The organism is Roseofilum reptotaenium CS-1145, assembly GCF_028330985.1.
In the GTDB taxonomy this organism is placed as follows: Bacteria; Cyanobacteriota; Cyanobacteriia; order Cyanobacteriales; family Desertifilaceae; genus Roseofilum; species Roseofilum reptotaenium.
This window is the reverse complement of record NZ_JAQMUE010000077.1, coordinates 1-57,671: the sequence shown is the minus strand read 5'-3', so window position 1 is coordinate 57,671 and position 57,671 is coordinate 1. Positions and strand designations below refer to the sequence as shown.

Sequence of the window (57,671 nt, the reverse complement as noted above, 5' to 3'; positions counted from 1 at the left end):
CCCCAAGAACAGTGGGTGAGAGAACAGTTAATCGATGCGATCGGTGGTTATCCTCGTCGCATCCTAGATCTCGGCTGTGGGACGGGATCGTCTACTCTGCTACTCAAACAAGAATATCCCCAAGCCGAGGTTATTGGGTTAGACCTTTCTCCCTATATGCTAGTCATGGCAGAACACAAAGCCAAGGAAGCCAATCTAGATATTCACTGGCACCATGGACTGGCAGAACAAACTCCCTGGGAAGGTGAACATTTTGACTTGGTAACTGCCACACTCCTCTTCCACGAAACGCCTCCCGCCATTACCAAAGCCATTTTACAAGAAGCCTTTCGCCTGCTCACTCCAGGGGGACAATGTATCATCCTAGATGGCAGTCAAACCAGTCTCAGACAAGCTGAATGGATTACTAATATCTTTGAAGAGCCGTATATGAAAGCCTTTGCTGCTGGCGATCTCGAACAGTGGATACAACAAGCACGCTTTGAAAAGGTAAGTGCAGAGCCGATTTTCTGGGTCAATCAAGTCACTAAGGCGATGAAGCCCTTACCACAGAAACTGGAGAATTCTGTCCAAGTGGAGCATAATTTAAGCAGTGTATTGTCACCGGCATTTTAAGACAAAATGAGTCTTCAGGCTGTCCTCTTTGATTTTAATGGGGTCATCATTAACGATGAACCCATCCACCAGGAACTGATTAATGAGATTCTCCTCTCACAAAATCTGCCTCCGAATCCCAGTGATTACAATGAATGCTGTTTAGGACGAACCGATCTCGCGGGTTTGTTGGAGTTACTCCAACGCAGGGGACGAGCCGTCAATGAGCGATCGCTGGCTCCCCTGATTGCTCAGAAAGCCCAAAGATACCAGCAAAAACTTGAAGCGCTCCACAAACTCCCGATTTATCCGGGAGTTGAAGACCTGATATATAAGGTACGGGTAGCTCGGTTACGCTTAGGATTGGTCACAGGAGCATTACGTTCAGAAGTTGAATGGATTCTCAAACAAGCTAACCTATTCTCCTATTTTGAGGTTATTGTTGCCGGGGATGAAGTGCAACAGAGTAAACCCCATCCCGAAGGCTATTTACGTGCGGTAGAGCGCTTTAATGAACTCGATCCAACCCTGCACCTCTCTCCCCAATGCTGCCTGGTGATTGAAGATACTCCGGCAGGGATTTTAGCTGCTAAAAATGCCGGAATGCAAGTCGTCGGAGTCGCGAATACCTATCCCTTTCACATGATTCAACGGCAAGCTAATTGGACAGTAGACTACCTTCATGAGCTAGAGCTAGACCGTGTACAAGCGTGTTTTGAGCCGTCGGCTCTTCCCTTCCCCAATGCACAATGATAGACTAGAGACTATCTGGGGAATTAGCTCAGTTGGTAGAGCGCTGCGATCGCACCGCAGAGGTCAGGGATTCGAGTTCCCTATTCTCCATTAGGCAATAGGCAATAGGCAAGTTGCTCTCAGCCCCTTGTCCAGCCAATCATCGTAGTGGATTGTTTCATCTAATTTGAGGCATTAGATTTCGTTTGTAGAGAGGGTTAAAACCCTCTCCAGCTAGGCTTTTAAGCACTCTTCGTGCTTACTACAAACAAAGCCCTATTTTAGGTGAAACAGTAGCGCAGAGTGTAGGTTGGGTTGAACGATAGTGAAACCCAACCTACACTCTACTTAACCTCATTACCGCGCGAAGCGCTATCATGCCAAAAAATCGTAGGGAGGAATGGGATCGCTGAGGTTCAAATCCCAGTCTGGGCACAGTTCTTGCCAGGTGGACAGGTGTTGTTCTAAGAGCGATCGCCCATTCTTGTCTCCTAACCAAAACAGTTGCCATTTATCGTCTTGCGGTTCGGGAATAATAGCCTCTGGATACAGTGCCAGCACTTGCTCCGTCAGCGTTTCCCATTGTAAATCTTGCTGCTGTTGATACTCTTGCTGCTGCTGATATCGTTGTTTCTTCGCCAGAAAATAGGCTTTTCCCTTTTGTTCCTTATCTAAAGGGGGAAGCTCTAGAGGTTTGGGAAATGCCTTTAAGATATATTCCCCTTTCCCGTCTAAGGTATTGAGGGTTTTTAGATACTGGTCTTGATGGGTGGTAAGATGCTCTTCTAGGGCGGCGCGATCGCGAAAACAATGGTAAAACTTCAGAGGTAAAATCGTGGTTTTGGCAAATAAATCACAGACCACAACCCCATAATGAAGATAAGCTTGTTCTAGAAGGCGATCGTCTTGCACCAGCGCTTCCATTTTAGTTGGCGATAGTTGTGGCTCAGTAATCGCAGCTAACGTCCCAGTCGCAACCACCTCCAAATCTCCAACCAATCCCGGAGGCAGTTCTAGAGGTGTTTCTGGCGTTTTAATTAAAGCGTAAGTATACATGATTGTCCATAACCCATCCCCGCGATCATACCCTTGCCAGGAACCTCACTAACGATACACCGTCTAATTGCACCAACCTGTAACAGGGTTTAATTTTTAATTCCCTCCACACTTGGCCCGGAAAAAGAGACAGGTTACCGTAGAACAGAGCAAAGTCCTTACCAAGACCTTCGCCAATTGTTAAGCTCAGTGAAACCCAACCTACGGGACAAGGGCGAAGGGATTGCTTAACCCACAACGATATTATTATGTCTAAATTAGTTGAACGGATTAATCTCACTGCCCATGCTCAGTTAGAAAAATCTCTCGGTTATACAGGCGATCGCCGTTGGGTTGCCTGGCACTGGGATAGTGATATTGGACAACTGATGTATACCGATGGAGAGGCTGTGGGAGCGGGTCAGGCGATCGCCTGGCAAGTCTTTCTTCAACATGCCGAAGTCGATCCCATCGTTGAACCCTACCATCTCGAACAAGAAGAAAATTGGCTGCTGCTTGACCGCAGCTCCCGCCAGTTTTATGTCGGTGAAGGTCAAGCGATTCAAAGCTTACTCGATAACCCAGAAAGCTTACGCCTACTCGCCCAGCTTGATGGTAATACTAACTCGATTCAAGATACCGCAGATACGGTCAAACAAACGTTCAATCAGTGGAGTGAATCAGACGCAGGACGTTTACTGAAAACTGTTCTTCCTGTGGGTGTCGGAATCGTACTCATCGCTGGACTTGGATTTGCCGCTTGGACGTGGGTCAAACCCAGACTACAAGAGCAACTGAGTCAAACGGTTACCCGCACCACCTTTGCTCCAGGTTATAGCTGTGGTATTGGAGGAACCGGTGATTTTTCGGGCTATGTAGCTCATGAAGTTGGCGATCGCGAATTACACTTAATTAGTATCTATGAAGCTCATTGGGATCATAGTGGAGCTTATCATCCTACCGGACAAGTGGATATCCAGGTTGAAAGACGCGATCGGCCCATCACCCTAGCCCTCTCTGCTTATGAACCCGTACAATGGCATCTCAGCACTGCTCCTGGGGTGAAAATCGAGAAAATTATCATTAATGGCTATTACGATCAAACCATTGTTGGTGCAGAAGGCATTCCCATCGAAGAATACAGTTATCACCAAACTGGAAATATGTTGGGCATGATTCACTACAATTGGGGTGAAGCTTCCGCCACTGCCAATAGTCAATCCTTAGTCGCTCAATTACAAAACCGGACTCAAATTCCCCTCACTTCTTTCCAAGGCTGTTATCGCGGAACCAGCTTTGAACTGAAATAAATATCCCTCTTTTGTCATCCCCTTCTTCGCTTTGGGAGAAGGGAAATCACCCTACATACTTGGTGGTAGAACATGTACTAAAAGCTAACATAGTATTACTATCAACAACTAAATAGACTTTAAGGGGTGGGATTAGGACAAATAGAATGAACTGCATTAATTTCTGCAATAATTTCTTGAGATATTTGAATTTCGATGGTATTAATATTTTCTTGCAATTGCTCCAGGCTAGAACATCCAATAATGGTACTGGTTACAAACCAACGCGAACGAACAAAGGCTAGAGCCATTTGCAAGGGAGTTAAGGCAAACTTTTGAGCGATCTTAACGTAAGCAGATACAGCTTTTTCAAAATTTGGCTTCTGATATCTTTGATCAAATCCAGGAAATAATTTTAATCTTGATTTTGGGGGAATTGTCTGCATATATTTTCCAGTCAGATGACCAAAAGCCAACGGGCTATACGCGAATAATCCCAGTTTATGAAAGCGACAACTTTCCGATAAATGTATTTCAAAAATACGATTAGTTAAATTATAGGCATTTTGAATAGCAACAACTTTCGGCAACTTCAATTCTTTGGCAACACGACAAAATTCACAAACTCCCCAAGGGGTTTCATTGGATAATCCCACATAACGAATTTTACCAGCTTTTACTAAATCGCTGAATACTTCTAGCTGTTCCGCAATCGGAACCGTTTCTCGTTCATGGGAAGGGTTATAATAGATTTCCCCAAATACTGGGACATAGCGATCGGGCCAATGAATATAGCATAAATCAATATAATCTGTTTGTAAGCGGCGGAGACTTTCATTAATAGCTTGTTCAATATTAGTACGATCGACCCGGCGATTTTTGCCACGAATCCAGGGAAATCGCGGCCCAGCTCCTGCTACTTTAGAAGCAATAATTAATTGATCTCTAGGTTGGTTAACTAACCACTGACCAATCGCACTCTCACTGTTCCCCTGAGTTTCAGCATTACCCGGCAGTGGATAGAGTTCAGCCGTATCAATAAAATTAATTCCTTGAGAAACAGCATAATTTAATTGCTGATGAGCTTCCTGTATGGTGGTTTGACTCGCAAAGGTCATCGTTCCCAAGCACAATTCAGATACAGATAAATTGCTATGACCTAATGGATGATACTTCATTAATTTAATCTCGATTGACTAATAAAGTTTACCACCAGACAAGTACAGGTAATAGGACTCAAGGGGTGATAAGAAGGCTAAAGAGGAAATATGTTAGGCATGATTCTGTAGGAGCGAAAAATTTTTCGTCCTTACAATCATCTCAATCCCCATGTCTCCCCATCCCCATTTCTTTATGCCGATCGCCGCAATTGACTTTCTTGCAGGTGATGCATATGATTAAATAAATCCCAACAATACTGTTCCGGCAATCCACAAGTAACTGCACCACGCATCACTACATTAAAATACCAATCATTTGGCGCTAATTCTTTTGGCAATTTATCTACCACCACATAGGTACGCACATCTTTATAAAGCTTATCTTGACAATAAACTTCTACTGTTTCATGGCGATATCCATTGCGGGGAATTTCTTCGCGAATATCGAGTAACTCACTGAAGCGCAAAGGCAATCGATAAAGTACCCCTTCCACTGATTTGTCCGTATCCGGAACCACATCGAGAGCGCCACAATTACGTTTTAAGGAACGACGATAAAACCCAAGTCGATATCCGCGCAACGTAGCTTGACCAATAACATAGGGATAGGTTGGTTCTCCCAGGGTGCGCTGAAGATCTACAGGACACATGCATGACCCATAGGCAAAGTAGTCAAAATACTCGACTTCTGAGTTCTCGGATGGGATTGAATGGACTAAATGGAGTTTATCACCTGCTGAAAATCTGAAATGTTTGCCTTGAACAGTCATTGTTGTTTACAGTTTATATAACCTAAATGTTGCTAGGGAGTATAGCAAAGGAGATTATATAGAGCAATACCATAAAGTATCTTGAGGTACGCATTCACATTAGGAAATCATTAATTTCTCTAAGGCAACTTGCAGCTCTTGCGTTAAGCCGGAAACGGCTTGGCGACGGCTATTTCTGTACTCTGTCCATCGGTCATCAACCCATAGGGGTTCCCCCACAGTTAAAGTTGTTTCTAACCTCCCTAAATTGGGGTGACCATCAACTTTTCCTATTTTAATCCAGGTAATCACTTTCCACAAAATTAATAACGTTTCGGCAAATCGTTCAGCAGTCGGTTTTTCTCGCACATATTTGCCGGTCACCGCACAAACGCGCTCCACCATTCGCATATGGCCCATGCGTAAACTGGCTTCTTCGGCGACCCAATTACCTAACCCACATTCAACCGCTGACAAACGGTCAATGTCTGAGCGATAAATACGCTCCCAACCCGCTTGTTCTAAGCGCCGACACCGATCGATAAATGATCCTTTGGGTTGGGTTTTGAAGTAACGTTCAGAGACCTGAAGGGCATTTTCGAGGAGTCGGTTTAGGCGTTGTGAAAGGTTTTGATTGGGATCTTCTAAGTCTGGTAATTCTTCAAATTTGACATCATAAAATTGGCGGTAAAAGGATTCCATTAAGGAGAGTAAACTTTGACCAACTCTCAGCAGTCGAGGGTAACGGGATTGGGTTACATCATCTGAGGAATTGCTGGTAAAGGGGGATAAGCCTAAATCTTGTTCGAGTTCATTTAAAAGCCGATCCAATTGTTCCCATGGCGGTTGGGTGAAAGAGTAACGAATGCCAATGGGAAGAATGGCTACTTTTTCGGGGCGATTGGCTTTTTGTAAATCTTCTACACACCAAAATCCGAGTTGGGCAACTCCCGGTTCTAAGGGGCTGATGAGTTCGCTGTGGTCGTTAACGCCTCCTTCTGGAGCTAAGGTGAGGGGAAAACGACCATCGAAGAGTAAGGAGCGGGCACATTTTAAGCCTTCGCGGTCGAGTTTTCCACGCTGGATGGATGTCCCTCCAAGTTGGGAAAAGAGGGTACTGACGAATTTGCCGGCCCAAATGGGAATGCCGCGATCATACATGAAGTGAGTATGAACGGGGTATTTTAGGGGTATTTTATGCTGTTTGGCGGCTTGGGGTACGGCTCTCCAGAGTAAATGGGCCATGGAATAGGGGTCGTAGGTACTGGGATGGCGAAAGGCTAGGATGAGACGGATCTGCTGTTGCTGAAATTGATGATAGAGCTGGGCTAAGGTAACGGTGTTCTGGGTGTTAATTTGACTGATTTTACATTGGGTGCGTAACCACAAGGGCAGAATCAGTTGTATTCCTTTGAGGATGAGAGGGTTGAATTGCGGGGGGATATGTTCTAGAGGAGGTTGGATGCGATCGGTGATGGATTCAGACATGGTGCTGGAATAGGGTAAGCTTAGGGTTTCTGAAGTGCAAAGAGCAGGAGTTGGCAATTGTAGTAGCGATCGCATAATCCTAAATTGGTCATTCCTAACCGTTGGGTAACGGCAACAGAACGATGGTTTTCGGGATGGATCGTGGCATAGAGAGTAGCCAGATTGAGGATATTAAAGCTATAGTTAACGATGATTTTAGCTGCTTCTGTGGCATAGACCTTGCCCCAACAGGTTCGGCGTAATTGCCAAATCATGGCCGGATCACTATAGCTCTCAAAGGCTTCTAGGGCATCCCGATCCGGATTCCAGTTGTCCATAAAGAGGCGATCGGACTCTAAACATTGGTTAATCATATTGTCCTTATGAAACGAAACCTTACTACTGACCCCAATAGGTTATCCAGAAAATCAGGAATAACGCCTAACTCTAATGTAGACTAACCTTGAGTGCCCGTAAATTTGTATCATGCTGCTATTGGTTTGCGAATCACTTGATACCCGGTTGATAGTATCTCTTATGATAAACTAACTTAAACTTAAAACTCACTCCCACTCCAGTTCCTCTAACCTAACTCACCTTATTTTATGTCCTATTCAGAACGCCTTCTAGAAAAAGGAAATACCCTCACTCGTGTTGCTCATAAATCCCGCTTTCAAGCTGTTCTTAATGCGCTGGGAAATCAAAAGTATCCCTGTGCCCTAGATTACGGATGTGGCGATGGATGGTTGCTGCGATCGGCCTATGAGCAAGGATTCATTCAATCAGGTTTTGGCATTGATATTTCTGCCGATATGCTCACCGCTTCTCAAGAAACTTTAAGGGATATTCCTGGATTCAAATTAGGGCTACCCTCAGAAACCAATAGCCTCATTCTTCCTCAAAGTCTAGATCTGGTGTTCTGCACTGAAACCTTAGAGCATGTCCCCGATCCTTCGGCTATTCTCAACACGATTTTACCCCTGTGTAAACCCAACGCCAAAATCGTAATTTCAGTTCCTATTGAAGTTGGACCTTCCCTATTTGTTAAACAAACGGGACGCTATCTGGCGAACCTAAAAGGTGGGTATGGGTATGAGCGATACACGCCCCAGGAACTCTTTTCGGCTGCTATTCTTTGGGATTGCAAAAGCTTCCCCTCATCCCATGCCCAAAAATTCTCCTATCGCGCCCACAAAGGGTTTGATTATCGGGACTTAGAATCCTTGCTTAAAAATAGACTTACCCTTGAAAAGAAAATGTTTTCCCCCTTTCCTATCTTCGGTAACTTATTCAACAGTACTGTGATTTGGATCTGCCAAAAATAAGCTATAAAATCGATTGATGTAGAAGACTGAATCAATCCGATCATAAATTTTGCTTTTTATGAAAATTTTCCACCTCTTAAACTCCAAAAAATCCTATCGAATTCCTCTAGCCATTTTAGCTATTTTCCTCATAACTGAAACGATTCTTCGGCTGGGTTTAGGCTTAGGAAAACCAGCTCTCGTGCAAGCTGATAGTCAAACAGGATACCGTTTTCAACCCAATCAGAACTTATGGCGGTTTGGTAAAACTATTATTTATAATCAATATTCTCAACGATCCGATCCGATCAATCTGGAAACGCCCCCAGAAACCCTAAGAATTTTGATGGTTGGTGATTCTGTTTTAAATGGTGGCAATCCTATCGATCAATCAGAAATAATTTCTGAACAGCTTAAAGAGAAACTAGAGACATCTGGATATTCCCTGGAAGTTCTTAATGCTTCCTCTGGATCTTGGGGATTGGGGAATCAATGGGGATATTTGCAAAAATTTGGTCTTTTTGACAGTGATTTGGTGATTTTACAAATTGGAGTCCATGATTTAGTTCAACCCACGAGTACCAGTGATACGGTCGGTTCAATTTACTTTCCGGATCGCCCTCCTCCGTTGGCGATTTCAGAGGCTTGGAGTCGGTATGCTTGGCCCAGAATCACCGGTTATATCCCCTTAAATACACCCAGTTCAGAAATTCCTAAATTACAACTTCAACCCCAAGAACAGTTTGCTGAAAATATGAAGTTTTTTCAGGAAATGGTTCGGTTTATTCGCGCACAAAATATTCCTGTTATGGTGCTATTTACTCCCAACCGCTTTAATCTACTCCCCACACCTAAAACTCCACCTTACCAGCAAGAATTTTTTTCTCTTTTAAACTCACAAAGTATTCCTGTCATTGATGTCTATGAAGCTTGGTCTACCTTAACGCCATCAGCCATTAATAGCCTGTTTCGGGATAGCGTACATCTCAATGAACAAGGTAACCAAGCTGTTGCAACTCTCATTTGCCAACATCTACAACTTGGCAATCAGTTGCCATCCTGTATTAAATAAATTATCCTAAATCGAGCGCTTTTAACTGGAATTGGGAAAAGACAGTGTGAAGTCTACCATAGCCCACACAAAGCAACCCAAGCAAAGAGATTTAAACCTTATCCTTGTTGAGGAGGATTCTAAATTGTATCGCTCTTTTACTCAGAATCTAAGCGTAATCAATACGAGCCAAAATGGTAAAAAGGCATCCTATTCAACAAGGTTGTCCATATTAACTCAGTATTATCCCCCGGATTATGCAGCTACGGGTCAACTGATTGAAGAACTAGCTCATCAACTGGGTCGCCAGGGAATGAAAGTTCATATTTTTACTGGACAGCCAGGATATGCCTTTGGTCAAGAGGACGCACCGACGTTAGAAGAAGATGAGCATTTATCCGTTCGGCGATCGCGTACTACCCGAATTTTATCACAACGCATCCGAGGAAAAGCGATCAATGGGATTATTTTCTGTCTACGGGCTGGACTCCACTTACTAAAAACAGCCAGTCGCGGAGATATCTTATTAGTAACGACTGCCCCACCCTTCTTACCTCTATTAGGATATTTAGCTAACCTCTGTTTTGGTGTTCCCTATGTTTGCCTCATTTATGATCTCTATCCAGATGTAGCTGTAGAACTCAAAGTAGTTTCCAGAACCCATAAATTAGTCCGTCTTTGGAATCAGGTCAATCGTTTAGTTTGGCGCAGAGCTAAATCAGTGATTGTTCTCAGTCCAAGCATGAAAAACCGAGTGCTTGCCCAATGTCCAGATATTGCCGAGCGTGTAGCTGTGATTCACAGTTGGGCAGACCCCCATCATATTGCCCCTATCCCTAAAGAAGAAAATTGGTTTGCCCATCAACATAACCTAGTCAAAAAGTTCTGTGTTCTCTACTCAGGAAATATGGGACGCTGCCATGATATAGATACCATTATTTCTACAGCGCAACACCTCAAAGATGAACCCATCCAATTTGTATTTATTGGCAATGGTGCTAAATATCAAGCCTGTCAGGAGCAAGCCAGGATTTTGGGCTTAAATCAGATTACTTTCTTACCCTATCAAGATAAAGAATGCTTACCCTACTCTCTGACTGCCTGTGACCTATCTTTAGTTAGCATTAGTCCAGGTATGGAAGGCTTAGTGGCTCCCAGTAAACTCTATGGAATTCTAGCTGCTGGCCGCCCAGTAGCCGCGATTTGTGAACCCCATTCCTATCTGCGTCAAATGTTATCAGAAGTCAATTTTGGACAAGCATTTGACAATGGAGATTCTCAAGGATTGGCCCAGTTCATTCGAGAACTAGCGGCTAATCGAGAAAAAGCTGAGTTTATGGGTTGTCAAGGTCGTCGTTATCTCGAAACTCACTTTACCCCAGAACGCATTGCCCAACAATATGGAGAGGTTTTAACGGTTAATCCAGAATGGCAACTGAAACTCAATAGGGGAAAGCTCGTGAAATTCAAAGAGTTTTAGGTTTCTCTCTAAAGTCCAACCTTCCCAAACATCAACCAACAAGTTTATTGAGGGTTGATGTCTTATCCATCTCAATCAATCTTAAATCACTTGGTCTTCGTTGGGCATATAGTTGCGATAATAGTAATCTACACCCGAACCAAACCCTTTAACACCATTAGCGATAATGCCAAGCACCGATACATAGGACATTTTCAGGTTATCTAAGACTTGGTTGAGTTCAGAACGTCCTGTTTTTCCTAGGGCAACGACTAACAGAATACCATCTGAACGCTTGGCAAGGAGACTACCATCCGCTAATCCAAAGCTGGGAGGAGTATCATAAATAACTAAATCATATTCCGTTTGGAATTGTTCGATCAGATGCTGCATTTTGCGAGAAGACAATAGCTTGATCGGATCGGGAGGGACTTGACCTGATGTAAGGATATAAAAATGATCTTCAACGGCATGAATTACGTCACGGGGGTCAATTTCACTGGTAATAATATTGCTTAAGCCCCGCAAATTAGGTAGCCCTAAGCGGGTATGAAGAATAGGATGGCGTAAGTCCGCATCAACGAGTAGTACCCGTTGACCCATGGCAGCGGCTGACCGAGCTAAATTGACCGATACAGTGGATTTCCCTTCCATGGGTAAACAGGAGCTAATGACTAGGGAACGGATAGGAGTATCCGAACTGAGAAAGCGAATATTGGTGTATAAGGAACGGAAGGACTCTAAGAAGGGAGACGAGTTATAGTAAGTGCCCTTAGAGCCTAAACTGAGATTAAGAGGACGTTTTGGCGCTTGCTCTGGAGTAGGTTCATGGTCGGAACCGGCGGCCACTTTAGCTCTCATGCTTTCTGGGGCACTAATGGGTTTCAAGCCCCGTTTAAAGGGAATAATCCCCAATAGGGGTAAACCAGTCAAATCTTTGAGGTCGTTGGTGGAGTGGAAGGCATTATCGAGTTGTTCAGCCAGTAAGGCCGCACCTAATCCCATTAAGGTTCCAGCGAACAGGCCTAAGACTAAATTGCGGGGAACATTGGGGGAGATAGGCGCTCCCGGTTGGAAGGGTTCAGAAAGAACTTCCCAAGATACAGATTTTTGGGCTGCCTCTAATTGTAGGGTTTGTCGAGTTTCGAGTAGTCGGGCTAGGCTTTGGGTCGCGACTTCTAGTTTCAGTTGAATATCAGTATATTCTCTAGCCAAACCGGGAATAATTGAAAATTCTTCTTTGAGTCGATTTTCAACTTGTGCTAACGCAGACAAGCGAACTTGTAGCACCTGAATTTGATTGGTTGTGTCTACCAATTGTGTACTCAAGCCGACGGAAATAGGAGTCAATTGCCCGCCATTGCTGGGGATCGGTTGATCGCCCACGACCCGTTGAGCTTCTCGATCAATTAGGGGTAACAGATTTTGTCGTTGCTCTAAGAGGGCTTTAATATTGGGACTATCCGGTTGAAAACGAACAGATTCTTCGGCAATTTCGGTTTCTATTTCTAGTAGTTGATTGAGCAGTTGTTGGTATCGAGAGGATTGACTGAGAGCAGCTCCTGCTAAGGCTTGTTCTGGAGAAGCCCCTAATTGTCTTTGTAAGACGACATAGAGAGATTGGAGTTCTGCTAGTTGGGCTTGTGAGTCTTTTTGCTGCTTGTTAATATCGGTGAGTAAGCGAGAGATGTCATTCCCTCTAAATTCTGGGTCAATAACGCTATGTTGTTCTCGGAAGGCTTCTAATTCTGCTTGGTATGAGTTAACTTGCTCTCGGATGACTGGCAGTTGTTCTTCTACAAATTGCACGACTCGTTGGATACTCAATTGGCGCAGTTGGATACCATACAGGGAATATCCTTGGAGTAAAGTATCTAAAACGTTTTTTGTCTTTTGGGGATCAGAGCTTTGGAAGGAAATATTTAAGATCTTGGTGTATCGCTCTTGGTCACCGATCGCCTGTTGAATCGTCAAATTACTGACCAATTCCCCATAGGTCATATCAGGATAGGTTTGTTGCATATCTCGCACCAGGGGTTCGAGAAGAGTTGGAGATCGCAACACTTCAATTTGAGTTGCATAATCAAAGCTCGGCCCCAACCCTAATCGTAACAATTCCTTAGAGTTATCATCTTCTGAAATTGGCTCAACCAACATGCGAAAATTCGATTGATAAACCGGGGTACGGGTGAGCGTCCAGCCCCAAATAGCTCCGGTGACGGCGATCGCCACTCCAGCCAGCGCCAGCCAACGTCTACGAGCAATGACCAACAACTGTTTCGGATCAAATTCCTCCGTCTCCGATGCCTGGGGAAGAGCAGGAATGGCAACTGGATAGGGCTTATATCCGTTGTGACCATTGCCATTATGGCCATTGCCATTGTGGCCATTGCCGTTTTGATTAGATTTAGGGGGAGTACCAGCTTGCATGGATTCAAAACCTCTCAATTGACAGCAGTGTAACAGTAAAACTGATGGCTGAGGAGCATGATTTTATCAATTAAAACAAATCATCAAATAAACGATACACCGTTCTGGGAATCGTAAAGATTCCGCCTACGGTTCCTAAGACATTAAAGACTGGACTTACAGCATTGCCCAATTCAGCTACACGGGATGGGGATACAACGATTGTATCGTTATTACGCAAGGCTGGATTATTCCCTTCGTCTAGCGCTCGGCTAAAGTCAATGGAGACTTCTCGCTTGGTGACCGTCCCATTGGGATTCAGGCGGATCAATTCCACTGAACGTTCTCTGGCATTGTTATTAAATCCTCCTGCCGCTAATAAAGCCTGGGCTAAGGGGGTATTCGGGAGTACTTCTACTCTACCCGGTCTGATAACTTCTCCCACAATATTAACGTTAATCACTGCTGGGGAAAAGCTGGTTGAAGCTAGTTCTGTGGCTTCATCTGGACTCAGTTCAGTGGCCGTGCCAATAACAATGGTATCCCCTTCTTGGAGAGGCATATCCTGGCGTAAATCGCCTTCTTGAAGGAGTTTCCACAAATCAACATCAACAATTTGCTCTTTTCCCGATTTGGTTAACCGCCGCACTTGAATATTGCGAATATCAGCTTGTTCTGTGATGCCCCCGGCTGATTGAATGGCAGCAGTCACGGTAACATCATTTTCTTCTGAGTTATTGTTGATGGTATAGGGGCCCGGTCGATTTACTTCACCGACGACTGCAATTTTTAAAGGGCCTGAGTCTGCACCAGCAAAGCTGGCATTCGCTAAAATACTACTTTCTTGTAAATCTACATCTGTGGCAGTCGGAATAAAGAGACTATCGCCATCTCTTAATAAGAGGTCTTGACTTAGATCGGCAGTTTGTAATAATCTCCATAAATCTACCGTAATGATCTGATCGCTGTCTTGTTGACTGGAACGAGAGCGACGGATTTGAATCCTTCGGATATCCGCTGCTTGGGTAATTCCTCCAGCTAAATCAATTACACGAGTGACGGTTGGTAAAGCAACTTCTTCATTCCCATTTAAGGACATGGAGTATACGCCAGGACTATAGACTTCTCCAGCTATGCCCACTTTCACAGGACGTACACTGATTAAGCTGAGGGTAACAATGGGGTTCCGCAGATAGCGAGACATAACGGTCGCTATTTTATCCGATGCTTGAGGAAAGGTTAGCCCCTGAACTTGCACTGCACCTACAACGGGTAAATTGAGGGAGCCATCGGATAAAATCAAAAATTCGCCGCTATATTCAGGAACGTTAAAGATATCAACTTTTAGCCGATCGCCTGCTCCGAGGGTATAGCCTTCATCTACGGGTAAGGAAGTGGGGACGGGGGCAACTGGACTTTGAGCTAAAACAAGGGTGGGGAAGCTACCCCAGGTCAGACAACCCGCCAAGGCGATCGCCCCAGAAGATCGTATCCATGTTACCCATATGTTTTTTCTCTGCTTTGTTTTTAAGGGACTTAATCGTTTGGGTTCTTGAGCGATCGCCTTTGCCATTATCAATTTAGCCATATATGCTTTTTTTAAAATTCAACTCTATACTATTGGAGATATAGTTTAACACTCAACACCTTCTGGTGGTTGACGATTACTACATCACCTTTAGCAACTGAAATTCCGGAGGTTTCTTACCTCGCCTTGATTATACTAATGATCTGAATCGTTCCTGATTATCGTGATTTCATTCTGGAAGAAATTAACTCAAAAGTCCCCAGGGCAATCTTCAAACCGTAAAGATCGATTTTGTTGCCATTGGGTTTTACCTCGGAAATTGGCGATCGGCCCCCTGCCAATCCATAAAAACCATTATGCCCGTCTACAGGAAGAACAGATTGAAACCATTCTCTCCCTCTGTCCAGAGGCAGAAGGGGCAATCCAACCTGAATTTAAGAGCCAATTTCAGTGTCTGTGCTATCCTCTGCCCGATAGTCACTATCAAGAACCATTGAAACCTGAAGACTTAGCCGAAGCGGTTAAGCTGGTTCACCAAACCCTAGAGGAAGGAAAATCTCTTTATATCCATTGCTTTGCGGGTATAGAGCGATCGCCTACGGTCTGTCTTGCTTATCTGTGTCGCCACCAAGGTCTTGAACTCTGGGAAAGCTTACGATTCCTCAAGGAAGTCCATCGCCGTAGCGCGCCCACCGAGACTGAACTTCAGGCAATCCAAGCTTATCTCAAGTCTCCATTATCGCCTGAATTAAAGTAGGTTAAACCACACAGTCTTCCGGGTTTTCAACGTAATCAAAGAGCACCTTATTCATATAATTATCTGCCCATTCGCGGCCAAATGCCTTTTCTAAGACTCGGCGAGTCTTATCATTTTGTTGTTGTTGGGTACAGTAATAGCGTTGACCGGCCAAAATTGTCTTCTGTTCTCCGGCGGAAACGGGTTGCGCGGCTGCGGCTTGGGCACAATGAATTTTCATAAATGCCTCTACCCGTTCGACAAAATGAACTTCTTCCGCTTCATTTTCTGGGCGAATAAACAAACAAAACTCGGAAAAAATATCCGCCCAAGGGGGGAGTTGGCGATATTGGGCAAATTCTGGTTTAGGTAAAGATTGCAGCGCTCGATAATAGGACTCTGGCAAGGTGCGGTTAGGATTCACTGGAGACAAATCGGCGATCGCTGCACTAATCTGTCCCTTACCCGCCACTAGATCGCAACCAAACATGGGCAAATTATAATTCGGTCGCGGAAACATCACACAATGGAGAATATCCAAACCCTTGCCGAGCTTTGCCAACTCCAGATGAATCTTCCGAAACTGAGGCGTTTGATAACATTTATTTTCAATTGTTAGCTTCTCCCCCTCTAGTCGTCCCTCCACATAACCTAACTCTCCAGGCAAATCATAGGGTTCCAGGTCTAGATAAGTTTTCCAAACCTGCTCTAGAGTATCGGCTAACTGCCGAATTAGGGGATGTTGTTGCTCTCTCAATACCACTCGTGACATAACCAGACCTTCACCCATTCAAGACATCAGCAAGGGACTTCCAAAGGATGCTAACCTTTAAGCATATCAGTATACCAGGTTGCTTGATCTCGCCAAAACCCTCTCCCTAGGGTAGGCAGCAGCAACCCTTCACTCTATAGCTCAGGAAACCCCTATGTTTGGTCTCGGATTACCAGAAATTGGCATTATTGCTGTGGTTGCTCTGCTCATTTTTGGGCCTAAAAAAATCCCCGAAATGGGTAGAGCTATGGGCAAAACCATTCGTGGATTTAAAGCAGAAATGAACAGTGAGTCAGAATCAGAGGTTGACTTCACTTCAGAAGCAAACCCTTCGGACTCACCCAAATCCTAATTTCTAGACGGAAGGCGGCTCTCAATTAAGCGAATTGCCCGTGAAACCGTTTCGGGCAAAATGACAACTAAGCTCTCCTTGGGAGCCGAGTCTAAAGCTGTATTAATGGCATCAGTTTCATTGAGAATCACCTCATACTGACACTGGCGATCGCACTTTTCAATCCCCTTAGTAATTAACTCAGCCGCATCTCCGCGAGGCCGGCCGCGAGTATCATCATCCTCTTTGACAATAATGCGGTCAAAAATATCCACCGACAGCTCCCCAAGGGTAATAAAATCCTCATCCCTGCGGTCTCCAGGGCCGCCAACCACGCCTATGCGCTCTCCCGGCCAGTTTTTCACAAATTGCCCTAACGCTTTATAACTGTGGGGATTATGGGCATAATCGATCAAAGCACTATAATCACCAAGCTCGAATAAATTCATCCGTCCTGGGGTTTGGCTTGATGAAGCCTCAAACGTCTCTAACGCTGCTCGAATATCCTCAAGACTCACTCCGTGGACAAATGCTGCTAAACTTGCTGCTAAAGCATTCGCAATCATGAATGGAGCCATCCCCTTCATCGTCATCGGAATATCTACCGCTTTACTAATCCTCATTTTCCATTCCCCTTTGAGGATCAGTAAGTCACCCTTGTCATAAATTGCCGCCATACCCCCTTGAGCCGTATGCCGTTTAACTACCTGGTTATCCGATTCCATGGAAAAATAGGCAATATTGCATTTTAAGCGTTCTACCATGGCACAAACCCGGGGATCGTCGGCATTGAGAACAGCGTAGCCGTCGGGTTTAACTGTTTCAGCTACCACTGCTTTCACTTGAGCCATTTGTTCAATGGTGTTAATATCTCCCAGTCCTAAATGGTCAGCCGCCACATTTAAGACTACGCCCACATCCGAGCGCTCAAAGGCCAGTCCACTACGCAAAATACCACCACGAGCTGTTTCTAGCACCGCAATTTCTACCGTCGGGTCTTTTAGAATTAGTTCGGCACTTTGCGGCCCCGTATTATCCCCTGGTTCTGCTAAATAATCTCCAATGTACGTGCCATCTGTAGTCGTATATCCGACCACTTTGCCCGTTTGTTTCATGATATGGGCTGTAAGGCGAGTGGTTGTTGTTTTGCCATTAGTCCCCGTTAGCGCAAAAATAGGCACGCGCGATGGCGTGCCCGGAGGAAACAGCATATCCATCACCGGTGCAGCAATATTCCGGGGAAGCCCATAACTTGGAGCTGCGTGCATCCTAAAGCCAGGAGCTGCATTAACTTCTACAATCACACCATCCGTTTCTCGCAAAGGGCGGCTAATATCAGAAGTCACGATATCAATTCCGGCAATATCCAAGCCAATAGTTTTCACCACCCGTTCAGCTAACCAAATATTTTCGGGATGCATTTCATCGGTGCGGTCAATAGCAATCCCCCCCGTACTCAGGTTAGCCGTTGCCCGAAGCATACACCTTTCATCTTTTTTGGGTACACTATCGAGGGTATAGCCTTGCCGATCTAGCAAGTTCATACTATTTCGGTCTATTTCAATTCGAGTCAGAACATTGTCGTGCCCTTGTCCTCGCCTAGGGTCACGGTTCGTTTCTTCAATTAACTCAGCAATGGTAGATTTTCCATCCCCAACCACATGGGCTGGCACTCGTTCAGCAACCGCGATCACTTTACCATTGATCACAAGAACTCGATGATCATTGCCTTCATAATAGCGTTCTACAATGACCCGACGGGTTTTAGATGCAGCACTGGCATCATCGTAGGCTAATTCTGCTTCCTCAAACGATTTGACATTGATGGTAATTCCGCGACCATGATTACCATCGAGGGGTTTAATAACGAGGGGATAGCCACCGACTTCATCAATAGCATCTTCGAGTTCATCAAGGTATTCAATTACAGTCCCTCTAGGAACAGGAATGCCGGAATCCCGGAGAATTTTTTTAGTTCCTTCTTTGTCACAGGCCAGTTCTACACCCAGGATGCCAGTTCTATTACTGAGGGTGGCTTGAATTCGCTTTTGGTATACCCCATAGCCCAATTGGATCATGAATCGGGCACTCAGTTGCATCCAAGGGATATCACGGGCTGTGGCTTCTTTGACTAAAACATCAGTAGAGGGACCCAGAGCTGCATCTGCCCAAAGTTCTCGTAAGTCTTGTAAATCTTGTTCTAATTCCGAGAGGGGATAACTGCCCGTCTCGACAATGCTTTGGCACAGTCGGACAGCCGCTCTTCCTGCATATCGACCCGCTTTTTCATCTAAGTATGCAAAGACGACTTGATACACACCTGAATCAGCAGTTTCACGAGTTCGACCAAAGCCAACGCTCATTCCGGCCAGGGTTTGCAGTTCTAGGGCAACATGCTCAACAATATGGCCCATGTATGTGCCTTCTTGAACTCTTTGTAGGAATCCTCCCCGATATCCTGGGGCACAATAGTGTTCAACTAAACTGGGTAAAGCTTGGGTGAGACCTTCATAGAAACCGGGAATTGTATTCGAGGGTCTTTCGGCTAGATCTTCTAAGTCTAGGCGTAGGATGACCAATTTGGTTCGGCGAATACTCCAGTAATTTGGGCCACGTAAGGTTAGGGTTCTGAGGATTTTCATGGGGCAGATGGATCGCGCAATGCTAGGGATGCTAAGGAAGGCAAGCTGCTATGGCAGATAGGTTGATACAGGTTGTTAGTTAACGATTTTGACATCCTGATTCCACCCTCTGGTAAGCATGAAGGGTAAAGTGGATGAGAAACTGTTCACATTGGACAGTTCTTGGGATTTAACTTGACATTGGTCAGTTTCCGGTTTGGCCGGGATCGATAATGATTTCTCTTGAGTGCATATTGTAGTGTCCTCCATGGCAAAGGATATGAACCTTGAGGTTGCAGATACTTAGGGGATCGGTTGCACCAACGATGTGTTCATTGTTGAAGAGGAGATTTCCAGGATCGACGATGGTGACGGTGCCTTTGCCAATGACAGATAAGAGTCCATCCCCTTCAACGATCGCGCAGGTATCTTCGTCTATACCGATGCCGATACGGTCTGAGTAAGCAGATATGGCACTGATTAGTCGAGCCATACGATTACGGTTATGGAAATGCTGATCGACAAGCAGTTCGGGCACGATCGCCAATCCCGTCGTTACATCAACCAGGGAACGATTGGGGGATTCACCACTGCCGCCACCAGCAATCATATATTCTCCCATAACAGCGGCCCCAGCGCTCGTTCCAGCCAGGGTAATTTGACCGGCTTGGGCCTTTTTACGCACGGTTTCCATCACTGGAGTATCGGCCAGAAGTCCACATAACCGCAGTTGATCCCCTCCAGTCATGAAGACTCCGGTACACTCTTCGAGGAACGTTTGCCATTGGGAGGCGCTGGCACTTTCCCGGTCTCGAATGTCAAAGACCATGATATCTTTAGCACCCATATCTGTAAAAATGGTGCGGTAGCGATCGCCCACCAATAAGGGTTCGCGAGAGGCTGAAGGGATTATCCCGAGTTTAGCCTCTTTCCCCCCAGAGCGTTTAAAAAAGGTTTGCAGAATTTCTCGACCATGAATTTTGTCTTCTGCACCGCCAATGATCATAATTGAGGTTTTGGTCGATCGAGGCGTGTGTGGCGATTGGGGTTGGGATTGAAACTTTAACATGGAACTGACTTTACACATCATGGTGACTTATGGGGGTTAGAAGAGAAGTTTTAAAAAAGGATTCTCTTCTGAAGCGGTCAACAAGGGACTAGTAAGGGGTTGAGCAATTCAACCCTGAAGACCTTCAACCTCTGGGATTTCGGGTATCTTCTATGCTATAGCTTAATGGCCAATACATAATCTAATCACAGGGAAATCCGCTCTCTGTGATGCTAGTTCAGTTGAATAGGAGTCACTCTTGCGATTCGATCTCATTACACTGTTTCCTGATTTTTTCTCGTCCCCCCTGAGTTCAGGATTGTTGGGCAAGGCTCTTGCCAAAAACATTGCTCAGGTTTATTTGACCAACCCCCGCGATTTTACCACTGATAAGCACCATAAGGTAGATGATGAACCTTATGGGGGGGGTGTGGGCATGGTGATTAAGCCGGAACCTATTTTTGCAGCGGTGGAATCTTTACCGCTGGGGAATCATCGTGAGGTGCTGTTGATGACTCCCCAGGGAGAGCCTCTAGAACAGGGATTGTTTAAAACTTGGGCGAGGGAGTATGACCAGTTGGCGATTATTTGCGGCCATTATGAGGGGGTAGATGAGCGGGTGTTAAGTTTGGTGACTCGTGAGGTGTCTTTGGGGGATTTTGTGCTAACGGGGGGTGAGATTCCGGCCTTGGCGATCGTTAATGGGGTAATTCGGCTGTTACCAGGGACGGTGGGAAAGGAGGAGTCTTTGAAGGCGGAGAGTTTTGAGGAGGGTTTGTTGGATTATCCTCACTATACGCGACCGGCTGAGTTTCGGGGCCAGAGGGTTCCGGATGTTTTGCTGTCGGGGGATCATGGCAAAATTGCCCAATGGCGCTACGAGCAGCAGGTGGAGAGGACGAAGCAGCGACGACCAGATTTATATGAAGCTTGGTTGGAGCAAGGAAAAATTGAAAAGTGATAGGTTATCCCAGGTTAAAGACATCTTCGTAGATTTGGGCCATGGCAAAGATATGCCCGCCCAGGTATTCATGACGAACGGGGCGATCGCATCTTCTGCTTATCCTGGGTATGATTCGATGCCTCTACTGTAGCGTTTCCAGAGGGGAGGGAGGAAAAAGTGCGATCGCCCTTCATGACATCACAAAGCGCTACCCTTAAATAATTCTGGCTTAGTTTTAACGTAGTATTCCCAGGCAATATCTATTTCTTCCAGGAAAGGCATACAATGAATTTTCTCTGGGTAGTTAAATCCCTCAAAAGCACAACCACCAGAACAAATAAAGCGAACTTTACAGTTACGACAGTTGTCCAAGTCCATAACACTTCTTTGAGTCCATTTAGTTACTGACGCATCATTTAAACTCAAGGATGGATCGTAGGTTCCAATCCGAAAAGATCGATCTCCAACCGCCTCAAGACAAACATGGATATCTCCTTTAGGATCGAAAATATACATTTCTCGGACAGCTTCACATCGATAAAAAATCGGATAACGTGGTTTTTTATTTAGCATTTGCTCTACATAACTAAAGCCTCGAAAATGCCGAATATCAAAAACTTCCCTTACCTCTGGACTTTCTTGAAGTATATCCAATAGCTTAACGAGCAAATCTGCTTCATTAGGATTCTCATAATCACCGATATTTCCATGATCCGTTACAGGCGATACATAAGCGTAAAAGTGTTGATTGTTGCACCATCCTTGTTTTTGGACGAATTGAGAAAGTTGAGAGATAAACTTAACGCTATCTATATCTAAATTCACCCGTAAGACAATTGGCCAGTTAGCTGATAAAGCTGCATCAATTCCCGAACAAATTTTTTCAAATGAAGGGGCACCATTACGAAAGCAACGCCGTCGATCGTGAATTTCAGCAGATCCATCTAAAGTCACTTGGATATGATTACAGTTTTTTTCTAAGGAACGATTCTTTACAAATTTGGCTAACTCTGTTCCATTTGTAGTAATACTGTATGGCCACTGTAAATCCCCCAACCGTTCAAGCAGGTATTCTAGAACTTCTAAGTTCGCTTTGTTGGGTAGTAAAGGTTCACCTCCAGTAATTGAAATTTTTGGCAAAAAGCCTTTGTCTTCTTTTACAAGACTCTTAATTTTAGTTTCACGACTTTCTATGACATTGAAGGCTAAGTCTACTTGTTGTCGAGTTAAAAATCCGCAAGAGTCTGCCTTACTTCTTTGAAAACAATAGGGACAAGCCAAATTGCAGTTAAGAGAAGTTATGAAACCATAATCACCACCTTTTAAATGAGCAGCAATTGCATCTCCGTTGAATTGTCTCCTAAATAAACTTTTGATTGTCGCATCTTCGGAGGTTGCTTCAGTCCAAACAAAACCTTTGTCAAGGAAATACTGCCAAACGTCTGCACTTAAATATTTACCCTGAATCGATCCATTTATTTCTGCCTCCTTAAAAACCTTATAGACTTTTGCATTGACCTGTATTGATGCACCAAAAAAAAGGTTGCTTAATAACCTAACTGGTTTTCCGTTAGCCGTTGTGGTTTCAAATAAATGATTATATTGGCTTGGGTAGTACATATTCATCTCCTTTCCATTATATGTATTTAATTAATGTTCATACATTGAATACAGCAATGGCTGACACAACAACCTTGGATACAACATATGCAAAAACCTGGAACACTACCATCTTCAGTTTTTTCAGTATGATATAATGACTTAGAAATTTCATTGTATAATCCTTGAGAAATTTCTTGAAAAGGATATTCCGAATAAACGGATTGGGTATCTATGGTTAGATTTGAATTTCCTGACTGAAGAGTTTCTGGACTAACAGAGATAACTTGAGACATGAGCTTTTAAGGTTGATTGACTTTTTAATAGTATTTCATTGATTGAGACTTAGGCAATCGGAAAATGTAATATTTAGTATGAACTTTTCTGAGAAAAAAATGAAGTCCATTTGGGAATTATCACTAAATGTCAGCAATCATCGGAAAATGTAGGATATAATCAGAGCCAGTCTGAGATGGGCGAGAGAGGATGAATCTTAAGGAAATGTTAAAACTCGCAGATGAGTTGGTATTAGCCAAGACAGAGCAGCACCTTGATGACTTGCAAGAAGCGGTACTTCGAGGAACAGTCCAAGGTAAGACATACCAAGAAATAGCTGATGGATTTCGCTGTTCTGAAGGTCATGTTAGGGATGTGGGTTCTAAATTATGGCAAATACTCTCAGAAATGTTGGGGGAAGATGTCCATAAATCTAATTATCGAGCTACAATGGAAAGGTTAAAAGTTGCTATTATATCTTCCAATTGCGCCAAAGACTTTGCACAGATTAGTAATTACAATTTTTGTAGGGATGCATACCACCAGTCGAATATACCCAATACGGGAAATCATTCCACAAAATCTGACAGGATAACAACGGAAATCAGGCATCAAGATTTGAGTGAAATGCCGGATTGTCCAATTTGTTATGATCGTACAGATGAACTCAAAACTCTGAAAAAATGGATTATTCAAGAAAAATGTCGTCTGGTCACCATTGACGGAATAAGTGGCATTGGTACAACCACACTGGCGACAAAACTAATCCAAGAAATCAAAGATGAATTTGACTATGTGGTGTGGCGGAGTCTAGAAAATTGCCCAACGCTTGCCCAACTAGAAACGGATCTAATTGATTTTCTTCGCCAGCAGCAAGAAATCCAGTCAGTACCTCAAAAAAACAGGCGGTTATCCCTGCGTAAATATCTGCAAAAATATCGCTGCTTATTGGTTTTTGATGATGTTCAAAATCTATTTAGTGATGGAAAAATTTCAGGAGAATATAAACCGGAAACGAAAGATTATGGAACCTTCTTTAAGCAAATTGAGGAATTATATCATCACAGTTGTTTGTTGCTTACTGGTTGGGAACAACCGAGAGAAGTTGCCCAGTGCAAAAGCAAATACGATGCCGTTCGCAGCCTTACACTGACTGGGTTAAACTACAAAGAGGCTGTAAAAATATTTGACGATCGCGGGATTGCCAGTTCGGAGATTAGTCAATCGCTGACTTCCCTCTACCAAGGGAACCCTTTATGGTTAAAAACATTGGCAACTTTAATGGAAGATTTAGAACTCAGCCCCAGTGAGTTATTTGTTGAGGACGATATTATACTACCTGAAGATTTAAAAGATAATTTAGACCAACAGTTTAATCGGTTATCGGAAACTGAAAAAGAAGTCATATTTCTGTTGGCGAGAGAGGGCAAACCGGTTAACCTGGCAAGATTACTAGAGCATCAACCCATTTCATCCTCAGACCTACTAAATGCTTTACAATCTTTAACTCGGCGTTATTTAATTGAAAAAGAGGAAAAATTTTATGCCTTACAGCCGGTATTACAGCATTATGTGATGAGTTTGATGCCAAGTGGAAATTGATAGCGATGAATGGGATTGAAACTTGAACACGGTGGGAAAGGAGGAGTCTTTGAAGGCGGAGAGTTTTGAGGAGGGGTTGTTGGATTATCCCCACTATACGTGCCCGGCTGAGTTTCGGGGCCAGATGGTTCCATACTCGGTTAATTCTCAATAAATCATTTTCTCGTTAAAATGAAAGTCTCTGGAATAGATCGGCCACGGGTAAGGTAAAGCCAGGAATCACCTCTTCACCGTCTAAAGCGTCAACAGATTTCAGCAGGCGATCGGGTTCTTGGGCAGAGCGATAAACCAAGACATAATGTTCGCTAGGGTGAATAATCCAGGCTAGGCGAGTACCATTCTCAAAATACTCCACCAGTTTGTCGTGTATTTCTTCAACGGTATTGCCAGGAGATAGGACTTCAACGACTAGATCGGGCGCACCCTCTAAAAATCCAGAGGGGAGTTCGGTCATTCCTTGCAAACGCTCTTTAGCAAAGAAGGAAATATCAGGAGAGCGCCTATTCCCATTTTTCATTTTGAAGGCAGTGCTGGAGTCAAACAAAGCTCCTAGTTTCTGGGTATTGACTACTGCAAAAAGAGCAGAGCTTAGAATAATGGCAATATTGCCATGTAATGCCCCTGAATTTCCCATGTCGATCAATTCTCCATTTACGATTTCATAGCAGTGTCCGTCCTTGGGCAGTGCCATGAATTCCTCATCTGTCCAAACTTTTTTTTCTGTTATTACTTCAGTTGCAGTCAGCACAAGTAAACTCCTTACAATTACTGTCGATCGCGACGACGTTCAAACTCAGCAAAAATAATGACTACCCTCGATTATGCCAGATTGAAGACATCTTCGTAGATCTGGGCCATGGTGAGGGTTAGTCCTACTGATTCTAAGGTTAATTCACTTTCTGCGTCTAAGATTTGGACTGTCCAGTTGCCAGGAGCCTCTTGGCGATAGACTTCAACTTGGATTCTCTCTTGGGAGACAAGAACGTATTCTTTGAGGCTTTCTAGTTTTTGATAGTTCGTGAGTTTTTCTCGTCGGTCAAGGCTTTCTGTACTTTTGGAAAGGACTTCAACGATCAGGTTGGGCTGAGTTTTGAAGTATTGATGATTGTCTTTCCGGCTACAGGTTACGAGCAAGTCTGGATAGTAAAAAATATGGTCTTGAATTTGAATTTTCATGTCGGATATAAATACCCGACAGTCGGTTCCTCGCAGATGGGGACGCAACAGAGCAAGAAGATTTCCGGCAATGAGATTGTGTTCTTCACTTGCACCTGCCATGGCAAAGACTTGCCCGCCTAGGTATTCATGGCGAATGGGGCTATCTGCTTCAGCGTGTAGATATTCTTCAACGGTGAGTAAGGGTAGGGGCGATCGCATCTTCTGGTTATCTGGGTATGATTCGATTCCTCTACTGTAGCGTTTCCAGAGGGGAGGGAGAAAAACCGGCGATCGCTCTCTTTTATGTAATTCTGATAAGTGTTCTAATTGATCCTCTAGAATGGGTTTTAAGTCTCCTAATGTAATTGGCCTCTCCAATAGACAAACTGGGGTAAGCGAGGATTGGCCAATAACAAATCCGATTCTAGACCTACATTAATCATTCACTTCAGCAACTCTGGCCTGGGTTAACAACTTTAGATGTATCGAGCCGCTCAATTGATGAGGTTGAATCAGTGATAGGAAGGTTAAGACCGGATAAATAACAGGTGCAGACCGTTAAGGCAGAGCAGATATATTAAATAGAGCATCAAGATAAACCCGTGCTGCCTTCCGATAGCTAGATTGATGGCTCTCTGGAGTCTGACCATTTCCATTTTGCAGCAAAAATAGGGACAAGGCCGCAGAAAATACCCGCTCTTGATCCCAATCGGGATGATTTTCTAAATAGCATTGGATGGATTCGTGGAGGTCTTCAGGTATTTCTGCCAGAATACTCACAGTTGTAGTATGCATATGCAGCCCTCTAGGGTTGGGTTGAGTGGATGTTGGCATGATGCCTTGCGACTCTATTGTGTGCTACGAATGGGGGGTCTTGTCAATGTTGCGAAATATTAAAAAAGCCAATCATTTTTTGTTACATAAACGATAGAATAAGGGTTTGAAGCTAGTTTTTGTTACATAACTTTATTTTTCTAGAATAGAGAATCGAGACCGTCACCCCTGGAGGAAAATCCCCAAGTCAAGCCTAGTGATACGGTGAGATAGGAGTTCTGTCAGATTAAGGTTGTGTAAAATTCTGGAGAAGTTGTGGAAAAGACCAGGGAAACTTGTGGAAATGTTGTGGAAGTTGTGGGGAAAAGAGGGGGAAATGATAAGAATTACAAATTTTGGGATGGGGGAGAATGGGGAGATGGGGGGGATAGGAGGACACGGATACATGGTGATTGGTGTGTAGCACGAATAAATGAATTTGATATGAGTTTACGTCTAATGGGAATGAAAATATGAATCCATCAGACGTAATGGTTCATTATTAATTGTTAATTATTCATTGTTCTTAGGCGGCTGATACGCTCTCTTTTGGCCAGGTGTGGCCGAGAGCTGTAAAGACTTGGCGCTGTTCAAAGAGGAGAACAAGATCGGGGTTAATTTTGCCGTTGTTGGCTTCTTCATGGAGAATTTTCATGACGATATCAATGGGAAGGCGGCGTTTATAGGGGCGATCTGCGGCAGTGAGCGCGTCATAGATATCGGCAACGCTCATCATTTGGGTTTGCATGGGGATATCTTGTTGATGGAGTCCTTGGGGATATCCGCTGCCATCAAGTTTTTCATGGTGTCCGTAGGCGATCGCCGGAATATCTTGTAAACCTTTTGTCCAGGGAATGCGCTTGAGAAATTCGTAGGAATGGGTGACATGGGCCTCGATCGCCAACCGTTCTTGAGTCGTTAAATTGCCTCGAACCACCAGTAACTGAGCGATTTCGTCGGGTTTGAGTAAGGGTTTTTGTTGACCATCCACATCTCGATAGGTGAATTGGGCAATCTTTTCTAATTGCTGCTTGAACGTCTGATAATGAGTCTTGAGTTCTTTTGTTTCAATGGCTAAGGGACGCTTGAGGTCTTCAATTAGGGCTAAAGATTCTTTTAAGTAGGCGATCGCCTGATTTAATTCCTGGTCTAATTGCCCCAAACGATCGCAATGGGGACAATCCTCTTCCGTATCTTCTGAATGGTGATGACTGGGATGTTCGACTAAATACTTAAACTTGTTTTGATAGCACTCCATTTCTAACGTCCGTTGAGCCAAGGAAAATCGATGGCGAATCACTTCTAACTGTTCGGGATAAAGCTTTTCTCGCTTCCCTAAAATGGTTTCCGGAACCAAGACTTTACCAAAATCATGTAGCAAAGAGGCATAGCGAATTTCTTGAAGTTGCCGGTCATTAAACCAAATTAAATGGAGGGGGCCGGAGTGAATATCATTCACTTCTTGGGCTAGTCTAACGGTTAATTCTGCTACCCGTTCCGAATGTCCAGAAGTGGTCGGATCGCGGGCTTCGATAACTTGTACAGAGGCTTTCACGAAACCCTCAAATAGAGTTTCAATACTTTGTTGTAGGTGATTTCGTTCAATGGAAATAGCCGCTTGGGAAGCGAGCGATCGCACAATTTGCTCTTGAAACTGGCTAAACGGTAAAGTATTCTCTAGAGCATTAGTGGCCGTAATGTGCAGATCCGGTTGGTGTTTGCGATTAATTAACTGTAAGACTCCAATGACTGTCCCTTCATTATTTTGCATCGGCAGCACCAAAACAGAACAAGTCCGATAAGCAAAATCATGGTCAAAGCTGCGATCGAGTTGATAAGGAACGGACGAGGGGAGTTGGTACGCATCGACAATATTTAAGGTATCCCCAGTCAGAGCTACATAACCGGCTAAACTTTTCGGAGTTAAGGGAATAGCAAATTCCTGAAACAGACGGGTCGAGATCGAATCATTTTGGGCGGTCTTAAAAATCAACTCTTGGGCATCTTCTTTGTGGTTGACTAAATAGACACTTCCGGCATCACTAGAAGTGATTTCCCGACTTTTGGACAAAATCAGATCTAATAACTGTTGTAAATCGTGACTCCCTGATAGAGCGGTACCAATAGCGAGGAGTTCTTCCACTAAGTTGGCTCGTTTAGTTGCTTCGTCTGCATCTTTTTGTACAACTAAACAGGCTAATTCGGGATGCTGTTCATCCATGATCTTAAGTCCTCATTGGCTTTTGCTGAACTGATGCACCCGATAGAACTTTGGAGAGTTGATAGGTATACCTGTCTTCTATCCACATCTGTCTTGGTTCAGAGGTAATGCGAAACACCCAAGTAAGAATACTATAGTGGTTTTTCTAGTATATCTTGAAATTAGTTTCAACAAGTATATGTAGGGGTGAAAAAAATTTGCCCCTACAAAAATGTCTCACTGTTATTTAGATTGACTATATTACTTCAACTCTAGCTTGCTATCTATTGAGAAGATTACGTAAGACGATTAACAAGGGGAATTATCCCCCTTGTTAACTAAAGTTTCCCTGATTAAATAATGTCAGTTTTGGTTAAGGGCATTTTGCGGCTAATTTGACCCAAGAACCGAGATTACAGCAAAAGAGAGTCTAAACGTTTCCGGTTATTCAAAACTGACGTGAAGTAAAGTTTTATTAACCCCTGACGATCGCGGCATTAATCGCCTAACTGAGGACAGGTTTTTGCACTCCACTTACACTGATAGACATAGGGTTTTTGCCAATCGAGGGGAAGTTCTAGCAAGTCACGGGAACCGGTGAATCCTTGACCAAAAAACAATAAGACGGCGACACAGTTCAGGATAATGTGGGCCATGCGCCATTTATGGGAGCGATCGCGGTAAATATCTTGTACGATCGCTAAAGAGAAAATCATTAATAGGGCCGCAGTAATACCATAATAATAGTGAGAAATATACCATTCATAGCCCCGTCGAAACACACCATCTTGACAACCTAGAACGACTAGACCCATACCTGCACCGGTTGCAAATACACCTCGCCATAATTTAGAGCCACGTTTACTAACGCGGAAGAGGTAAACTAGGGAAGTAATAGTAGCAGCAAATAACAGGGCGACTAAAATAGCTTCAGCGGTACTAGAGCGGGGTTTATCAATAAACAAGACATAAGCCAGGGCAACTAAGCTGATGCCAACTACAGAACCCGTGAGCCATTGGCCAATTCTGACATGATCTGGGCCAACGATAGTCGGAATTTTACTTTTATCCCCTGCTGCTATTTGTAATCGTCGTTGGCGAGTTTGCCAGGCGAAGTGAACCACAATACCAATGAGGGGATAAACAAGGGCTACAGCTAGGGTAGGATGTATTATAGCGAGTATATCTTTGGTGTCCATAGATTTTCAGTGAGGTTAATGGATACTTTCTAGCCTATTCGAGATGGAGCGATCGCAGATTAATTCTTTCTGAGTGATTCTTGAGATCATCCTTACCTCAGATTCGAGCGAGATCTCGACCCATGGGTTACAACGGTATATAGGAAAACTTTCAGGGAAAAAGGTGACCCATTACCGATTACCAGCGCGTGGTGCTTATGGATATCAACAACCTTTTAAATCAACTGGCAAACCAGGAACAAGAATTACAAGAGCAGGAATTTCTCGCACCTTGTGTAGCGGGAGGAAGGGTGAAAACGGCGATCGCCTCTATCGCGTATTGTTTTCAACCGCAACCGGCGGACTTTGAAGGCTGGGGCATTTTCAAACCTCTCGATACGCGAACAGCTCAATGGGTGGATGAGCCAACTTTGCCGCAAATTAGCGAGTATTTAAATTTGCTCAAACCCCTAAGATTTTGGCTCAGTTATCGCCTGAAAGGACAAACTTGGTTAGCTTATCCGGTAAATGGGGATGAAGCAAGAAAACGCTATGGCATTACTCAACCGACTCCGGTTCATTTGGTTACTGAGGGCGGGGCATTTGAAACGATTATCGCCCGTGGAGATGGGTCTACCTGGTTGTTTGAAAGTGTGGATCGCCGCGCAGACCCGCAAATTACGGACACGCTCAAGCAGCACTTAAAACAGTTAACTGACCCGGAAACGCTCCAGTTTTCGGGCATGACTCCAGAAGCCAAAATTACTTATGAATTGGTAGCTGGACAACAGGAAGAATTTGGTACGGAAAAACGCGATCGCCGTCGCTTAAATCAAGCGCTGAAACAAGGGGGAGGAGCGCTGCAAGAATTTGCCGATCGAGGGGATTATTGGCACGTAGAATGGACAACGGCGGATGGAGAACACCATGTTTCTGCCATTAGTAAAGGGGATTTAACGGTGATGAGTTCGGGGATTTGTCTGAGTGGGCGCGATCGTGACTTTGATTTACAATCCCTGGTAGGCGTGATGGAAAATCGAGATTAATTATGGTGGCAGAACGAGCATAATGAAGGAAGCCGGGAATTGTAGATAATTGATCTGATGGGAGAGGAAATATAGAGCCTCTTGGTTTGATTATGGCAGCGTTAGTAGCGGGTGATGCTGCACCGGATGCGTATCAAGGGCTGAAGGCATTGATTAAGCGCAAGTTTGGTGGAGAACCGAAAGCGGAAATGGTGTTGGAAGAACATGAGAGCGATACGGGAACTTACGAAGCTCCTTTGAAGAAAAAGTTACTCGAAGCAGGAGCAGATAAGGATAAGGAAATTCTAGCGGCTGCTCAGAAACTGCTCGATGAGATGGAGTCGAAAGAGTCAATCCCTGGGAGCTTTCAGACGACATTTGAAGCGGAGGTGAAAGGGGCGCAAGTTGGACATGGTAACCAGCAAACCAATACGTTTAGTTAAATTAATGTTTGATGTGCTGGGGATGGGACGGGTTTACAGGATTGATGGTAGGTTTCCCAGAGCTGGTTAAAACCCGCCCCTTGTATCTTAAGAGAGGAGGCGATCAGGCCAAGGAGGAGATCGCGCTGGGTCAGAGATCGTTAAACAGCAAGCTCCATCGATGTAGATCAGGAAGGAAATAAAGAACAGACAACAGAACAACCCCAAGTAGTCATAGGAGAGGAAAAGTAAAGAAATACTCAAATGATCATGCCCTAATATCATTTCTCTTTAAGTTTGGAACTAAGGATTCATGATTAAGCATCGACTGTGCGCCCCTTTTGCGGGAAAATCCCTGCCGGACGGACTTGCAGGAAAGCAATAATGAACGCAAATACCATCACCTTTGCCATGCTAGTCGTGGCAAAAAAGGTAAAGAAATCCGCAATGGGTTGAATAGGAGTGGCAATTAAGGCGAGGGTGCCGGAACCGATGAGATAGTTTAAGGTACCAATGGATAAGGCTGCCACTAAGCTACCCACCAATTTACCCACACCTCCGACGACAACCACCATAAAAGCATCAACAATATAATTTTGTCCTGTATTGGGGCCGACAGAACCGAGTAAGCTAATGGCACATCCAGCCACCCCTGCTAACCCAGAACCGAGGGCAAATGTGAGCGCATCAACTTGATGGGTGGGAATGCCTAAGCAGGCGCTCATCGTGCGGTTTTGGGTAACGGCTCGAATGCGTAATCCCCAGGGCGATCGCTGTAAAAATACATAAATTCCGACCACACAGATTGCAGTTAAGGCGATGATAAATAAGCGAGCGTAGGGGAGTTGGAAGTTGAGGATAGGAATCCCCCCACGTAACCAAGAGGGAGCAGTGACATCGACGTTTTGCGCTCCAAACCAGGGTTGAGTGACGGCTAATTTAAAGATATTACCTAGGATAATCCCTGTGGTAAGAGCAATTCCGGCAGATAGAGGTAAGAGGATCGAGAGTGCCCATTTACGCATCTGCTCAAAATTCGGGCGACGGGATACCACCCACCAACCACCAAAAAACAGCAGGCAAAATACCCCTAACCCAATCACCATTTGCCAACTCACACTCCGGACAAACTGTTGTAGAATTAGGCTCACCCCCCAAGTGGCTAACAGGGTTTCTAAGGGGCGGCCATACAAAAACCGGATCACCCCTCGCTCTAGAATAATTCCCATGATTGCGGCGACAACAAAGGCGGCCGGTAGAGCAAAAAAGATATAAACTTCAAAGAATTGATCGCCCATGGCCTTAAAACCATTTTGCACCACAAATGTGGTATAAGCGCCTAGCATCATCAACTCGCCGTGAGCCATATTAATGACACCCATTAAGCCGAAAATAATCGCTAGACCTAGGGCAGCCATGAGCAAAACAGAGCCAATGCTAATGCCGTTAAAAATTCCTTCGAGTAACAGTTGCACGATTTTCTCCAAATTAATAATAATATTTATACCATTTCTGTCTGATGTTGTGTTTTAACAAGTGGGAAAGAGCAACTTGCTTCTCAAAAATCGATTAGTAGCACTCTTAAAAAGAAATAGTATTACAAAAATTTGTAGGGGCGAAAAATTTTTCGCCCCTACAGATACCTAACAATTATTCATCATTAATTGTTAATTCTAAATCTTGAACTTGCCTCCTTTGGCTTTATCTGACCAGTCACAGGCAAAGCCTTTGGTTTCGGCTACAAACTGGTTCCAAGGGAGGGGAGAAACCGCAGCATCGGTAGCGTTGACAATTTCAAACAGACCATCGTCACGCACTTCTCCGATCCGTACCCACTTGGACAAATGATGGCTATTATTCATCATCACTGGTCCTTCTGGAGCCTCAAAGGTTTGACCATAAGCGGCTTCACGGACAGCATCTAAATTATCAGCCGTTCCGGCTGCTTCTACAGCCTGTTTCCAGATATGGACACCAATATAAGCGGCTTCCATGGGGTCATTGGTAACGCGCTCTGCTCCATATTTGGCCTTGAAGTCAGCGACAAATTTCTCATTGGCTGGATTTTCGACAGTCATGAAGTAATTCCAAGCGGCGTATTGACCCTTGAGATATTCGACCCCGATCGCCTTCACTTCTTCTTCAGCGATACTCACCGACATTACCGGATACTTATCTGGAGTTAGCCCAGCGCCTTGCATCTGCTTAAAGAAGGCGACATTACTATCCCCGTTCAGAGTATTGTAAATTACTCCACCATCGGGCAAAGCTTGGCGAATTTTCGTAATAATGGGGGTCACTTCCGTATTCCCCAAGGGTAAATAATCCTCTCCTACGGTAGTTCCACCTTTGGCAGCCAGTTGCTCTTTAATAATCGTATTGGCGGTGCGGGGGAATACATAATCAGAGCCGACTAAGAAAAATTCTGTACCTTTCTCTGCTAATAACCAGTCTACTGAAGGCTCAATTTGTTGATTCGGAGCGGCTCCTGTGTAGAAAATATTCTTTGAGCATTCCTGGCCTTCATACTGCACAGGATACCAAAGCATATGGTCTTTTTCTTCAAACACTGGTAAAACAGCCTTGCGACTGGCAGAAGTCCAACAGCCAAAAATCGCTACCACTTGGTCTTGATCGATCAACTTTCTGGCTTTTTCAGCGAAAGTGGGCCAGTCAGAAGCGCCATCTTCGACGATCGCCTCGATCTGTTTTCCGAGGACTCCACCCATTTCATTGATATGGTCGATCGCTAATTGGGTCGATTCCACCACACTTTTTTCACTAATCGCCATGGTTCCACTCAGGGAATGCAAAATACCGACTTTAATCGTATTGCTTGCTGCTGGAGTAGTGCTATTACTTTGCTCTACCGGCTCAGATGTTTCATTCGCTGTATCTGTTGGACCCCCACAAGCTTTGAGTAAAATACTCGTGCCTAGAGCAGCAGAACCATAGACGAGAAACTTACGCCGACCAATACGATGTGCCATACCGTTACACTCCTGTTGCCTGAGTTAAGGAAACGTTAAGTAATTTGCCAGAGAAACTATTTTAATCCAGTTGGATCGTTTTTTTGTGACCTAGACTACAGAACGTTTCCCCAACTTGAGGGGAAGGTTATTCCAGCTCAACCGTTTCCACGGTTGTTCCCTTGTGATCGAGCATGAGCGATAAAGCATCGACATGGATACCGTGAGTTTTCCAGCTTTCTACCATTGCTGTACCCACCTCAGTCCCTCGATCTGCATTGACAAAAGCAATCAACGTCGGCCCTGCACCACTAATGGCAACGCCCAGAGCGCCAGCTTCTATGGCTGCTTGTTTGACCTCATCATAGCCAGGAATTAGGGTTTTACGATAGGGTTGATGAATGCGGTCTTCCATGCCCCTTTTCAACCATTCTGGATTACCGGTTTCCAGCCCTCGCACCAATAGTCCGATATGGCTGATATTAAAGATGGCATCTTGGCGATCGTATCCACTGGGCAAGATCCGGCGTGCGTCTGCGGTGGATAACTCAAAGTTGGGAATGGCAACCACTGGAATAATGGTCTCGTGCCAAGGAATATCGCAGATTAACCAACCGCCTTCGTCTTTTGTGGCTAAATGACAGCCCCCTAAGAGGGCGGGCACCACATTATCTGGAAATCCTTCTATGGCGATCGCCAATTCCATCAGTTCAGTTTGGCTTAAGGGACTCTCTGCCAAATGATTAGCGGCTACTAATCCAGCCACAATTGCCGTTGCTGAACTGCCTAACCCTCGCGTCAGAGGGATTTCCATATCAATCTCAATTTTCACCCCTGGGGTCTTTTTTCCCAGGCGATCGTACAACCGCTTAAAGGATTTATACGCTAAGTTATCAGCATCTGTGGTCAGGTGAACCACATCAATTCCCTTCAGGTCAATGTCTAGGGAACCTTCATCAGGGAGGAGCGAAAAGCAAAATTCATTATACAATGTTAGCGCTGCTCCCATACAATCAAAGCCAGGGCCCAAGTTAGCTGCGCTTGCCGGAGTCCTGACCCTCACTGCCTCCACCATATGTAATTACTCCTGTTGTAACAATCAATCAATCCATCCTCCATTAAAGCAAAGGAATGGAGGGATGGGGAGCATCGACGGATCGGAAGGAGGATAGTTGTTCGTATTTCATGTTCAATGGCGTTATGTTGATGATTAGCCTGAGTGTATCGGGAATAATTTGGGTGATTTTACTCTGTTTTTGGGGTAACTTTTGGTGGGCCAATCAACGGCTAGAGGTATCGGTCAACGCTGGGGATGAGCCGCAGGCGAGTTATCCCAAAGTGGGTGTAATCGTCCCAGCGCGGAATGAAAGTGAGGTGATGAGTCGGAGTGTGCGATCGCTCGTCGATCAAGATTATCCCGGCCCCTACTCTATTCTGGTTATAGATGACCAAAGTACTGATGATACCAGAATCCAAGCTCAATCCTTTGATGGCGTGACGGTCATTTCTTCAGAATCTTTACCCTCTGGATGGACTGGGAAGCTCTGGGCCATGGAACAAGGCGTTAAATACTACCAATGCCAATCTTCTCCTCCGGATTATTATCTGTTCACCGACGCTGATATTGAACATTCTCCGGAACACTTAAGCCAATTGGTATACAAAGCCCAACAGGAGGATCTAGAGCTAGTCTCAGTGATGGTTAAATTACACTGTGAAAGTGTTTGGGAACATCTATTGATTCCGGCTTTTGTCTTCTTTTTCCAAAAACTCTATCCGTTTCCTTGGGTGAATAATCCCCGTAAATCCACGGCAGCAGCAGCAGGGGGTTGTATTTTAATTACGCCAGATGCCCTAACCCGAATTGGCGGATTGGAGCGCCTGCGAGATGCTCTGATTGATGATTGTACTTTGGCTCAAGCGGTGAAGTCTACTGGCTCCGGGCGCATCTGGTTAGGCTTAAGTGAAACAACGTACAGTTTGCGCGCTTACAGCACGTTACAACCCATCTGGGATATGGTTGCTCGAACAGCTTTTACCCAACTCAATTATTCTCCCTGGTTATTGCTGGGAACGCTTTTGGGGATGGTGCTGGTCTATATTTTGCCCGTGGTGGCTTGTGTGTGGGGATGGATTTCTGGTGTGCCCATTCTGACGACGATCGGGGGGCTGACTTGGGCATTAATGGCGATCGCCTATACCCCCACAGCTAAACTCTATCACCAATTTCCCTTAGCCGGTTTTGCCCTACCTCTTATCGCTTCGCTCTATACTCTCATGACTCTAGACTCAGCTCTACGTCACTGGCAAGGTCGCGGTGGCGGCTGGAAAGGACGAGTGTATCAATCATAGCGCTGCGCGCTAGGGAATGGGGAATAGGGAATAGGGAATGGGGAATAGGGAATAGGGAATAGGGATTTAGATGGGTTTCAACTTGCCATAAATTGCGGAAATAGTAAAAATAGGTTTGGTTTCAATCCCTCATAGGGATTTAGATGGGTTTCAACTTGAAAGTATGGAGCGCTTGCAAGTAGAAAATTTGGTTTCAATCCCTCATAGGGATTTAGATGGGTTTCAACTCATACATCCCGTGGTACAGCCTTCAGAGGATGTTGGATGTTTCAATCCCTCATAGGGATTTAGATGGGTTTCAACACTGGCGGGCCACATCTCTCTCAATTTGGCGTTGCAGTTTCAATCCCTCATAGGGATTTAGATGGGTTTCAACGAAATGCTTGAAGAAGGCATCGTGCAGGAAGTCCCTGTTTCAATCCCTCATAGGGATTTAGATGGGTTTCAACAATGAGATATAAATTGCAAATGGCGTAAGCGCCATTAAAGTTTCAATCCCTCATAGGGATTTAGATGGGTTTCAACAATACGAACGAGAAGGGGAGTACTTCAGTGCAAAATAAAAGTTTCAATCCCTCATAGGGATTTAGATGGGTTTCAACATAAGTGAAAACTTTCGCCCCCATAGTCCTGAGAAAACGTTTCAATCCCTCATAGGGATTTAGATGGGTTTCAACCAAGTTTGCTGTCATTGGTTGCTTTGCATTTCTTAAAATCTCTGTTTCAATCCCTCATAGGGATTTAGATGGGTTTCAACATTGCTGCGTTGAGATGCTCCATCTTTTCTTCATAGTTTCAATCCCTCATAGGGATTTAGATGGGTTTCAACATCCACAGTTGCCTCAGTATCGTCCAAGGCTTTCTTGTTTCAATCCCTCATAGGGATTTAGATGGGTTTCAACGGGGGCTAATCGCTGAAAAGCTTCGTTGTTTCACTTTCTCGTTTCAATCCCTCATAGGGATTTAGATGGGTTTCAACCGCTGGCTTCCGAGACCCTTGCTGTATTTAGTTTTCAAGGTTCATTTCCGACACACCCCCCTAATTATAGTTCACTCAAGGCTAAAAAGCCAGTGAAAATCGCTCAAACCCTTGTCCTATCTAGTCCGACGCTACCTCAACCATCGAAAAGGCTGTAGGGAAGACTGGGTAAGGGATACAGTACTTGTGAAATCAGAAGCCATTTCCACACCCCCCTAGTGTCGGATTTTAGGGGAAGCGGAAGGGAATTCCCCTACTCTAGGGCGCAACACTATAGAAATTGGGATTTTTGAGTTACTGTTCACTATTATTATTGATCGTATCAATGACAAATACCATATGCAGGATTCTGTCTTATTATCCTTATTACAATTAGCCAGTCCCACCTTACCCGTAGGAGCTTACAGTTATTCCGAAGGCTTAGAAACCCTCGTTGAACAGGGAAAAATTACCGATGAAACTGCTTTAGAGCAGTGGTTGAGGGATGGGTTACGATTAGGTTCTATTCGCCTGGATGGAGCAGCGTTAATCCGGGGAGGGGAAGCTATGCAAAAGCAAGATTATGCGACGCTGCGCTATTGGAATCATTGGCTTCTGGCCACTAGAGAAACGGAAGAATTACGACAACAAACCGTGCAAATGGGGCGATCGCTGGGTCTACTTCTGCAAACGCTAGTCCCCGATCTTGCACCCATTTTACAGGAGTTGGGGCCAGAATGGAGCTATCCCCTGGTATTTGCGATCGCCGCCCAATCTTGGCAGATTTCCCCTGCAAATGCCCTTTTAGCCTATCTGCAAAGTTGGGTGTCTAACCTAATCACCGCTGGCGTGAAGCTGATTCCCCTCGGTCAAACTACAGGTCAAAAGCTGTTACTTGAGCTTCATCCTCATATTACGGCGATCGTCCCTGAAATTCTGGCTTTAGAAGACGATAACCTTTATAGTTGTAGCTGGGGATTCTCCCTCTACTGCATGGCCCACGAAACCCAATATACTCGACTCTTTAGAAGCTAAACCGGGGTAATGGGTAATGGCTAAACTGTTTTTCCCTTAAACTTACTCTTTCTCAGGGATTTAGTTGAAACAAAAAGTACTTTATTTATGACTCAATTGCGTGTAGGAGTGGCTGGGCCCGTTGGATCGGGAAAAACCGCCTTGGTAAATTTACTGTGTCAAACTTTGCGAGACCAGTATCAAATTGCGGTGGTAACCAATGATATCTATACCCAAGAAGATGCCCAATTTTTAGTCCGATCTGGGGCATTATCTAGCGATCGCATTGTTGGTGTAGAAACCGGAGGCTGTCCCCATACAGCGATTCGAGAAGATGCTTCCATTAATCTAGTGGCGATCGAGCAACTCGAGCAACACTTTACTGATTTAGATCTCCTCTTTGTCGAAAGTGGTGGTGATAATTTAGCGGCTACCTTTAGTCCCGAATTAGTCGATATTACCCTTTATGTCATTGATGTGGCTGCTGGTGATAAAATCCCCCGTAAAGGCGGCCCGGGAATTACAAAATCTGATTTATTAGTGATTAATAAAATCGACCTGGCTCCCTTAGTTGGTGCAGATCTCAACGTCATGGAACGGGATGCGAAAAAAATGCGCAGCGATAAACCCTTTATCTTTACCAACCTCAAAAACAATACCGGACTAGCAGAGGTCATTCAGTTTATTAAGCGCTATTTTTGACACTCCCCAGTCTGAAGACACGGGGATTCTTAAGCCGTCCACAATCGGACTCTCAAAGGCGTTGTCAAAGCGCCTCTACTGACTCCTTCGAGTGCAAAACCCGAAGTTGCCGCTACTTTCCTTAAAATGTTTGCTGCTCCATTAGCGTCAGCGTTAATTAGCTCGTCCAGTTGAGTACGATACAATCCTCGCTTCACTCGCTTCCCTGATGGTTTCCAGCTTTCGGGTTTTTCACCGAAGGTCGGCAAGAAATCATTATCCAAAAACGAAGCTTGGGATGTATAGCTTTCCTCAACTTGCTCAAATTCAATCCCGTACAACTGGCACATTTGCTCGATTCGTTTTTTGAGTTTAGCCGTAGGGATTTGGACAAATTTTTGGTTATTTTTTGCTCCAATATTTATACTATCTTTTTGCCCTTTTTTCCAGCCAAATACAATACGACCAATACCCTTTTCTAAGCAATGGTTAATCACCAATCTTGCTGCTTTGTTTACAGCATCTCGCATCTGACGATTGCGCTTCTCGGCCAGGAGAGCTAATCGTTTTGACCAGAATCCTTGCAGTTTATTTTCTTTAATTGTGGCCATTTGCTTGTTGTACCACTGATTGAGCGACTTGACCTGCTTCCCGTCGATAATAAAGCCAGTCCCGGTATTACTAATACACGTTAACCAATTATCAATTCCGTGGTCAATTCCCAATGCCTTTTTGGAGTTAAGAGGAGTTGAGAGGTTGAGCTTTAATGGGTAGACCCACTGAACGTAGAAGCAACCATTATGTGGGAGAATTCGCATTTCCTTAATCGGGTTAAAGTCAAGATTGCTAGGAAACGGGAGAAAGAAAGCCTCAACCCCAAAAGCCGCTTTAACCTTATTGCCCAAAGGGACTCGAACCTCATTATCTTTAAGTTTTAAGGCTTGCCTAGGATAAGCAATGGTTCCTAGTCCTCCTTTTTTTCGATAGCTAGGTAGGTGAGGACGAGTTGATAACTCTCCGCTGATATACAGCTTAGAGAGTTGCTTGAACGACTTGAACGATTCGGCTACTCCTTGAGGAGTTTGTTGAGCGGCTTGTGAGTGAAGTAATTGATAATTAGTATTGGGTTTGAGCTGTTTTTCCAGGTCATATTTACCGGTGATATAGCGGCACTTAAAATACCATTGTCGAGCCAAATAAATCCCACAGTTGATCAGCTTGTTGGCAGTCGTGCAAAGATACTCAAGGAAGGGCAATTCCTCCCAGTTTTTGATGAGATTTTGCTGGCATCCATAGTGTTTTTTCATGGTTCTATGATAACCTATCTAGCCTTAAAATTACTGGCAGGTTAAAACCGACCGTGTCCGTTTTCATCCCCTGCTCTTCAGAGAGGGGATGAAAACGTCCCGCTAATACTCTTGTAATTCCTACTCCTCACTGCTCACAAAACCCAAATGATTCGCCACCGGACGTTGACGTAGGGGAATACGGGTGTGAATGGGGGCATTCAGAACCCGGAGATCGGGATCGGCAACCACCAACGTTGTCGATCCACCGCCATCAAAATTTAACGCCGTCTCTACTCCCCATTCTGCAAACAAAGCTTGCAATTCGGGTAAAGACATTCCCTCACTATAAAACCGTTGACGACCATCCACGATCGCAATAAAGACCTGAGTACCTGAGGCATCCAATCCGATCGCCGTTCGAGGATAGGCATAATCATAAAACGGCCCGGACATCAGAGGAACCGCTTCCCCATCCCAGATTAAAATAGTGCCCCCAGAAATCCCCTCTTGAGTTTCAGCCGGACAAGTAAAGTCCCCCGGAATAACTGCGCGACGGGAGGAGAGGAAGCAGAGAACCGGCCAACCCGCATTCACCGGAGAATATTCCATACCATTGGCGATCGCCTGGCCAGCAATCCGCACGCGATCGCCCGATTCAGGATAAACTTGCCAAGGGGACTTGACCTCAAAGGGATAGAAAAAGCTACCATTGATCCCCAACTGTACGCCAAATTCCCGTACAAACTCCGAAGTCGTGCGCGCTGCAATATCCATACCATCCGGTTGCGGATCTCCCGGAGTCACGAAAGGTTGCCCCCATGCAACCTTTAAGTCAATTTTGACTTGATGAATGATCAACGGACGGGGCGTTGAGCGAATCAAACGGGTATACGTCACTCCCGGAAACAGTTCCTGTACCTGGGGAGTACGAGCCGGACGCAAGAGTAATAAAATTCCATAAATTCCCCCAGAAATCCCCAGCAGGAACCCAATAGTAATTAACCCAATTTTCCCCAACCGTTTAGAGTGCAAAGCCATACGTCGGATCATAGGCGTGGCAAGTTTTTCCCGATTTTAGCGTAAGACCTACTCTCCGAGGTTGAAATTACCTGATGGCAGTCGATTGATGCTTCTTAATTGAAACACCCTGAGATTTTAGGGGAGTTAAGGCAGTAGGATAGATCTAAGCTAGGTTAACTAAGAATTATGGGTAATACCTTCGGGCATTTATTTCGGATTACGACATTTGGGGAATCCCATGGGGGTGGGGTTGGAGTAATTATTGATGGTTGTCCACCGCGCCTAGAGATTTCAGCTCAGGAGATTCAAGTAGAGTTGGATCGCCGTCGGCCGGGACAAAGTAAAATTACGACACCACGCAAAGAAACGGATACCTGTGAGATTCTCTCTGGAGTCTTTGAAGGGAAAACCTTGGGAACACCCATTATGATTTTGGTTCCCAATAAGGATACCCGGCCCCAGGATTATGATGAAATGGCGCAAAAATACCGGCCATCCCATGCAGATGCGACCTATGACGCTAAATATGGGATTCGGAATTGGCAAGGTGGGGGGCGCTCGTCGGCGCGGGAAACCATTGGCCGAGTGGCAGCCGGGGCGATCGCCAAAAAAATCCTTAAACAGGCTGCTGGGGTAGAAATTATTGGATATGTGAAACGCATTCAAGATCTAGAGGCGATCGTCGATCCACAAACGGTCACTCTTGAACAAGTGGAAAGTAATATCGTCCGTTGTCCCGATCCCGAAGCCTATGAACGGATGATTGAGCGCATTGAAGCCATTAAACGGGAAGGAGACTCCCTAGGTGGGGTGGTCGAATGTGTAGCCCGTCATGTGCCAAAAGGTCTAGGAATGCCCGTATTTGATAAACTAGAGGCAGATTTGGCTAAAGGGGTGATGTCTTTACCTGCAACGAAAGGATTTGAGATTGGTTCTGGGTTTGCGGGAACCCTGCTCACCGGGAGTGAACACAATGACGAATTTACCCTAGATGATCGGGGACAAGTCCGAACCACTACCAATCGTTCCGGAGGCATTCAAGGGGGAATATCCAATGGTGAATCGATTATTCTCCGCGTGGCGTTTAAACCGACCGCCACCATTCGCAAAGAACAGCGTACTGTCACCAGAGAAGGCCAAGAAACCCTTCTCGCGGCGAAAGGCCGTCACGATCCTTGCGTTTTACCTAGAGCCGTGCCTATGGTAGAAGCAATGGTGGCCCTAGTTTTATGCGACCACCTGCTGCGTCACCAAGGTCAATGCAGAACACTCGATTTTGACATCCCCACCGCCCTGGAAGGACGGTGATTCCCATTCATGTCCGCGAAGCGGAAACCTCATGATTGGGGTGCGGAGTTTCTGTCCTTTGCGGGTTGTTCGCAACGGCTTTCGAGAGTGTATGCCTTTCGAGTCTTAGATAAAGCTCCACAGGCTGAAACGGTGTGTCTCACCGCCAAAAGTCCAATTAGATTGGAGCGTTAGCCAAACTTACTACTTGGTTATCGTTAGTCAGTCCAACAACTCCTACCCGTTGTACTGTAAAGCCGTCCTTCTAGAACGGGGTTTCAAACCCAATTTTTTCGATGATTAGTCAGCATTCTTCTTCACGCTTTGAGGTTCAATTTTGGGGTGTGCGGGGCAGTATTCCCGCTCCCGGTCCGGAAACAGTGCGCTATGGTGGCAATACCTCCTGCCTAGAAATGCGTATTGGAGAGAGACACTTTGTTTTTGATGGCGGAACAGGTTTACGCGCTTTAGGCGATCGCCTCTCAACAGAATACCCTCTGGATATTAATCTCTTTTTTACCCATTACCATTGGGATCATATCCAAGGCGTGCCGTTTTTCATGCCCCTGTTTACTCCAGGCAATCAAATCCATGTTTGGGGAGATGTACCGGATTCGAGTGAGTCCTTAGAAGACCATTTCCATCATGCCATTCTCCATGTGAATTCCCCTGTCCCCTCACCTATACCCAAAGCAGATCTGAAGTTTTCTCAGGTCTCTCCAGGAGACCGGGTTACCCTAGATGATATTGAGATTGAAACGGGACATCTCAATCATCCCAATGGAGCGATGGGCTATCGAATTACTTGGCAAGGACATACAGCGGTTTATTGTACGGATACGGAGCATTATAGCGATCGCCTCGATGAAGATGTCCTCAAATTAGCTCGTGATGCTGATATCCTGATCTACGATGCCATGTATACCGACAACGAATACAGCAACCCTAAATCGCCTAAAGTCGGTTGGGGTCATTCTACCTGGCAAGAAGGGGTTAAAGTAGCCCAAGCCGCAGGGGTGAAAAAGCTAATCATTTTTCACCATGAACCCAATCATGATGATGATACCCTCGACCAAATTGAAGAGGAAGTTCAACACAACTATCCCAATACCATTTTGGCCCGGGAAGGCATGATTTTAAGTCTGATTGAGGCTTAGTCTGCTGAAGGGTCTTCAGGCGGTTTTTCTAAACCCAACCGATCCTTACTTTGTTCTAGTTCTAGCCATAACTTGCGAATTTGTTCGTAGGCTTCTACGGGGGGAATTTTACCCCCAGTTTCCAAGGAACAAATATACGTAACTTTTTGAGCAAACTCTTGCAAGTTAGCATCAAAAACTAGATATTCTGGCCGGAATTCACCGTAATATCGACTACGAGGATACAAAAATTCAGATGGGTCAGGCATAAAGTATGTCCTTACAAAGCTAAAATTAGACTCACTATAACAAGTGTCTATCTCGATTAACTTCTGGTAAACTCACCTGATCTATACAGCACAAAGTGCTGTTATTGAGTGCACTGTTAAATCCCCAAAGCCATCCACCATCCTATTCCCTATTCCCTATTCCCCATTCCCTAGCACAAAGCGCTATATATCCCCATGAGTCTGATTGTTTTCGGGAGTATTAACCTAGATTTAGTGGCTACAGTCTCTCGTTTACCGATCGCCGGTGAAACCCTTGCAGGAGAGCGTTTGCTAAAGATTCCAGGGGGAAAAGGGGCAAACCAAGCCGTCGCCTGCGCCCGTCTGGAAGCGACAACCCATTTAGTGGGACGTTTGGGCAATGATGATTTTGGCCATCAGTTACTCCTGACTTTACAGGAAGCTCAGGTCTGTACCGATGGGATTCACATGGATCAGAATACACCTTCGGGGGTTGCCCTGATTACCGTGGATGCTCAAGGACAAAATAGTATTATTATCATTCCGGGGGCAAATGCTTGTCTGGATCGGACGGAATTAGAGTATCTTCAGTCGATATTACCCCAAGCAACCGTATTTTTAACTCAGTTGGAAGTACCGCTTTCTTTGGTACAAGAAGCGGCTGAAAAAGTCAAACAGGCTGGAATTCCCGTGATTTTAGACCCGGCTCCTGTGCCCCAAAATTTTCCCCATGCTCTCTATGGCTTGGTCGATATTATTACCCCGAATGAAGTCGAAGCCGCTCAGTTAACGGGAATTGCCATTGAGGATCGAGAAAGTGCTACCCAAGCAGCCTATCAGTTTTTAGAGTGGGGGGTAAAGACGGCAATTGTGAAATTAGGCGATCGCGGTGTGGTTTGGGCAAACCATGAAGAAACTGGGTTTTTACCCGCTTTTCCCATCAGAGCGGTCGATACAACGGCCGCTGGAGATGCCTTTAATGGCGCTCTAGCGACTGCTCTAAATGAAGGTTTATCCCTCCAGGAGGCGATCCAATGGGGATCGGCAGCAGGAGCTATCTCAGCTACAGTCATTGGGACCCAACCTTCTTTACCGGATCGCCAAACCCTAGAGCACTTTCTTCAGGAGTATGATTGATGACTTCCCTCAATTTTCCTTGGCCCAATCCCCCACTGGAAAAAGCAACCATTATTGGCCATACCACCCCCACAAGCGTACGCCTCTGGGTTCGCGGGGCCCAAGCTGGCGAATATGCGATCGTAGTGGACGAGGGCGAAAATTTTTCTCTCTCTGACTTAAACCCTATCTCCACCTTTCGCTTAACCCCAGATACCGATTTGACCCATGTGGTGACTCTCGAAGGTCTAAAACCCGATACCCGCTATCGGTATGCTATTTTTTCTGGACATAATGCTAGCGATCGCACTTGGGAATTGGGCCATGACCACCCCCTATATTTTCGCACGTTCCCGGAACAATCCCCCAGCCTAACCTTTGGCTTTTATAGCTGTCATATGCCCTATGTCGGCGATCGACTCACTTCCCTAGATTTTTGGCAAAGTTTTGAAGAAGAATTAACGGATGCTCAGGCTCGGTTTGTTGTTGGTGTTGGCGATCAAATTTATGTTGATGGCAATGACAAGCTCGATCTGTTGGAGAAGTTAAAACAAACCCAATTTAATCCCCCTTCACAGGAAGAGATGATTGACTGGTATCGAGAAATTTATCAACACTATTGGGGGCTAGAACCCATTCAAAGCATATTCCGTCAATTCCCCAACTATATGCTCTGGGATGACCATGAAATCATGGATGGCTGGGGATCGTTAACCGATTCAGAATTAGAAGCACGCTTACATCAAGGTTGGCAATTCAATGCGTCTGAAGATACTCTGAAATTGACTCAGGAAATGTTTTTAGCCGCTCGACAAGTCTATCAAGAATATCAACATTCCCATAATCCACCAACAGATATCGCGAATCATCAATTCGATTATCACTTTGATTATGGTCTCTGTGCATTTTATGCCCTGGATATGCGTGGACAGCGAGATTTTAATCGTTCTGAACTCAGGATTTTGGGAGAAGCTCAATGGGAACGGTTTGAAACCTGGCTCGATCGGCAATATACAAGCGATCGCCGATTATTGGGTATTATTTCTCCCATGCCTGCTGTTCATCTTGATAATTTTGTGGTCAATCAATTCGATATTCCCTATTTAGGATTAACAGATGACTTACGGGATAAATGGAATCATGAGCGGCATTGGCAAGAACGAAATCGACTCCTCGATCAGCTCTTTAAATTTTGCCAAACCACGGGTCGTCCGGTATTATTTATTAGTGGAGATGTCCATATTGGTGCAGCATTTCGGCTGTTTAATACGGACTTTCCAGAGGCACAAGTTTTTCAACTGACCTCTAGTCCCATTACCCATGCGACTATTCGGCAATCAGCGCGTAAAATTCTGAAAATGTTAGTTCAGCAGAGGGGAGAGTTGCAAGATTTTCCAGACCGTTCCCCCTACCAATTCGAGAATTTGTATTTATGTCGTCATAATAATTTTGGCATGGTCAGAATTAAGGAAGAAGAGGGAGAATTATCCGTCATTTATGATGTATTTAGTGAAGCTAGTCGAGGAGAAGGGGTAATTGAGAAAAAACGGTTACGGATTATTTAGTTCTAGGGAATAGGGAGTAGGGAATACCATATGAATACATGATTACTCCATTACTCTTCATTCTCATTATTAATAATTAATAATTAATTATTCATGACCAACCCAAAGCGCTATAGGTCTCCATTAATCTGATAACTTAGCCACTCAGTTCCCTCCGCAGTGGTTTGAGGGCGCAACAGTCGCCAGGTTTCTCCCTCGATTTGTTCCTGGACATAAATTTCAAAGGGGTTTTGGCGCTGTTTAAGAGTCTGTCCAGACAGTTGAATATCGAGATTGTAGGTTCCTTGGATATGAAAGGTGGGTAATTTCTGGTCAGGGAGGCGATCGCTGCTACTAATCTGAATTCCTTTAACATCAAGTTGGGGCGATCGTTCAATATGCAGGGGAGTATTCAGTTGTACTTGAGTCAGATGCAGTTGTAGGGCGATCGCTGTTTTGACCAGAGCTTGGCTGGGACTGCCTCCCGTGTTACTACACGCCACTAAGAGTCCAATGAGAACCATGGCCATCAGTTTACCGATCCATTTCCATATTCTATCCATAATCACCTGATTACCCTGTCAGACCAATCCCATTGTATCGGTTTAGAGCCATGTTTCATTTGAATGGCCACATGCTATAACTAGAGGGAAACACACACAAGGGGTTCAACCCTTTATCGGTCAGAGACTACAAGGGTCTTACCCCTAGGGTGACACTACCAACAAGGTCAATAGATTCATGGAACTTTGGGTCATTAGTTTATTTCTCATTGGGCTAGGTTTAGCTGGATTTGGGGCAATTTGGACTCTAGTGATTTCCTTTGGAGAAAGCATTTTTTGGGGAATCTCCTATCTATTTTTACCCTTCATTGGTGCGCTTCTATTTATCAGTATAAAATGGAATAAACGATCGGTTAAGATGAGTCTATTCTCTCAACTAGTGGGCATAATCTTTATAGGAATTAGTGCAATTCTTGCGATCCTGCAAAATTGGAGCTTTCAAAACATTATTGCTCACTGGACTCCGAAAGACAAATCGGAAACTCCGGTGACTCAAGTAATGCTCAACTATCCCAAACAAACTGTCCTATCAGTAGAAGTAGCTCCCGAAACCCAACCTCCCTATGAACCCTCAATTTCTTTAAGAGCCTATCGTTCGCGCTCTCAGTTTAAGCGCTATATGGAAGTGGGGTATCATGCCTTCGATCTAGAGGATTATCACACTGCCCTGATTAATTTTGAACAAGCCTTAAAAGAGCAACCTGATAATACTTACGCCCAAAAAGCAGTTGAAAATACCCAACAGCGCATTCAACAAGGCAGCTATACCCAGGTTATGAATGCCGGATATCAAGCATTCGATCGCCAGGAATATGCGATCGCCCTCGAATACTTTCAAATCGCCCTCGAACACCGTCCTGGGGACTCCTATGCCCTCAAAGCCATTGACAATACGCAACGCAAGCTTAACCCTTAATCTGGATCGTTAATTAACTCTGGTTGTAACTCAATGGTAAACCGAGTCCCCTCTCCTGGATAGGAATCACACCAGAGTCGTCCTTGATGTTTTTCCACAACAATTGTATAACAGATCGATAATCCCAAACCTGTCCCTTTACCCGGCGGTTTAGTAGTGAAAAAAGGATCAAACACCTGAGAGCGGATAGACTCTGGAATTCCACCTCCATTATCCGCAATAGAAATTCTCACGTTTTCCCCTTCAATTTCTGTGTTAATCTTAATGTAACGATCCTTGTCTATTTTCTCGTGTAAGGCATCAATTGCATTACTCAGAAGATGCATAAATACTTGATTTAATTGTGCTGGGTAACAATTAATCAAAGGTAAATCACTATAGTCTTTAAAAATTTGTATTTCAGGACGATTTTCTTTCCCTTCTAAACGGTGATTTAAAATAACCAGAGTGCTATTTATTCCCTCATGAATATCAACAGACTTCATCTCAGCTTCATCCATGCGGGAAAAATTGCGTAAAGAGGCTACAATTCCCTTAATTCTCTCAGTTCCCGACTTCATAGATGTCAAGATTTTTTGTAGATCTTCCTGAATAAACTCCACATCTTTATCTTCTAAAGATTCTTGAAGTTCACCCCCTGGATCGGGATAACCCTGTTGATAATCCCTCAGAAGTTGGACGAAATCTTGGGCATATTCTTGAATATAGCTTAAATTTCCATGGATAAAACTGACAGGGTTATTAATTTCATGGGCAACTCCAGCCACTAAATTCCCCAAACTAACCATTTTTTCATTTTGAATCATCTGCGCTTGAGTGCGTTGTAATTTCTCCAAAGTTTGCCTTAATTCTTGGGCTTGCTTTTTCGTTTTTTCAAGTAAATTAGCTTGTTGAATGGCGACTCCCAATTGCTGACTGATTTGACTGACAAATTCTATTTCAGTCGCAGTCCAAGTCCTGGATTGACCACACTCGTGAATGCAGAGCAATCCCCATAGTTCATCCCCTTTAATTAAGGGCGTAACCAGATTAGCTCTGACTTGAAATTGGGCTAAAATTTCTCGATGACAATCACTAATTTGGGGAGTATAAATATCCGGAATAGCGCTAATACGGCCTTTTAAGTATTCAGCCGCAAACTGTTCCCCAAAGCAATGATCGTAAACTTGAATCGAACTAGCCGGTTTCCAAGGAGATTTCACCTCCTCACAAATGACTTCACCATGCCAAACTAAATCAGAATTAAATTGAAACACGGCTACTCGGTCTGTATTGAGAACCTCAAGGAGTTGGACAACCGTCGTTTTCAAAATGGTTTCTAAATCCAAGGAAGACCGGATTTTGGAGATCACCTCTGTGAGTAAGCGATAATAGATGAGGCGATCGGAGGATAAATTACAACGGACATCTTGACCTGCTTGATTCCAAGTCAGTGTCATTGATCCTTCCCTATTAGCTCTATTAGACAAAGTATTATTCATAATAAACTGCATGGGAGCGCTAATCAAAATTAGAGGACTTCATGTTGACTGAATATCTGTTTGGATCCATGCACCAACTGATGATGAAAAGATTAAGGCTCTATTCAAATTTCACACCCTTCTTTATCATAGTGTGTTTTTCTCATTTTGCTTGAAGGATCTGTTCAATAGAACCCTTAATACCAATAAAGATTAAATAGTTAAGGATTTGATAGAGTAGTTCCTACTAGAGAGTAGCCTGTATTGCTTAGAGGCTAAGGCTCCAAGCTGTACTCCTCCAGAAGAGAGAAGTGCTATATAATTTTCTTTTTTGTTCCGGATATTACCCCCTATTTTGATCGTACGGGCTGGATTGTAAGGCAGTTCGACTTGAAACCTGGGGATAAGTATCATTAAAGTATTCTTGATTATAATGATAGACAGTGCGAATGGGATAGGGGATATTAATTTCTGCGCCATCACAGGCATTTTTTAAGGCTAACATCACCCGAGTTTGAATGCGGCAGACTTCTCGTTGATTCGGAATTGTCCAGTAGCGTACTTTTAAGTCAATGGAGCTATCCCCAAAGCCGACAATATCGACTTCTGGATCGGGTTCAGTTAAGACTCCATCCACTCCAGAAATAGCGTTATAGAGAACTTCGATCGCGTGGGACAGGGGTGTATTATAGTCCACACCGATCGCCAGATCGGTACGACGACGAGGTAAATTGGTCAATACTTGCACTGTGGAAGTAAATACAATGGAATTCGGAACCACAATCAACTCCCCCTGATAGGTGCGAATTTGGGTGGAGCGAATAGAAATCTCTTCTACTGTTCCCTCATAACCATCGACAATGATTTGATCGCCTAAGCGGAATGGTTCTTGTAACAGGAGTAAAATTCCAGCCAGAAAATTCTTAAAGATATCTTGGAAGGCAAAACCGATCGCAACAGAACTTAATCCCAACAACCCTACCACATCGCCCAACCGCAGGTCTGGAAAGGCGATGACACTAGAGATTAGAATCCCCACAACCCAAGCTGCCACAGAACTCAATTGAATTAACAAAGAGCGCAGCGACTGGTTTTTGATGGTCATATCTGTGACGCGAGTGGACAGCTTACGGGCAAACTTAGCAGCCCAAGAGGTAAACATCAAAAAGGCGATCGCCACTAAAATCCTTGGAAGCGCCTCAATTCCAGCCCCTACCAGATTCAGAATACTTTGTTTGATTTCTTGAAATAATACACTCATAGGGATGAGGGAACCCTGAACTTTCACTCATGATTGTATACCGCTACGGACTTGGAAAACCCGGAGATTTCCCATTTCCCAACATTAATTCAGTAAAAATCGGGGAGGGGTGAGCCAAAATAGGTCACTGTGTCCCACAGGAGAACCCACATCCGGTAATGCAATGCCGATCATACCGGCTTTTTTGACAATTAGACGTGATTTTACTTTTCCCCAGACAAAAGACTCCGCCCAATATCCAAGATTCGGTTCATGCCCGACTAAGGCTAAGTGTTCATAGTTACGCCATGTTTTCCCCTCCTCCCACCAGGATAAAAGATCGCCTTCAGGAGCTAAATGAGATGACGTTTTCACGTCCTTACTCAGTCCCAGCGTTTGCAAAATTTCCGCTGTTTGTTTAGCCCGGATGAGGGGACTGGTAAGAATCAAATCAAATGTAATCCCTAATTCTTGCAAGCGTTGGGCAACTTTAGTGGTTTTCTTAATACCCTCTGAGGTTAGGGGACGTTGGCGATCGTCTTGGGTATAATCTTCTCGATTAGCCGCTATACCATGACGGATTAAGTAAAGGTTAGTCATAATTGTTTATTCTAGATTTCCAAACTTTTCTTGATAACGGTTTAAGAGAGCTTGTAATTCTTCGGCTCGTTGCCGTTCTTGTTCAGCTTGCTCTATGGCTTCTTGTCTAGCTTGAGATTCTGCTTTCAACGCCGCCCTTAACTCAGAGGAAATTAATAGCTTTTCTCCTGTATCTTGCCGATAAAATCCAATGAGCTTTCCTTCAGGCAGCAGTCGCAAGTTTAGGGCTTGGCTAAGACCATCGGTAATCGGTTGATATGCCCCTGCCACTAAACGATATCCTTGTAATTGCCCTTCAATCCATTCTCCTTTGGGGTCAAAGAGCCAATATTCTTCTACTTCGAGTTGTTCATAGAGGTCTTTTTTGAAGCTTAGATCGCGATCTTTAGTACTTTCTGAGGTCATCTCAAAGATCACTTTTGGGACTTCCCCTTCTTCCCAGATTTTATAGTTATCTCGGCCGCCTGGCTCACCGTCAAAGATGACCATGATATCAGGAGCGGTCCGAAGCCGGGGAAATCCTTGGGAATAGTAGAGAAATTGGTCACTGAGGACGGTGGCTCGTTGACCGGCAAGATGATTTTTTAGCACTTCAAGAGTGGTTAGAATGGCATCGAGATGATCGTAAGTTTCAGCCATGGGTTCACCGTCGGCACTAGGGTAAAGAATGGAGGTTAGTGGAGGAGTTGAGGATGTAATCAGGGAAGTCATAGAGATGGAGTTGGTGCATTAATTTTCCGGTTTGAGTAACCATAATCCAGTGTAGGTCATGCCAGAGTTGTCAGGTTGAACGAGCAGGAAATGAAGCCCTTTGCTCTGTTGTTTCCGCTGTTTATATTGGTGACCTGCTTGGCGAACTTCGCTATCTTCAAAGGTGGTAATAATCCAGCGATCGCTCAATCCGGATTCTAAAATCAGACCATCGGGTTGACCGGGAATAAAATTGAGACTAACGGGGTTAGCTTCAGCGAACCATTGGGCTAATTGCAGAGATTGGCGATCGCCATCAATAACCACTCCCGGAATAGAAACCGTGGACGGAAGACCGAGATTAATCGGCCAAAGCTCTTCCGGTAGGGATTTAATGGGAATGGGGCGATCGCCAATTCCTTGAAGTAGATCTTGAGCGCTAACTGTGGCAAACCGCCAGCGATCGCCCCATAATTCCTCTGGTAGGGGCAGCGGAGGGGGTCGATCTAAAGTAATGGGACACTTTAACTCATCAACAATCCACTGTTTCAGGGTGGAGGTACGTCGGGTGGGAATGACTGGAATACCCAGAGTTTGAGCAACCGGTTCGAGTAGATGGAGGGTTTGGGGACGGAAGACGTGTAGCTCATCCGGAAGTGTGGCAAATTGCCCCAATTCACTCAGTAACCAATCACGACTAACTTGTGACTGAGGACAAAGGGCACGATAGCGAAACGTTCCGGGGGACGGTTCACAAATCCATAACTCCCAGAGGATCTCCTGGGTGTCTGTTTCTGAAGGGCGGCGATAACAATCGACTTGCCAAGTCTGCATAGGAATCCATCTAAATCGTTATGTTTTCTTTACAGGAGATTCCGTTTTGGAAAAATCATGTCATCTTAGATCGTATGCTAACCCAAGAATTTATAGAATAGCTTATGGAACCTGCCCTGACTCAATTTGGTACTCAGATGTCTCGCTTGAGTGGAGTGCGAGCCATTATGAAAGATATTATTGAAACTTTGCGTGCTGGAGGAGGGCAGCATTTTATTAATTTGAGCGCCGGGAATCCCGTAATTTTACCGCCAGTGGAACAGATGTGGCGAGACTATACGGCTGATTTACTCGCGAGTCCTGAATATGGGGAAGTGGTCTGTCGGTATGGCTCTTCCCAAGGCTATCAACCGTTGATTGATGCGGTGGTGACTGATTTTAATCAACGCTACGGCTTGAATTTGAGCGATCACAACGTTTTAATTACTCCAGGCTCTCAGTCGGTTTATTTTTATGCCGCTAATGCCTTTGGGGGCTATACTTCTGAGGGAAAACTCAAACAGGTGGTTTTACCCCTAAGTCCTGAATATACCGGTTATGGTGGAGTCTGTTTAACGCCGGAAGCTCTCAAAGCCTATAAACCCAAGTTAGATATTGAGGAAGGCAATCATCGGTTTAAGTATCGCCCCGATTTTAGTCAATTGAGGATTACGGAAGATACGGGATGTTTTATTTTTTCCCGTCCCTGTAATCCTACAGGTAATGTTCTCACCGATGAAGAAGTGAATAAAATCAGTGGGTTAGCCTCAGAATATAATGTACCTGTGCTGATTGATTCTGCCTATGGGCCGCCTTTCCCCGCCTTGAATTTTACCGAAATGACTCCTCAATTTGGCGGTAATTTACTCCATTGCATGAGTTTATCCAAGGCTGGTTTACCGGGCGAACGCATTGGAGTTGCCATTGGCGATCCAGATCTGATTGCTACTTTAGAAGCGTTCCAGACCAATTTGTGTATTCACTCTTCTCGCTATGGTCAGGCGATCGCTGCTAGAGCCATTCAATCGGGTCAATTGGCAAATTTGTCAGAAACTGTCATTCGTCCCCATTATCAAAGCAAATTTGCCCAATTGGAAGCCAGTTTAACCGAGGCTATGCCCAATAGTCTACCTTGGTTTTTACATAAGGGAGAAGGAGCGATTTTTGCGTGGTTATGGTTGCGTGATTTACCGATTACCGATTGGGAACTCTACCAAAGTCTGAAAAAAGTTGGCGTGATTGTTGTTCCAGGAAGTACATTTTTCCCTGGCTTGCAAGAAGAATGGGTTCATAAACATCAATGTATTCGCATTAGCTTAACCGCCACCGAGGAAGAGATTTCGACTGCCATGAGCAGACTAGCCCAAGTCGTAGAAGCAACGTATTTGCAAACTGCGGTATCCCGTTAATTGGATTATGGGTAATGGGAATTGGTAAAACGAGGTGTTTCCTATTCCCTATTCCCTATTCCCTATTCCCTAGCGCGAAGCGCTATAAAGTTTATGAGTCAAAATGAGTGGATTGAAATTGGTCATATTGTTGCTGCTCAAGGGTTAGATGGGCAAGTGCGGGTTTATCCCGATTCCGATTTTCCCGAGCGGTTTTTAGAAGCAGGAACGCGCTGGATACAACGGTTGGGTGAAAAAATACCTCAACCGATAGAGTTATTGGACGGGCGCTTAATTCCGGGGAAAGGACTCTATGTGCTAACCTTTGATGGAATAGACACTCGCGATCGCGCGGAAGCCTTGAAAAAAGCTAAACTTTTCGTTCCGGTGAGCGATCGTCCCCCATTAGAAGATAATGAATATCATGTCCAAGATTTGCTCGGTTTAGATGTTTGGATACAGGAAACTGGAAAAAATTTAGGGGTAGTTGTTGATATCATTGCTGCTGGAAATGACTTACTAGAAGTCAAATTACTGCATCAGAATGACCCAGCAGAGCTAGCAGAAGGTGAAGATGCTCCTAAGCCTATTCCCAATCGTAAAAGTAAAATCAAGAAGCCACGTCGCCAAACCAATCGCCCAAAAACGGTTTTAATTCCGTTTGTGGAAGAGATTGTACCTGTGGTTGATTTAGAGAAGGGGAAGATAGAAATCACTCCTCCTGAAGGATTAATTGAATAGAAAATTGTTCTATAGCGATTTCAAATGATTTTTAAACCCAATCCCCCAATCCTATAGTATTGATCATGATTAAAAGCCCCCTACGCTACCCTGGTGGTAAAGCTAGAGCGATCAAAAAAATCATTCAACATCTGCCCAAGGGATTTGACGAACACTGGGAATATCGAGAACCGTTTGTTGGCGGGGGATCTTTGTTTATTTATCTCAAGCAAACCTATCCAAGCTTAAAAATTTGGATTAATGACTTGAATCCGGAATTGTTTCTCTTTTGGAAAGTCGCGCAATCGGATTTAGATCGATTAGCCTCAGAGGTAAGGAACGTTAAGGAAATATGCAGCGATGGGAAAAGGTTGTTTCGGGAATATTTGCAAGTCAACGTAGAAGACTTATCAGAATTAGAGAGAGCGGTTCGTTTTTTTGTCCTCAACCGGATTAGCTTTTCAGGAACTGTGGAATCCGGTGGCTTTTCTCAGCAAGCATTTTTAAAACGGTTTACGGATTCTTCGATCGATCGTTTGGCTAAGTTAGCGCCTGTTTTGCAAGATGTGAAAATCACCAATTTGGACTATAGTGAAGTGCTGAAACCGCACGGTAAACGGGTTTTTATTTTCTTAGATCCGCCCTATTTAGTTGCTACAGGTTCTAAGTTATATGGCAAAGAGGGTAATCTCCATACCAGCTTTGAGCATCAACGCTTTGCCCAACAGATGCAAGCTTGTTCCCATCGCTGGTTGATTACCTATGATAATTCCCTAGAAATTCGCAAAAATTTTCAGTTTGCTCAGATTTTCGAGTGGGAATTGCAATATGGAATGAATAATTATAAGCAAGCTTCAGCCGCCAAGGGGAAGGAGTTATTCATTACCAATAGTGTTGAAGAATGTAGGGGCGAACAGCCGTTTCGCTTTGCGACATGAAACGCCCCTACAAAAACGAGTTGCTATAGCTATACTTTCCGTCGGCGCAACATCCCTAAACTACAACCACTCAAGGCTAATAAACCGAGAACAGCAGAAGGTTCTGGAACTTCAGTCCTCTCTGTCTCTGTGACTTCAACTACACTAACCGCATCAATTACAAAACCATGCCCTGCATTGCGTGCATCTCCCTTAAATGAGAGGACAGTTTGCTCACTATCAGCAGTAAATTGACTCACATAGGGTAAAAATTTCAAGTCAGCCCAACTTGACGGAGTATCATGTAACAAGGTGTTAGAAAGCAGTAGAGTAGGAGAAATAGATTCACCTAGCGGTAAAATTGTGAGTATACTTACCGTATGGATTATTGATTGTGGCCAAGAAACTCCTCGGTTTGTAACTGCTCGTCCATTTTTAGAATACAAGGGTTAATTAAAGGAAATGTTTCAAGAACTAGATGTTGTCACCTTAAATCATGACTTTGAAGAACATGGACTTAAGAAGAATAGTAAAGGGACAATTGTTCATTGCTATGCTGATGAACAAGCTTTTGAAGTAGAATTTCTTAGTGAATCAGGAGAGACTTTAGCCTTATTAACGTTAGCAAAGTCTGATATTGAGTTAGAACGAGAAGCGATAGGAGCAGAGGTTTTAGCAATTATCCATGGTTTACCCGTTGATCTATGAGCTCAAATACGAGATTATGCTGAATTCTTAAGATATAAAAGTACAAAGCAAATCCGGTAAGTTAAGGTTCAAACCTAATGTCGAATAACTCTGGCTTTTGATTGAAGTATTCTAAACTGAAGATTGCATTACTCATTACTTCTCTTCCATGGATGCACCTCTCGAACGGATTCAACTGTCGCAAACAGCGAAGGATCAACTGACGAAACTGAAACGGTATACGAAAATTGAACAGTGGAATATTCTGTGTCGTTGGGCATTTTGTCGTTCTTTGGCGGAACCGTCTATCCCGTCTCCGGTTCCCATTCCCCGTGATAGTAATGTGGAGTTGTCTTGGCGGGTTTTTGGGGGGGAGTTGGCGGATGTTTTGGCGATCGCCCTCAAACAACGCTGCGTTAATGATGGACTCGGCACCGATCCGGAAACCCTAGCACTTCAATGTCGCCGTCATATCCATCGAGGAATTGGCTATTTGGCGGGCGATCCGAATTTGAAGAAGATTGAAGATTTAATCCGGTTGTGCGATCGCTCTGATATTAAA

The 57,671-nt window shown here is 44.5% G+C and carries 54 protein-coding genes, 1 tRNA gene, 1 pseudogene and 1 CRISPR repeat array (1 of these 57 running past the window's edge); of the genes and pseudogenes, 27 read left to right on the top strand and 29 right to left on the bottom strand.

Annotated elements, in window-relative coordinates:
* The 3 genes from PN466_RS14690 to PN466_RS14680 form a co-directional block, all read left to right on the top strand.
* A protein-coding gene (locus PN466_RS14690; RefSeq protein ID WP_271940392.1) for a class I SAM-dependent methyltransferase crosses the window boundary here: on the top strand, window positions 1–615 show its 3' portion. Its footprint begins 246 nt before the window's first position; the window shows 615 of its 861 coding nt (coding positions 247–861); the start codon falls outside the window, past its left edge; it ends in the stop codon at window positions 613–615.
* A 6-nt stretch (window positions 616–621) separates the two neighbouring features.
* Window positions 622–1,347: an HAD family hydrolase gene (locus PN466_RS14685; RefSeq protein WP_271940391.1), complete on the top strand. Its 726-nt coding sequence runs from the start codon at window positions 622–624 to the stop codon at window positions 1,345–1,347.
* A gap of 17 nt (window positions 1,348–1,364) precedes the next feature.
* Window positions 1,365–1,437 (top strand) — tRNA-Ala (locus tag PN466_RS14680).
* Between the two features lie 264 nt (window positions 1,438–1,701).
* Here PN466_RS14680 and PN466_RS14675 read toward each other — a convergent pair.
* Window positions 1,702–2,382 (bottom strand): GvpL/GvpF family gas vesicle protein, encoded by a 681-nt coding sequence (locus PN466_RS14675; RefSeq protein WP_271940390.1) that lies wholly within the window; start codon window positions 2,380–2,382, stop codon window positions 1,702–1,704.
* 248 nt (window positions 2,383–2,630) lie between these two features.
* Here PN466_RS14675 and PN466_RS14670 point away from each other — a divergent pair, with 248 nt between their 5' ends.
* Window positions 2,631–3,671: a hypothetical protein gene (locus PN466_RS14670; protein WP_271940389.1), complete on the top strand. Its 1,041-nt coding sequence runs from the start codon at window positions 2,631–2,633 to the stop codon at window positions 3,669–3,671.
* A 119-nt stretch (window positions 3,672–3,790) separates the two neighbouring features.
* Here the strand turns inward: PN466_RS14670 and PN466_RS14665 are convergent, their stop codons facing one another.
* The 4 genes from PN466_RS14665 to PN466_RS14650 all read right to left on the bottom strand — a co-directional run bounded on the left by PN466_RS14665 (window position 3,791) and on the right by PN466_RS14650 (window position 7,400).
* A complete protein-coding gene (locus tag PN466_RS14665; RefSeq protein WP_271940388.1) occupies window positions 3,791–4,828 on the bottom strand; it encodes an aldo/keto reductase in 1,038 nt (345 codons plus the stop codon).
* Window positions 4,829–5,001: 173 nt separating this feature from the next.
* The gene (locus PN466_RS14660; protein ID WP_313898613.1) at window positions 5,002–5,580 is read right to left on the bottom strand and encodes a gamma-glutamylcyclotransferase; all 579 of its coding nucleotides are present in this window, start codon (window positions 5,578–5,580) and stop codon (window positions 5,002–5,004) included.
* A 99-nt stretch (window positions 5,581–5,679) separates the two neighbouring features.
* Window positions 5,680–7,047, bottom strand: coding sequence for a 1-acyl-sn-glycerol-3-phosphate acyltransferase (locus tag PN466_RS14655; RefSeq protein WP_271940387.1), 1,368 nt, complete (start codon window positions 7,045–7,047; stop codon window positions 5,680–5,682).
* Window positions 7,048–7,067: 20 nt separating this feature from the next.
* Window positions 7,068–7,400, bottom strand: coding sequence for a GNAT family N-acetyltransferase (locus PN466_RS14650; protein WP_271940386.1), 333 nt, complete (start codon window positions 7,398–7,400; stop codon window positions 7,068–7,070).
* Window positions 7,401–7,631: 231 nt separating this feature from the next.
* On the opposite strand from PN466_RS14650, the gene PN466_RS14645 reads away from it, so the two are divergent.
* The 3 genes from PN466_RS14645 to PN466_RS14635 all read left to right on the top strand — a co-directional run bounded on the left by PN466_RS14645 (window position 7,632) and on the right by PN466_RS14635 (window position 10,861).
* Window positions 7,632–8,351, top strand: coding sequence for a class I SAM-dependent methyltransferase (locus PN466_RS14645; protein ID WP_271940385.1), 720 nt, complete (start codon window positions 7,632–7,634; stop codon window positions 8,349–8,351).
* A 58-nt stretch (window positions 8,352–8,409) separates the two neighbouring features.
* Complete coding sequence (locus tag PN466_RS14640; protein WP_271940384.1) at window positions 8,410–9,402, top strand: SGNH/GDSL hydrolase family protein; 993 nt, start codon at window positions 8,410–8,412, stop codon at window positions 9,400–9,402.
* Between the two features lie 202 nt (window positions 9,403–9,604).
* Window positions 9,605–10,861 carry a glycosyltransferase family 4 protein gene (locus tag PN466_RS14635; protein ID WP_278003099.1) on the top strand — a complete coding sequence of 419 codons (1,257 nt, stop codon included), beginning with the start codon at window positions 9,605–9,607 and terminating at the stop codon, window positions 10,859–10,861.
* 81 nt (window positions 10,862–10,942) lie between these two features.
* Here the strand turns inward: PN466_RS14635 and PN466_RS14630 are convergent, their stop codons facing one another.
* Together PN466_RS14630 and PN466_RS14625 are read right to left on the bottom strand one after the other, a co-directional pair.
* The gene (locus PN466_RS14630; protein WP_271940383.1) at window positions 10,943–13,270 is read right to left on the bottom strand and encodes a GumC family protein; all 2,328 of its coding nucleotides are present in this window, start codon (window positions 13,268–13,270) and stop codon (window positions 10,943–10,945) included.
* A 70-nt stretch (window positions 13,271–13,340) separates the two neighbouring features.
* Window positions 13,341–14,837, bottom strand: coding sequence for an SLBB domain-containing protein (locus PN466_RS14625; protein WP_271940382.1), 1,497 nt, complete (start codon window positions 14,835–14,837; stop codon window positions 13,341–13,343).
* Between the two features lie 163 nt (window positions 14,838–15,000).
* Here PN466_RS14625 and PN466_RS14620 point away from each other — a divergent pair, with 163 nt between their 5' ends.
* Window positions 15,001–15,534: a protein-tyrosine phosphatase family protein gene (locus PN466_RS14620; RefSeq protein WP_271940381.1), complete on the top strand. Its 534-nt coding sequence runs from the start codon at window positions 15,001–15,003 to the stop codon at window positions 15,532–15,534.
* A gap of 1 nt (window position 15,535) precedes the next feature.
* On the opposite strand, the gene PN466_RS14615 is transcribed toward PN466_RS14620, so the two are convergent.
* Window positions 15,536–16,285 carry a phycocyanobilin:ferredoxin oxidoreductase gene (locus PN466_RS14615; RefSeq protein WP_271940380.1) on the bottom strand — a complete coding sequence of 250 codons (750 nt, stop codon included), beginning with the start codon at window positions 16,283–16,285 and terminating at the stop codon, window positions 15,536–15,538.
* Window positions 16,286–16,439: 154 nt separating this feature from the next.
* Between PN466_RS14615 and tatA the strand changes: the two genes are divergently transcribed.
* Entirely contained in the window at window positions 16,440–16,637 is a 198-nt protein-coding gene (gene tatA / locus PN466_RS14610) for a twin-arginine translocase TatA/TatE family subunit (protein WP_271940379.1), read from the top strand.
* Here the strand turns inward: tatA and cphA are convergent.
* Window positions 16,634–19,258, bottom strand: a complete 2,625-nt coding sequence (cphA, locus tag PN466_RS14605) for a cyanophycin synthetase (RefSeq protein ID WP_271940378.1) — start codon at window positions 19,256–19,258, stop codon at window positions 16,634–16,636. The two genes, tatA and cphA, sit on opposite strands and share 4 nt — an antisense overlap.
* A gap of 184 nt (window positions 19,259–19,442) precedes the next feature.
* Complete coding sequence (locus PN466_RS14600; RefSeq protein WP_271940377.1) at window positions 19,443–20,306, bottom strand: cyanophycinase; 864 nt, start codon at window positions 20,304–20,306, stop codon at window positions 19,443–19,445.
* 238 nt (window positions 20,307–20,544) lie between these two features.
* Here PN466_RS14600 and trmD point away from each other — a divergent pair, with 238 nt between their 5' ends.
* A complete protein-coding gene (gene trmD, locus PN466_RS14595; protein WP_271940376.1) occupies window positions 20,545–21,246 on the top strand; it encodes a tRNA (guanosine(37)-N1)-methyltransferase TrmD in 702 nt (233 codons plus the stop codon).
* Window positions 21,247–21,426: 180 nt separating this feature from the next.
* Here trmD and PN466_RS14590 read toward each other — a convergent pair whose 3' ends face one another.
* On the bottom strand, window positions 21,427–22,854 hold the full coding sequence (locus PN466_RS14590; protein WP_271940375.1) for a radical SAM/SPASM domain-containing protein: 1,428 nt from the start codon (window positions 22,852–22,854) through the stop codon (window positions 21,427–21,429).
* A gap of 474 nt (window positions 22,855–23,328) precedes the next feature.
* Between PN466_RS14590 and PN466_RS14585 the strand changes: the two genes are divergently transcribed.
* Both PN466_RS14585 and PN466_RS26355 read left to right on the top strand, forming a co-directional pair.
* Complete coding sequence (locus PN466_RS14585) at window positions 23,329–24,705, top strand: NB-ARC domain-containing protein (RefSeq protein WP_271940374.1); 1,377 nt, start codon at window positions 23,329–23,331, stop codon at window positions 24,703–24,705.
* Between the two features lie 28 nt (window positions 24,706–24,733).
* Window positions 24,734–24,838: pseudogene (locus PN466_RS26355) on the top strand (tRNA (guanosine(37)-N1)-methyltransferase TrmD); the annotation flags it as partial.
* Between the two features lie 33 nt (window positions 24,839–24,871).
* On the opposite strand, the gene PN466_RS14575 reads toward PN466_RS26355, so the two are convergent.
* The 5 genes from PN466_RS14575 to PN466_RS14555 all read right to left on the bottom strand — a co-directional run bounded on the left by PN466_RS14575 (window position 24,872) and on the right by PN466_RS14555 (window position 30,075).
* The gene (locus PN466_RS14575; RefSeq protein ID WP_278003101.1) at window positions 24,872–25,396 is read right to left on the bottom strand and encodes a Uma2 family endonuclease; all 525 of its coding nucleotides are present in this window, start codon (window positions 25,394–25,396) and stop codon (window positions 24,872–24,874) included.
* 128 nt (window positions 25,397–25,524) lie between these two features.
* The gene (locus tag PN466_RS14570; protein WP_271940418.1) at window positions 25,525–26,082 is read right to left on the bottom strand and encodes a Uma2 family endonuclease; all 558 of its coding nucleotides are present in this window, start codon (window positions 26,080–26,082) and stop codon (window positions 25,525–25,527) included.
* Between the two features lie 339 nt (window positions 26,083–26,421).
* Complete coding sequence (locus PN466_RS14565) at window positions 26,422–26,658, bottom strand: DUF2811 domain-containing protein (protein ID WP_271940372.1); 237 nt, start codon at window positions 26,656–26,658, stop codon at window positions 26,422–26,424.
* A gap of 544 nt (window positions 26,659–27,202) precedes the next feature.
* Window positions 27,203–28,897 (bottom strand): GAF and HD-GYP domain-containing protein, encoded by a 1,695-nt coding sequence (locus tag PN466_RS14560; RefSeq protein ID WP_271940371.1) that lies wholly within the window; start codon window positions 28,895–28,897, stop codon window positions 27,203–27,205.
* A gap of 476 nt (window positions 28,898–29,373) precedes the next feature.
* Window positions 29,374–30,075 carry a DUF4079 domain-containing protein gene (locus tag PN466_RS14555; protein ID WP_271940370.1) on the bottom strand — a complete coding sequence of 234 codons (702 nt, stop codon included), beginning with the start codon at window positions 30,073–30,075 and terminating at the stop codon, window positions 29,374–29,376.
* Window positions 30,076–30,272: 197 nt separating this feature from the next.
* On the opposite strand from PN466_RS14555, the gene PN466_RS14550 reads away from it, so the two are divergent.
* Together PN466_RS14550 and PN466_RS14545 are read left to right on the top strand one after the other, a co-directional pair.
* Window positions 30,273–31,100: a hypothetical protein gene (locus PN466_RS14550; RefSeq protein ID WP_271940369.1), complete on the top strand. Its 828-nt coding sequence runs from the start codon at window positions 30,273–30,275 to the stop codon at window positions 31,098–31,100.
* Between the two features lie 92 nt (window positions 31,101–31,192).
* Entirely contained in the window at window positions 31,193–31,522 is a 330-nt protein-coding gene (locus PN466_RS14545) for a hypothetical protein (RefSeq protein ID WP_271940368.1), read from the top strand.
* A 296-nt stretch (window positions 31,523–31,818) separates the two neighbouring features.
* Here PN466_RS14545 and PN466_RS14540 read toward each other — a convergent pair whose 3' ends face one another.
* The 3 genes from PN466_RS14540 to thrB all read right to left on the bottom strand — a co-directional run bounded on the left by PN466_RS14540 (window position 31,819) and on the right by thrB (window position 35,545).
* A complete protein-coding gene (locus tag PN466_RS14540) occupies window positions 31,819–32,919 on the bottom strand; it encodes an ABC transporter permease subunit (RefSeq protein WP_390890006.1) in 1,101 nt (366 codons plus the stop codon).
* Window positions 32,920–33,174: 255 nt separating this feature from the next.
* Entirely contained in the window at window positions 33,175–34,491 is a 1,317-nt protein-coding gene (urtA, locus tag PN466_RS14535) for an urea ABC transporter substrate-binding protein (protein ID WP_271940367.1), read from the bottom strand.
* 127 nt (window positions 34,492–34,618) lie between these two features.
* Window positions 34,619–35,545 carry a homoserine kinase gene (gene thrB, locus PN466_RS14530; RefSeq protein ID WP_271940366.1) on the bottom strand — a complete coding sequence of 309 codons (927 nt, stop codon included), beginning with the start codon at window positions 35,543–35,545 and terminating at the stop codon, window positions 34,619–34,621.
* A gap of 110 nt (window positions 35,546–35,655) precedes the next feature.
* Between thrB and PN466_RS14525 the strand changes: the two genes are divergently transcribed.
* The 3 genes from PN466_RS14525 (at window position 35,656) to ureG (ending at window position 39,496) form a co-directional block, all read left to right on the top strand.
* A complete protein-coding gene (locus PN466_RS14525) occupies window positions 35,656–36,822 on the top strand; it encodes a glycosyltransferase (RefSeq protein ID WP_271940365.1) in 1,167 nt (388 codons plus the stop codon).
* Between the two features lie 118 nt (window positions 36,823–36,940).
* Window positions 36,941–37,801: direct repeats of the CRISPR family, unit length 37 nt; unit sequence GTTTCAATCCCTCATAGGGATTTAGATGGGTTTCAAC.
* A gap of 339 nt (window positions 37,802–38,140) precedes the next feature.
* Complete coding sequence (locus tag PN466_RS14520) at window positions 38,141–38,815, top strand: urease accessory protein UreF (protein WP_271940364.1); 675 nt, start codon at window positions 38,141–38,143, stop codon at window positions 38,813–38,815.
* Between the two features lie 87 nt (window positions 38,816–38,902).
* The gene (gene ureG, locus PN466_RS14515; protein WP_271940363.1) at window positions 38,903–39,496 is read left to right on the top strand and encodes an urease accessory protein UreG; all 594 of its coding nucleotides are present in this window, start codon (window positions 38,903–38,905) and stop codon (window positions 39,494–39,496) included.
* Window positions 39,497–39,525: 29 nt separating this feature from the next.
* Here the strand turns inward: ureG and PN466_RS14510 are convergent, their stop codons facing one another.
* Both PN466_RS14510 and PN466_RS14505 read right to left on the bottom strand, forming a co-directional pair.
* On the bottom strand, window positions 39,526–40,782 hold the full coding sequence (locus PN466_RS14510; protein ID WP_271940362.1) for an RNA-guided endonuclease InsQ/TnpB family protein: 1,257 nt from the start codon (window positions 40,780–40,782) through the stop codon (window positions 39,526–39,528).
* 120 nt (window positions 40,783–40,902) lie between these two features.
* On the bottom strand, window positions 40,903–41,802 hold the full coding sequence (locus PN466_RS14505; protein WP_271940361.1) for a phosphodiester glycosidase family protein: 900 nt from the start codon (window positions 41,800–41,802) through the stop codon (window positions 40,903–40,905).
* Window positions 41,803–41,970: 168 nt separating this feature from the next.
* On the opposite strand from PN466_RS14505, the gene aroC reads away from it, so the two are divergent.
* Complete coding sequence (gene aroC / locus PN466_RS14500; RefSeq protein ID WP_271940360.1) at window positions 41,971–43,092, top strand: chorismate synthase; 1,122 nt, start codon at window positions 41,971–41,973, stop codon at window positions 43,090–43,092.
* A 275-nt stretch (window positions 43,093–43,367) separates the two neighbouring features.
* On the top strand, window positions 43,368–44,228 hold the full coding sequence (locus tag PN466_RS14495; protein WP_271940359.1) for an MBL fold metallo-hydrolase: 861 nt from the start codon (window positions 43,368–43,370) through the stop codon (window positions 44,226–44,228).
* On the opposite strand, the gene PN466_RS14490 is transcribed toward PN466_RS14495, so the two are convergent.
* The gene (locus PN466_RS14490) at window positions 44,225–44,476 is read right to left on the bottom strand and encodes a DUF7219 family protein (RefSeq protein ID WP_271940358.1); all 252 of its coding nucleotides are present in this window, start codon (window positions 44,474–44,476) and stop codon (window positions 44,225–44,227) included. The two genes, PN466_RS14495 and PN466_RS14490, sit on opposite strands and share 4 nt — an antisense overlap.
* Window positions 44,477–44,671: 195 nt before the next feature.
* On the opposite strand from PN466_RS14490, the gene rbsK reads away from it, so the two are divergent.
* Both rbsK and PN466_RS14480 read left to right on the top strand, forming a co-directional pair.
* Window positions 44,672–45,592 (top strand): ribokinase, encoded by a 921-nt coding sequence (gene rbsK / locus PN466_RS14485; protein WP_271940357.1) that lies wholly within the window; start codon window positions 44,672–44,674, stop codon window positions 45,590–45,592.
* Window positions 45,592–47,136, top strand: a complete 1,545-nt coding sequence (locus PN466_RS14480) for an alkaline phosphatase D family protein (protein ID WP_271940356.1) — start codon at window positions 45,592–45,594, stop codon at window positions 47,134–47,136. The genes rbsK and PN466_RS14480 overlap by 1 nt, the downstream gene beginning before the upstream one ends.
* A gap of 110 nt (window positions 47,137–47,246) precedes the next feature.
* Here the strand turns inward: PN466_RS14480 and PN466_RS14475 are convergent, their stop codons facing one another.
* Window positions 47,247–47,678 (bottom strand): hypothetical protein, encoded by a 432-nt coding sequence (locus tag PN466_RS14475; protein WP_271940355.1) that lies wholly within the window; start codon window positions 47,676–47,678, stop codon window positions 47,247–47,249.
* 178 nt (window positions 47,679–47,856) lie between these two features.
* Between PN466_RS14475 and PN466_RS14470 the strand changes: the two genes are divergently transcribed.
* Window positions 47,857–48,594, top strand: coding sequence for a hypothetical protein (locus tag PN466_RS14470; protein WP_271940354.1), 738 nt, complete (start codon window positions 47,857–47,859; stop codon window positions 48,592–48,594).
* On the opposite strand, the gene PN466_RS14465 is transcribed toward PN466_RS14470, so the two are convergent.
* The 5 genes from PN466_RS14465 to PN466_RS14445 all read right to left on the bottom strand — a co-directional run bounded on the left by PN466_RS14465 (window position 48,591) and on the right by PN466_RS14445 (window position 53,418).
* Window positions 48,591–50,033, bottom strand: a complete 1,443-nt coding sequence (locus PN466_RS14465; protein WP_271940353.1) for a sensor histidine kinase — start codon at window positions 50,031–50,033, stop codon at window positions 48,591–48,593. The genes PN466_RS14470 and PN466_RS14465 overlap by 4 nt on opposite strands.
* A gap of 364 nt (window positions 50,034–50,397) precedes the next feature.
* A complete protein-coding gene (locus PN466_RS14460) occupies window positions 50,398–51,315 on the bottom strand; it encodes a mechanosensitive ion channel family protein (protein WP_271940352.1) in 918 nt (305 codons plus the stop codon).
* Between the two features lie 84 nt (window positions 51,316–51,399).
* Entirely contained in the window at window positions 51,400–51,894 is a 495-nt protein-coding gene (sixA, locus tag PN466_RS14455; protein ID WP_271940351.1) for a phosphohistidine phosphatase SixA, read from the bottom strand.
* A 6-nt stretch (window positions 51,895–51,900) separates the two neighbouring features.
* Window positions 51,901–52,605, bottom strand: coding sequence for a Uma2 family endonuclease (locus tag PN466_RS14450; RefSeq protein ID WP_271940350.1), 705 nt, complete (start codon window positions 52,603–52,605; stop codon window positions 51,901–51,903).
* An 18-nt stretch (window positions 52,606–52,623) separates the two neighbouring features.
* Window positions 52,624–53,418: a Tab2 family RNA-binding protein gene (locus tag PN466_RS14445; RefSeq protein WP_271940349.1), complete on the bottom strand. Its 795-nt coding sequence runs from the start codon at window positions 53,416–53,418 to the stop codon at window positions 52,624–52,626.
* Between the two features lie 104 nt (window positions 53,419–53,522).
* On the opposite strand from PN466_RS14445, the gene PN466_RS14440 reads away from it, so the two are divergent.
* The 3 genes from PN466_RS14440 to PN466_RS14430 all read left to right on the top strand — a co-directional run bounded on the left by PN466_RS14440 (window position 53,523) and on the right by PN466_RS14430 (window position 56,443).
* Window positions 53,523–54,806 carry a valine--pyruvate transaminase gene (locus PN466_RS14440; protein ID WP_271940348.1) on the top strand — a complete coding sequence of 428 codons (1,284 nt, stop codon included), beginning with the start codon at window positions 53,523–53,525 and terminating at the stop codon, window positions 54,804–54,806.
* Between the two features lie 93 nt (window positions 54,807–54,899).
* Window positions 54,900–55,526, top strand: coding sequence for a ribosome maturation factor RimM (gene rimM, locus PN466_RS14435; protein ID WP_271940347.1), 627 nt, complete (start codon window positions 54,900–54,902; stop codon window positions 55,524–55,526).
* A gap of 65 nt (window positions 55,527–55,591) precedes the next feature.
* Window positions 55,592–56,443: a DNA adenine methylase gene (locus tag PN466_RS14430; protein ID WP_271940346.1), complete on the top strand. Its 852-nt coding sequence runs from the start codon at window positions 55,592–55,594 to the stop codon at window positions 56,441–56,443.
* Window positions 56,444–56,472: 29 nt separating this feature from the next.
* Here PN466_RS14430 and PN466_RS14425 read toward each other — a convergent pair whose 3' ends face one another.
* Window positions 56,473–56,700: a PEP-CTERM sorting domain-containing protein gene (locus PN466_RS14425; protein ID WP_271940345.1), complete on the bottom strand. Its 228-nt coding sequence runs from the start codon at window positions 56,698–56,700 to the stop codon at window positions 56,473–56,475.
* 184 nt (window positions 56,701–56,884) lie between these two features.
* Between PN466_RS14425 and PN466_RS14420 the strand changes: the two genes are divergently transcribed.
* Together PN466_RS14420 and dndE are read left to right on the top strand one after the other, a co-directional pair.
* Entirely contained in the window at window positions 56,885–57,130 is a 246-nt protein-coding gene (locus PN466_RS14420; RefSeq protein ID WP_271940344.1) for a DUF4926 domain-containing protein, read from the top strand.
* A 148-nt stretch (window positions 57,131–57,278) separates the two neighbouring features.
* The coding region (gene dndE / locus PN466_RS14415) for a DNA sulfur modification protein DndE (protein ID WP_271940343.1) at window positions 57,279–57,671 on the top strand (393 nt) is incomplete at its 3' end.

Bases quoted from the DNA above. Each gene is read 5' to 3' on its own strand.
- PN466_RS14630 (WP_271940383.1), bottom strand. From the start codon at position 13,270: ATGCAAGCTGGTACTCCCCCTAAATCTAATCAAAACGGCAATGGCCAC.
- PN466_RS14575 (WP_278003101.1), bottom strand. From the start codon at position 25,396: ATGGCACTGCCCAAGGACGGACACTGCTATGAAATCGTAAATGGAGAA.
- PN466_RS14510 (WP_271940362.1), bottom strand. From the start codon at position 40,782: ATGAAAAAACACTATGGATGCCAGCAAAATCTCATCAAAAACTGGGAG.
- sixA (WP_271940351.1), bottom strand. From the start codon at position 51,894: ATGACTAACCTTTACTTAATCCGTCATGGTATAGCGGCTAATCGAGAA.
- PN466_RS14475 (WP_271940355.1), bottom strand. From the start codon at position 47,678: ATGGATAGAATATGGAAATGGATCGGTAAACTGATGGCCATGGTTCTC.
- PN466_RS14625 (WP_271940382.1), bottom strand. From the start codon at position 14,837: ATGGCTAAATTGATAATGGCAAAGGCGATCGCTCAAGAACCCAAACGA.
- PN466_RS14460 (WP_271940352.1), bottom strand. From the start codon at position 51,315: ATGAGTGTATTATTTCAAGAAATCAAACAAAGTATTCTGAATCTGGTA.
- PN466_RS14450 (WP_271940350.1), bottom strand. From the start codon at position 52,605: ATGACTTCCCTGATTACATCCTCAACTCCTCCACTAACCTCCATTCTT.
- PN466_RS14525 (WP_271940365.1), top strand. From the start codon at position 35,656: ATGTTCAATGGCGTTATGTTGATGATTAGCCTGAGTGTATCGGGAATA.
- PN466_RS14565 (WP_271940372.1), bottom strand. From the start codon at position 26,658: ATGCATACTACAACTGTGAGTATTCTGGCAGAAATACCTGAAGACCTC.
- PN466_RS14505 (WP_271940361.1), bottom strand. From the start codon at position 41,802: ATGGCTTTGCACTCTAAACGGTTGGGGAAAATTGGGTTAATTACTATT.
- PN466_RS14655 (WP_271940387.1), bottom strand. From the start codon at position 7,047: ATGTCTGAATCCATCACCGATCGCATCCAACCTCCTCTAGAACATATC.
- PN466_RS14615 (WP_271940380.1), bottom strand. From the start codon at position 16,285: ATGTCACGAGTGGTATTGAGAGAGCAACAACATCCCCTAATTCGGCAG.
- rbsK (WP_271940357.1), top strand. From the start codon at position 44,672: ATGAGTCTGATTGTTTTCGGGAGTATTAACCTAGATTTAGTGGCTACA.
- PN466_RS14585 (WP_271940374.1), top strand. From the start codon at position 23,329: ATGTTAAAACTCGCAGATGAGTTGGTATTAGCCAAGACAGAGCAGCAC.
- PN466_RS14430 (WP_271940346.1), top strand. From the start codon at position 55,592: ATGATTAAAAGCCCCCTACGCTACCCTGGTGGTAAAGCTAGAGCGATC.
- PN466_RS14650 (WP_271940386.1), bottom strand. From the start codon at position 7,400: ATGATTAACCAATGTTTAGAGTCCGATCGCCTCTTTATGGACAACTGG.
- PN466_RS14520 (WP_271940364.1), top strand. From the start codon at position 38,141: ATGCAGGATTCTGTCTTATTATCCTTATTACAATTAGCCAGTCCCACC.
- thrB (WP_271940366.1), bottom strand. From the start codon at position 35,545: ATGGTGGAGGCAGTGAGGGTCAGGACTCCGGCAAGCGCAGCTAACTTG.
- PN466_RS14660 (WP_313898613.1), bottom strand. From the start codon at position 5,580: ATGACTGTTCAAGGCAAACATTTCAGATTTTCAGCAGGTGATAAACTC.
- PN466_RS14640 (WP_271940384.1), top strand. From the start codon at position 8,410: ATGAAAATTTTCCACCTCTTAAACTCCAAAAAATCCTATCGAATTCCT.
- PN466_RS14465 (WP_271940353.1), bottom strand. From the start codon at position 50,033: ATGACACTGACTTGGAATCAAGCAGGTCAAGATGTCCGTTGTAATTTA.
- PN466_RS14555 (WP_271940370.1), bottom strand. From the start codon at position 30,075: ATGGACACCAAAGATATACTCGCTATAATACATCCTACCCTAGCTGTA.
- PN466_RS14645 (WP_271940385.1), top strand. From the start codon at position 7,632: ATGTCCTATTCAGAACGCCTTCTAGAAAAAGGAAATACCCTCACTCGT.
- PN466_RS14540 (WP_390890006.1), bottom strand. From the start codon at position 32,919: ATGGCTGCCCTAGGTCTAGCGATTATTTTCGGCTTAATGGGTGTCATT.
- urtA (WP_271940367.1), bottom strand. From the start codon at position 34,491: ATGGCACATCGTATTGGTCGGCGTAAGTTTCTCGTCTATGGTTCTGCT.
- PN466_RS14420 (WP_271940344.1), top strand. From the start codon at position 56,885: ATGTTTCAAGAACTAGATGTTGTCACCTTAAATCATGACTTTGAAGAA.
- PN466_RS14445 (WP_271940349.1), bottom strand. From the start codon at position 53,418: ATGCAGACTTGGCAAGTCGATTGTTATCGCCGCCCTTCAGAAACAGAC.
- PN466_RS14675 (WP_271940390.1), bottom strand. From the start codon at position 2,382: ATGTATACTTACGCTTTAATTAAAACGCCAGAAACACCTCTAGAACTG.
- PN466_RS14495 (WP_271940359.1), top strand. From the start codon at position 43,368: ATGATTAGTCAGCATTCTTCTTCACGCTTTGAGGTTCAATTTTGGGGT.
- ureG (WP_271940363.1), top strand. From the start codon at position 38,903: ATGACTCAATTGCGTGTAGGAGTGGCTGGGCCCGTTGGATCGGGAAAA.
- PN466_RS14590 (WP_271940375.1), bottom strand. From the start codon at position 22,854: ATGAATATGTACTACCCAAGCCAATATAATCATTTATTTGAAACCACA.
- PN466_RS14545 (WP_271940368.1), top strand. From the start codon at position 31,193: ATGGCAGCGTTAGTAGCGGGTGATGCTGCACCGGATGCGTATCAAGGG.
- PN466_RS14665 (WP_271940388.1), bottom strand. From the start codon at position 4,828: ATGAAGTATCATCCATTAGGTCATAGCAATTTATCTGTATCTGAATTG.
- PN466_RS14480 (WP_271940356.1), top strand. From the start codon at position 45,592: ATGACTTCCCTCAATTTTCCTTGGCCCAATCCCCCACTGGAAAAAGCA.
- tatA (WP_271940379.1), top strand. From the start codon at position 16,440: ATGTTTGGTCTCGGATTACCAGAAATTGGCATTATTGCTGTGGTTGCT.
- PN466_RS14670 (WP_271940389.1), top strand. From the start codon at position 2,631: ATGTCTAAATTAGTTGAACGGATTAATCTCACTGCCCATGCTCAGTTA.
- PN466_RS14685 (WP_271940391.1), top strand. From the start codon at position 622: ATGAGTCTTCAGGCTGTCCTCTTTGATTTTAATGGGGTCATCATTAAC.
- aroC (WP_271940360.1), top strand. From the start codon at position 41,971: ATGGGTAATACCTTCGGGCATTTATTTCGGATTACGACATTTGGGGAA.
- PN466_RS14470 (WP_271940354.1), top strand. From the start codon at position 47,857: ATGGAACTTTGGGTCATTAGTTTATTTCTCATTGGGCTAGGTTTAGCT.
- PN466_RS14600 (WP_271940377.1), bottom strand. From the start codon at position 20,306: ATGTTAAAGTTTCAATCCCAACCCCAATCGCCACACACGCCTCGATCG.
- PN466_RS14490 (WP_271940358.1), bottom strand. From the start codon at position 44,476: ATGCCTGACCCATCTGAATTTTTGTATCCTCGTAGTCGATATTACGGT.
- PN466_RS14440 (WP_271940348.1), top strand. From the start codon at position 53,523: ATGGAACCTGCCCTGACTCAATTTGGTACTCAGATGTCTCGCTTGAGT.
- PN466_RS14550 (WP_271940369.1), top strand. From the start codon at position 30,273: ATGGATATCAACAACCTTTTAAATCAACTGGCAAACCAGGAACAAGAA.
- PN466_RS14570 (WP_271940418.1), bottom strand. From the start codon at position 26,082: ATGCGATCGCCCCTACCCTTACTCACCGTTGAAGAATATCTACACGCT.
- rimM (WP_271940347.1), top strand. From the start codon at position 54,900: ATGAGTCAAAATGAGTGGATTGAAATTGGTCATATTGTTGCTGCTCAA.
- PN466_RS14560 (WP_271940371.1), bottom strand. From the start codon at position 28,897: ATGGATGAACAGCATCCCGAATTAGCCTGTTTAGTTGTACAAAAAGAT.
- cphA (WP_271940378.1), bottom strand. From the start codon at position 19,258: ATGAAAATCCTCAGAACCCTAACCTTACGTGGCCCAAATTACTGGAGT.